Annotated in this window: 45 protein-coding genes and 1 pseudogene (1 of these 46 cut by a window edge); 22 read left to right on the forward strand and 24 right to left on the reverse strand. The window is 59.3% G+C overall.

Going from position 1 to position 51,780, the window contains the following annotated elements:
• Positions 1–559 carry the 3' portion of a LysR substrate-binding domain-containing protein gene (locus CJU81_RS15630; protein WP_095037364.1) on the forward strand. 299 nt of this gene lie to the left of the window's left edge, so only the last 559 of its 858 coding nucleotides appear in the window; its start codon lies off the left edge, out of view; it ends in the stop codon at positions 557–559.
• A gap of 97 nt (positions 560–656) precedes the next feature.
• Here CJU81_RS15630 and CJU81_RS15635 read toward each other — a convergent pair whose 3' ends face one another.
• Positions 657–1,535: a LysR substrate-binding domain-containing protein gene (locus tag CJU81_RS15635; RefSeq protein ID WP_095037365.1), complete on the reverse strand. Its 879-nt coding sequence runs from the start codon at positions 1,533–1,535 to the stop codon at positions 657–659.
• Between the two features lie 289 nt (positions 1,536–1,824).
• On the opposite strand from CJU81_RS15635, the gene CJU81_RS15640 reads away from it, so the two are divergent.
• The 3 genes from CJU81_RS15640 (at position 1,825) to CJU81_RS15650 (ending at position 5,369) form a co-directional block, all read left to right on the forward strand.
• Positions 1,825–3,150, forward strand: a complete 1,326-nt coding sequence (locus CJU81_RS15640; RefSeq protein ID WP_095037366.1) for an MFS transporter — start codon at positions 1,825–1,827, stop codon at positions 3,148–3,150.
• A 15-nt stretch (positions 3,151–3,165) separates the two neighbouring features.
• On the forward strand, positions 3,166–4,557 hold the full coding sequence (locus CJU81_RS15645) for an FAD-dependent oxidoreductase (protein WP_095037367.1): 1,392 nt from the start codon (positions 3,166–3,168) through the stop codon (positions 4,555–4,557).
• 107 nt (positions 4,558–4,664) lie between these two features.
• Positions 4,665–5,369 (forward strand): YebC/PmpR family DNA-binding transcriptional regulator, encoded by a 705-nt coding sequence (locus CJU81_RS15650; RefSeq protein ID WP_095037368.1) that lies wholly within the window; start codon positions 4,665–4,667, stop codon positions 5,367–5,369.
• A 100-nt stretch (positions 5,370–5,469) separates the two neighbouring features.
• Here CJU81_RS15650 and CJU81_RS15655 read toward each other — a convergent pair whose 3' ends face one another.
• Positions 5,470–6,780, reverse strand: coding sequence for a protein kinase (locus tag CJU81_RS15655; protein WP_095037369.1), 1,311 nt, complete (start codon positions 6,778–6,780; stop codon positions 5,470–5,472).
• 198 nt (positions 6,781–6,978) lie between these two features.
• Between CJU81_RS15655 and CJU81_RS15660 the strand changes: the two genes are divergently transcribed.
• The 7 genes and pseudogenes from CJU81_RS15660 (at position 6,979) to CJU81_RS15690 (ending at position 13,316) form a co-directional block, all read left to right on the forward strand.
• Entirely contained in the window at positions 6,979–7,503 is a 525-nt protein-coding gene (locus CJU81_RS15660) for a Csu type fimbrial protein (protein WP_441007421.1), read from the forward strand.
• Between the two features lie 16 nt (positions 7,504–7,519).
• Positions 7,520–8,053, forward strand: coding sequence for a Csu type fimbrial protein (locus tag CJU81_RS15665; protein ID WP_095037371.1), 534 nt, complete (start codon positions 7,520–7,522; stop codon positions 8,051–8,053).
• Positions 8,054–8,072: 19 nt separating this feature from the next.
• On the forward strand, positions 8,073–8,609 hold the full coding sequence (locus tag CJU81_RS15670; RefSeq protein ID WP_095029556.1) for a Csu type fimbrial protein: 537 nt from the start codon (positions 8,073–8,075) through the stop codon (positions 8,607–8,609).
• Positions 8,610–8,613: 4 nt separating this feature from the next.
• Entirely contained in the window at positions 8,614–9,108 is a 495-nt protein-coding gene (locus CJU81_RS15675; protein ID WP_095029555.1) for a Csu type fimbrial protein, read from the forward strand.
• A gap of 24 nt (positions 9,109–9,132) precedes the next feature.
• The gene (locus CJU81_RS15680) at positions 9,133–9,912 is read left to right on the forward strand and encodes a fimbrial biogenesis chaperone (RefSeq protein WP_095029554.1); all 780 of its coding nucleotides are present in this window, start codon (positions 9,133–9,135) and stop codon (positions 9,910–9,912) included.
• Positions 9,913–10,040: 128 nt separating this feature from the next.
• On the forward strand, positions 10,041–12,362 hold the full coding sequence (locus CJU81_RS15685) for a fimbria/pilus outer membrane usher protein (protein ID WP_254924885.1): 2,322 nt from the start codon (positions 10,041–10,043) through the stop codon (positions 12,360–12,362).
• Positions 12,359–13,316: pseudogene (locus CJU81_RS15690) on the forward strand (Csu type fimbrial protein). The gene CJU81_RS15685 and the pseudogene CJU81_RS15690 overlap by 4 nt, the downstream one beginning before the upstream one ends.
• Here CJU81_RS15690 and CJU81_RS15695 read toward each other — a convergent pair.
• Entirely contained in the window at positions 13,313–14,464 is a 1,152-nt protein-coding gene (locus tag CJU81_RS15695) for a M14 family metallopeptidase (RefSeq protein WP_095037373.1), read from the reverse strand. The pseudogene CJU81_RS15690 and the gene CJU81_RS15695 overlap by 4 nt on opposite strands.
• 536 nt (positions 14,465–15,000) lie before the next feature.
• Positions 15,001–15,468 carry an Lrp/AsnC family transcriptional regulator gene (locus tag CJU81_RS15700; RefSeq protein WP_095001684.1) on the reverse strand — a complete coding sequence of 156 codons (468 nt, stop codon included), beginning with the start codon at positions 15,466–15,468 and terminating at the stop codon, positions 15,001–15,003.
• Positions 15,469–15,639: 171 nt separating this feature from the next.
• On the opposite strand from CJU81_RS15700, the gene CJU81_RS15705 reads away from it, so the two are divergent.
• Entirely contained in the window at positions 15,640–16,692 is a 1,053-nt protein-coding gene (locus tag CJU81_RS15705; RefSeq protein ID WP_095037374.1) for a Glu/Leu/Phe/Val dehydrogenase dimerization domain-containing protein, read from the forward strand.
• 49 nt (positions 16,693–16,741) lie between these two features.
• On the opposite strand, the gene CJU81_RS15710 is transcribed toward CJU81_RS15705, so the two are convergent.
• Positions 16,742–17,089 carry a DUF6124 family protein gene (locus CJU81_RS15710; RefSeq protein ID WP_095037375.1) on the reverse strand — a complete coding sequence of 116 codons (348 nt, stop codon included), beginning with the start codon at positions 17,087–17,089 and terminating at the stop codon, positions 16,742–16,744.
• A 129-nt stretch (positions 17,090–17,218) separates the two neighbouring features.
• On the opposite strand from CJU81_RS15710, the gene CJU81_RS15715 reads away from it, so the two are divergent.
• A complete protein-coding gene (locus CJU81_RS15715; RefSeq protein ID WP_095037376.1) occupies positions 17,219–17,878 on the forward strand; it encodes a LexA family protein in 660 nt (219 codons plus the stop codon).
• Positions 17,879–17,935: 57 nt separating this feature from the next.
• Here the strand turns inward: CJU81_RS15715 and CJU81_RS15720 are convergent, their stop codons facing one another.
• From CJU81_RS15720 to CJU81_RS15735, 4 genes are read right to left on the reverse strand one after another with little or no spacing between them, the layout of a single operon-like run.
• A complete protein-coding gene (locus CJU81_RS15720) occupies positions 17,936–19,876 on the reverse strand; it encodes an acetyl/propionyl/methylcrotonyl-CoA carboxylase subunit alpha (protein ID WP_095037377.1) in 1,941 nt (646 codons plus the stop codon).
• Complete coding sequence (locus CJU81_RS15725) at positions 19,873–20,691, reverse strand: gamma-carboxygeranoyl-CoA hydratase (protein WP_095037378.1); 819 nt, start codon at positions 20,689–20,691, stop codon at positions 19,873–19,875. Before CJU81_RS15725 ends, CJU81_RS15720 begins: the two co-directional genes overlap by 4 nt.
• A 28-nt stretch (positions 20,692–20,719) precedes the next feature.
• The gene (locus CJU81_RS15730) at positions 20,720–22,327 is read right to left on the reverse strand and encodes a carboxyl transferase domain-containing protein (RefSeq protein ID WP_095037379.1); all 1,608 of its coding nucleotides are present in this window, start codon (positions 22,325–22,327) and stop codon (positions 20,720–20,722) included.
• A gap of 11 nt (positions 22,328–22,338) precedes the next feature.
• Complete coding sequence (locus CJU81_RS15735) at positions 22,339–23,502, reverse strand: isovaleryl-CoA dehydrogenase (protein WP_095037380.1); 1,164 nt, start codon at positions 23,500–23,502, stop codon at positions 22,339–22,341.
• A 204-nt stretch (positions 23,503–23,706) separates the two neighbouring features.
• On the opposite strand from CJU81_RS15735, the gene CJU81_RS15740 reads away from it, so the two are divergent.
• Positions 23,707–25,389 carry an AMP-binding protein gene (locus tag CJU81_RS15740; protein WP_095037381.1) on the forward strand — a complete coding sequence of 561 codons (1,683 nt, stop codon included), beginning with the start codon at positions 23,707–23,709 and terminating at the stop codon, positions 25,387–25,389.
• Positions 25,390–26,050: 661 nt separating this feature from the next.
• On the opposite strand, the gene CJU81_RS15750 is transcribed toward CJU81_RS15740, so the two are convergent.
• From CJU81_RS15750 to CJU81_RS15760, 3 genes are all read right to left on the reverse strand, one after another.
• Positions 26,051–26,947: a hydroxymethylglutaryl-CoA lyase gene (locus tag CJU81_RS15750; RefSeq protein ID WP_095037383.1), complete on the reverse strand. Its 897-nt coding sequence runs from the start codon at positions 26,945–26,947 to the stop codon at positions 26,051–26,053.
• A 138-nt stretch (positions 26,948–27,085) separates the two neighbouring features.
• On the reverse strand, positions 27,086–27,490 hold the full coding sequence (locus CJU81_RS15755) for a MerR family transcriptional regulator (RefSeq protein ID WP_095037384.1): 405 nt from the start codon (positions 27,488–27,490) through the stop codon (positions 27,086–27,088).
• 26 nt (positions 27,491–27,516) lie between these two features.
• On the reverse strand, positions 27,517–28,470 hold the full coding sequence (locus CJU81_RS15760) for a LysR family transcriptional regulator (RefSeq protein WP_095037385.1): 954 nt from the start codon (positions 28,468–28,470) through the stop codon (positions 27,517–27,519).
• A 156-nt stretch (positions 28,471–28,626) separates the two neighbouring features.
• Between CJU81_RS15760 and CJU81_RS15765 the strand changes: the two genes are divergently transcribed.
• Positions 28,627–29,835, forward strand: a complete 1,209-nt coding sequence (locus tag CJU81_RS15765; protein ID WP_095037386.1) for an acyl-CoA dehydrogenase — start codon at positions 28,627–28,629, stop codon at positions 29,833–29,835.
• Positions 29,836–29,939: 104 nt separating this feature from the next.
• Here the strand turns inward: CJU81_RS15765 and CJU81_RS15770 are convergent, their stop codons facing one another.
• Together CJU81_RS15770 and xthA are read right to left on the reverse strand one after the other, a co-directional pair.
• Entirely contained in the window at positions 29,940–31,247 is a 1,308-nt protein-coding gene (locus CJU81_RS15770) for a substrate-binding domain-containing protein (RefSeq protein WP_095037387.1), read from the reverse strand.
• A gap of 218 nt (positions 31,248–31,465) precedes the next feature.
• Complete coding sequence (gene xthA / locus CJU81_RS15775) at positions 31,466–32,278, reverse strand: exodeoxyribonuclease III (RefSeq protein WP_095037388.1); 813 nt, start codon at positions 32,276–32,278, stop codon at positions 31,466–31,468.
• 182 nt (positions 32,279–32,460) lie between these two features.
• Between xthA and CJU81_RS15780 the strand changes: the two genes are divergently transcribed.
• The 3 genes from CJU81_RS15780 (at position 32,461) to CJU81_RS15790 (ending at position 38,572) form a co-directional block, all read left to right on the forward strand.
• Positions 32,461–33,111, forward strand: coding sequence for a GNAT family N-acetyltransferase (locus tag CJU81_RS15780; protein WP_095037389.1), 651 nt, complete (start codon positions 32,461–32,463; stop codon positions 33,109–33,111).
• A 62-nt stretch (positions 33,112–33,173) separates the two neighbouring features.
• Positions 33,174–34,901 carry an autotransporter assembly complex protein TamA gene (locus CJU81_RS15785; protein WP_095037390.1) on the forward strand — a complete coding sequence of 576 codons (1,728 nt, stop codon included), beginning with the start codon at positions 33,174–33,176 and terminating at the stop codon, positions 34,899–34,901.
• On the forward strand, positions 34,898–38,572 hold the full coding sequence (locus CJU81_RS15790; RefSeq protein WP_095037391.1) for a translocation/assembly module TamB domain-containing protein: 3,675 nt from the start codon (positions 34,898–34,900) through the stop codon (positions 38,570–38,572). The genes CJU81_RS15785 and CJU81_RS15790 overlap by 4 nt, the downstream gene beginning before the upstream one ends.
• A 116-nt stretch (positions 38,573–38,688) precedes the next feature.
• Here the strand turns inward: CJU81_RS15790 and CJU81_RS15795 are convergent, their stop codons facing one another.
• On the reverse strand, positions 38,689–39,684 hold the full coding sequence (locus CJU81_RS15795; RefSeq protein ID WP_095037392.1) for an aldo/keto reductase: 996 nt from the start codon (positions 39,682–39,684) through the stop codon (positions 38,689–38,691).
• Between the two features lie 109 nt (positions 39,685–39,793).
• Here CJU81_RS15795 and CJU81_RS15800 point away from each other — a divergent pair, with 109 nt between their 5' ends.
• Both CJU81_RS15800 and CJU81_RS15805 read left to right on the forward strand, forming a co-directional pair.
• A complete protein-coding gene (locus CJU81_RS15800; RefSeq protein WP_095037393.1) occupies positions 39,794–40,711 on the forward strand; it encodes a LysR family transcriptional regulator in 918 nt (305 codons plus the stop codon).
• A gap of 110 nt (positions 40,712–40,821) precedes the next feature.
• Positions 40,822–41,010 carry a hypothetical protein gene (locus tag CJU81_RS15805; RefSeq protein ID WP_016782366.1) on the forward strand — a complete coding sequence of 63 codons (189 nt, stop codon included), beginning with the start codon at positions 40,822–40,824 and terminating at the stop codon, positions 41,008–41,010.
• Here CJU81_RS15805 and CJU81_RS15810 read toward each other — a convergent pair.
• The gene (locus CJU81_RS15810) at positions 41,007–41,393 is read right to left on the reverse strand and encodes a fe2+ zn2+ uptake regulation protein (RefSeq protein WP_095037394.1); all 387 of its coding nucleotides are present in this window, start codon (positions 41,391–41,393) and stop codon (positions 41,007–41,009) included. The two genes, CJU81_RS15805 and CJU81_RS15810, sit on opposite strands and share 4 nt — an antisense overlap.
• 201 nt (positions 41,394–41,594) lie before the next feature.
• Entirely contained in the window at positions 41,595–42,596 is a 1,002-nt protein-coding gene (locus CJU81_RS15815; RefSeq protein ID WP_095037395.1) for a FecR family protein, read from the reverse strand.
• Positions 42,597–42,760: 164 nt separating this feature from the next.
• Between CJU81_RS15815 and CJU81_RS15820 the strand changes: the two genes are divergently transcribed.
• On the forward strand, positions 42,761–43,036 hold the full coding sequence (locus tag CJU81_RS15820; RefSeq protein ID WP_016782369.1) for a PepSY domain-containing protein: 276 nt from the start codon (positions 42,761–42,763) through the stop codon (positions 43,034–43,036).
• A gap of 86 nt (positions 43,037–43,122) precedes the next feature.
• Here CJU81_RS15820 and CJU81_RS15825 read toward each other — a convergent pair whose 3' ends face one another.
• From CJU81_RS15825 to CJU81_RS15835, 3 genes are all read right to left on the reverse strand, one after another.
• The gene (locus CJU81_RS15825; RefSeq protein ID WP_095037396.1) at positions 43,123–43,674 is read right to left on the reverse strand and encodes a GNAT family N-acetyltransferase; all 552 of its coding nucleotides are present in this window, start codon (positions 43,672–43,674) and stop codon (positions 43,123–43,125) included.
• 112 nt (positions 43,675–43,786) lie between these two features.
• A complete protein-coding gene (locus CJU81_RS15830; RefSeq protein ID WP_095037397.1) occupies positions 43,787–44,044 on the reverse strand; it encodes a DUF2790 domain-containing protein in 258 nt (85 codons plus the stop codon).
• Between the two features lie 288 nt (positions 44,045–44,332).
• Positions 44,333–44,587, reverse strand: coding sequence for a DUF2790 domain-containing protein (locus tag CJU81_RS15835; protein WP_095029529.1), 255 nt, complete (start codon positions 44,585–44,587; stop codon positions 44,333–44,335).
• A gap of 304 nt (positions 44,588–44,891) precedes the next feature.
• Here CJU81_RS15835 and zapE point away from each other — a divergent pair, with 304 nt between their 5' ends.
• Positions 44,892–46,010, forward strand: a complete 1,119-nt coding sequence (zapE, locus tag CJU81_RS15840) for a cell division protein ZapE (RefSeq protein WP_095037398.1) — start codon at positions 44,892–44,894, stop codon at positions 46,008–46,010.
• Positions 46,011–46,147: 137 nt separating this feature from the next.
• On the opposite strand, the gene dkgB is transcribed toward zapE, so the two are convergent.
• The 4 genes from dkgB to CJU81_RS15860 form a co-directional block, all read right to left on the reverse strand.
• Entirely contained in the window at positions 46,148–46,951 is an 804-nt protein-coding gene (gene dkgB, locus CJU81_RS15845) for a 2,5-didehydrogluconate reductase DkgB (protein WP_095037399.1), read from the reverse strand.
• Between the two features lie 99 nt (positions 46,952–47,050).
• On the reverse strand, positions 47,051–48,457 hold the full coding sequence (locus tag CJU81_RS15850; RefSeq protein WP_095037400.1) for an efflux transporter outer membrane subunit: 1,407 nt from the start codon (positions 48,455–48,457) through the stop codon (positions 47,051–47,053).
• A 7-nt stretch (positions 48,458–48,464) separates the two neighbouring features.
• Positions 48,465–50,435 (reverse strand): MacB family efflux pump subunit, encoded by a 1,971-nt coding sequence (locus tag CJU81_RS15855; protein WP_095037401.1) that lies wholly within the window; start codon positions 50,433–50,435, stop codon positions 48,465–48,467.
• Positions 50,436–51,602, reverse strand: a complete 1,167-nt coding sequence (locus CJU81_RS15860; RefSeq protein ID WP_095037402.1) for an efflux RND transporter periplasmic adaptor subunit — start codon at positions 51,600–51,602, stop codon at positions 50,436–50,438. It abuts the gene before it with no gap.
• Between the last annotated feature and the right edge of the window lie 178 nt (positions 51,603–51,780).

Here is a 51,780-nt window from a genome sequence, read left to right on the forward strand (position 1 = left end):
GCACCTGGTGATGCCGATGCTGGCGAGTCTGCGCGCGCGGTACCCGGGGATTACCGTGAATTTGCGCCTGGGCAATGCCCAGGAAACCCTGGCGGCGTTGCTGTCGGAGCATGCCGATGTGGCGGTGCTGACCGAAGTTGAACCACGCAAGGGGCTGACCTTGCGTGCGCTGAACGAGTCGCGGATTTGTGCCCTGGTGCCCGCCAACCACCCGTGGCTGGCGTTGCCGGATGGCATTGCAATTACGCAACTGGATCAAGTGATCATGGTGCTGCGTGAACCGACCTCGATTACCCGGCGAACCTTCGACAGCGCCTGTGAGCAGGCCGCCGTCAACCCGCGGGTTTTGCTGGAACTCGACAGTCGGGAGGCGGTGACCGAAGCGGTGGCTGCGCAGTTGGGCGTGGGCATTGTGTCATCGGTGGAAGTCAGCCATGACCCCCGTGTGCGAGCGGTGCCGATCAATGGTGCAGGGTTGGTCAACCTGCATATGCTGGGCTGTATGGAGCGGCGTGCAGAGTTGCGGTTGATCAAGGCGTTTATGCAGTTGGCGGTGTAATAGCCCTGAATATCCTGAATGTGTAGTCGCTGCCGAGGAACGAAGGCTGCGAGTTGTTGATCTGCAGAAGCTCGCAGCCTTCGTTCCTCGGCAGCGACTACAGGTTTTGCAGGTCTGTGCGCACAATCTCCAGAAAGGTTGCCACCACCCGCCGTGAACTCTGCTCTTGCAGGCATACCAGGGTTTCAGTCAGGCGCCTTGTGCAATCGGTGATGGGCAGCGCGCAGACCCGGGAGTCGGAACCGAACTCGGCTGCCGACACCACGCCCACGCCGATCCCGACCACCACCGCTTCACGCGCGGCTTCGCGGCCTTCCACCTGGATCGCGGCGCGGATGCGCAGGCCTGCCTGGCTCATTTCTTCTTCAAGGGTTTGCCGGGTCACGGAGCCCACTTCGCGCAGAACCAAAGGCGTGTCATCCAGATCGGCCAGGCAGATGGCATTACGACTGGCCCAAGGGTGGGTTTTGGCCACGAATGCCACCATCGGATCGCTGCGCAAGGGCACACTCAGCAGTCGCTCGTCACTCACGTCACACCCCAGCAAGGCCAGATCGGCCTGATAGTTGAACAGCCGCGCCAGGCATTCGTCGGTATTGCCGGTTTCGATTTTTACCGTGATACCGGGGTAGCGCTCGCAAAAGCGTGCGATCTGCGGCAGCACATGAACCGGTGCATCCACCGCCAGGATCAGGCTGCCGGTTTGCAGGGCCTGGGAGTCCTGCAGTAGCTCCTGAGCTTCGGCCTGCACCCCGAACAGGCGCTGGGTGATGCTCAGCAGGCGTTCGCCCAGGTCGGTCAGGCGTACCGAGCGTTTGTTGCGATGGAACAGCAGCACCCCGAAGCGCTCCTCAAGCTTTCTGACCTGATCGGAGATGGCCGGCTGGCTTAAAAACAAGCGTTCGGCCGCGCGGGTGAAACTGCCATGAACGGCAACGGCGTGAAAGGCCTTCAACTGAGCATGAGAAACCGACATTGGATTGCCTCTTACAAGCTGAGCTTATGATTGAAATACGATAAATCGATTTTACCTATTAGTCAGTAATTGCTTTGATCGACCTCAGCCCGCCGTTATGTCCTCGATAGCGGCGGGTCGTGATGCATCTGTGAACGACTCTGAAGTCCAACAAAAAACGGGCGTTCGCGATGTGTCTGATAAATACGGTCCTTGTCTGAAGGGCGGTATTGAAGTGCTCAACACAATAAAAAACAGGCGTTCTTTTCTGATTCTGCCGGCACATTCCACCTCTGAGGTCAGACCCGACATGAACAACTCCATTGCCACCATCAAGCGTTGGCGCGTGCAGATTTTTGCCATCACCTGGTTGGCCTACGCGGCCTTTTACTTCACTCGCAAAGCCTTTTCCGTGGCCAAACTGGGGATCGGTGAAGACCCCAACTTTCACCTCGACAAGATGGCGATGGCCAACCTTGACGGCATCTACCTGGCAGCCTACGCCGTAGGGCAATTTACCTGGGGCATCCTCGCCGATCGCTTTGGTCCGCGAGTGGTGGTGCTGGGCGGTTTGATCATTTCGGCGCTGGCCGCGCTGGTCATGGGTACCTACGCCACCTTGCCGATCTTTGCGACCTGCATGCTGATCCAGGGCCTGGCGCAATCCACCGGCTGGTCGGGGTTGTGCAAAAACATCGGCAGTTTTTTCCCCGCGCAGCAACGTGGCCGGGTGTTGGGGCTGTGGAGTTCGTGTTACGCCTTTGGCGGGCTGGTGGCTTCACCCTTTGCCGGGTGGTGGGCGTATACGCTGATTGGCAGTTGGCATGCGGCATTTATTTCCAGTGCAGCAGTAGTGGCGCTGGTCGCAGTGCTGTTCTTTATCTTCCAGCGCAATACACCGCAAGACGTCGGCCTGCCAGCGGTTGAGCCCGAGCCGCCAATGAGCGCTGATGAAATCGCTGCCGAAAAACGCATCAGCGTTTGGGCACCCTTGCGCGAGATCATGCGCAATCGCACGGTGCTGACCCTGGGCCTGGCGTACTTCATGCTCAAGCCGGCGCGTTACGCGATTTTGTTGTGGGGCCCGGTGATCGTGTTTGAGCAAATGCCGCAGGTGGGCAAGGTCGGCGCGGCGATTATTCCTACAGCATTTGAGCTGGCGGGCTTGCTGGGGCCGATCATGATTGGTCTGGCGTCTGACAAGCTTTTCGGCGCCCGGCGTATGCCAGCCTGCATTTTGAGTCTGCTGGCGCTGACCATTTCCCTCGCGTTCTTTATGGGGGCATTGCATTCAGGCAGCGTGGCACTGGTGGTGGCCTTGTTGTTTGTCATGGGCCTGACCCTGTACGGGCCGGACTCGATGATCAGCGGCGCGGCCGCGATTGATTTCGGCACTGCCAAAGCCGGTGCCACTGCCGCGGGGTTTGTGAATGGCTGCGGTTCGGTCGGGGCGATTCTTGGCGGCCTGCTGCCCGGTTACTTCGACACGGTCACGGTGTTTATCGTGTTCGCCTGCTGCGCGCTGTTTTCCTCGCTGGTGCTCATCCCGCACTGGAACAGCCGGCCTGAGGGGCTCAAAGCCGCATGCCCGTTTGTGCCCAATCATCCATTGCTGATCAAGCCTTTACGCACCTGAGCAGGAGAATGACCCATGCGACCTTTTTGGCTGGAACAGGCACTGGCCCTGGAAAATGAAGCGCCCTGCGAGGCGCTGGCGGGTGACACGCGTGCTCAGGTGTGCATTGTGGGGGGTGGTTATACCGGGTTATGGACGGCAATCATGCTCAAGGAGCAAAGCCCTGAACTGGATGTGGTGCTGATTGAAGCCGACATTTGTGGCGCAGGTGCCAGCGGGCGCAATGGCGGCTGCGCGCTGTCATGGTCGGCCAAGTACTTCACCCTTGAACGGCTGTTCGGGGTGGAGGAGGCCGTGCGGCTGGTCAAGGCCTCGGAGCAGAGCATTTACGCAATCGGCGCATTTTGTGAGCAGTATGCTGTGGACGCTGACTACCGCCTTGATGGCACGTTGTACACCGCGACCAATCGGGCTCAGGTCGGTTCGACGGACGGCGTGATTGCTGCACTGGAGCGCCACGCCATCAACTCGTTCAGCAAGTTGGCGGTCGATGAGGTGCAGCGCCGGGCCGGTTCGGCCCAGCATCTGGAGGGCTGGTTTTCGCCGGCTGCGGCCAGCGTGCAGCCTGGCAAACTGGTGCGAGGCCTGCGTCGGGTAGCCTTGCAGCTGGGGGTTAAAATCCACGAGAACACGCCAATGACCGGGCTGGAAGAGGGGGCGCCGGCGCTGATTCGCACGCCTGCCGGAAGCATTCGTGCTGATCGTGTAGTGCTGGCCATGAATGCTTGGATGGCGCGGGCATTCCCGCAGTTCGAGCGCAGTGTGGCGATTGTTTCCAGCGACATGCTGATCACGGAACCGCGCCCGGACCTGCTGCAGGAAATCGGCCTGACCAGTGGCGTCACGGTGCTCGATTCGAGAATTTTCGTGCACTACTACCACAACACCCCGGACGGCCGAATCATGTTGGGCAAGGGCGGCAACACCTTTGCCTACGGTGGCCGTATGTTGCCGGTGTTCGATCAGCCGTCACCTTATGCCGGGTTGCTGGGCAAAAGCCTGGAGCAGTTTTTCCCGGCTTTTGCCGGGGTTGGCGTCGAGGCGACCTGGAACGGTCCTTCAGATCGCTCTGTCACCGGTTTGCCGTTTTTTGGTCAGATGAGCGGCCACGGCAATGTGTTTTATGGCTTTGGTTATTCGGGCAGCGGGGTGGGGCCTTGCCATATGGGCGGGCAGATTCTCGCCTCGCTGGTGCTGGGGCTGGCCAATGACTGGAGCCGCTCGCCGCTGGTCAACGGGCCGTTGGGGTATTTCCCGCCCGAACCCATTCGTTACCTGGGTTCGCTGATGGTGCGCAATGCCATTCGGCGCAAGGAATGGGCCGAGGATCATGGTCGCCGGCCCCGGCATCTGGACGTGCGCCTGGCCAGATTTGCCGCGGCGGCGGGCAAGGCTGACAAGGGTTAAGCAGCTATCAATTGGATTTTTTGGTCGATTGCCGACTTCTTGCCGGTTAAACTTGCGCCCATTCGACGGCCGACAGGTCGCGACACACCAGATTGAGAGAGTGAGTAATGGGCGCACAGTGGAAGGTTAAACATAAAGCGGACGCCGCCAACAGCCGCGGCAAGATTTTTGGCAAGCTGGCCAAGGAATTGACGGTTGCTGCGCGCAACGGCGCTGACCCGGACATGAACTCGCACTTGCGTCTGGTCTATGAACAGGCGAAAAAAGCCTCGATGCCGGCTGACACCATCAAGCGCGCGATCAACAAAGGTGCAGGTATCGGTACCGAGGCCGTGCAATACCACCGCGTGACCTACGAAGGTTTCGCCCCGCATCAGGTGCCGCTGATCATTGAGTGCCTGACCGACAACATCAACCGTACCGTGGCTGAAATCCGCGTTGCCTTCCGCAAGGGCCAACTGGGCGCTTCGGGTTCGGTGGCCTGGGACTTCAACCACGTCGGCATGATCGAAGCAAAGCCGGATACCCCGGACGCCGACCCTGAAATGGCTGCGATTGAAGCCGGCGCCCAGGATTTCGAAGAAGGCGAAGAAGAAGGCACGACCTTGTTCATCACCGAGCCGACTGACCTCGACGCTGTACAGAAAGCATTGCCTGGGCAAGGTTTTACCGTGGTATCGGCCAAGCTGGGCTACCAGCCGAAGAACCCGGTAAGCGGCTTGACTGACGAGCAAATGGCCGAAGTCCAGGAGTTCCTGGCCAAGCTGGAAGAGCAGGACGACGTGCAGGACATGTTTGTGGCGTTGGCATAAGCCACCGCTGACCCTGTAGTCGCTGCCGAGGCACGAAGGCTGCGAGCCCTTAATTATCAAAGAGCTCGCAGCCTTCGTACCTCGGCAGCGACTACGGGTTTTATCCCAGCAATTGGATTACCTCGGCAAACCCCGGCCGTGCCAGCACCTCTGGCTGAATACAGCGCTGTTGCAACCCTTGCAGCTCATTGCGCTGTTGATCACTCAAGCCCGAGTCGATCCGCTCCAGCAACTCTCCCAGCAAAATCCCGAATGCCCGCACTTCGATGCGTTGCAGCGCCCGGCTTTGGACACTGTCGTCGATAGCATGGAAGCACGCGGCGCCAAAATCCCCCAGCAGACAGTCGCCCCGGGCATTGAACAGAATATTATGCCCGTACAAATCACCATGGCAGATGCCCTGTGCGTGCAGGTGGCCGGCCGCCGAGGCAATGCCGCGGGCGATACGCAGGGCGCTGTCGCAGGTAAAGCGGGTGCTGTCGGCATACACGTCGCGGCTGCACGTATCAAAGCTGGGCAGGGCCGCCAGGTTGATAAACGACGGGTCGATCAACTCCATTACCAGAGCCGCCTGGTTGTCAGGATGGCCCACGACCCGGCCCAGCACCTTGATCAGATTGGGATGCTGGCCGGCCGCGATGCAGGCGTTCATTTCATTGAGCGGTGAACCGTCGCTGGTGATGCTGCCCTTGTACAGTTTGACCGCCACTGACTGGTCAGCCTGACCGGGGGCGTTCCAGCGGGCCTGATAAATAACTCCGGAAGCGCCTTCGCCCAGTTTTTGCTCAAGCTCAAGCTGCGACCAATCAATATTGGGCGTGGTGTCGGGCGCGCGATGAATGCTGGCGTCTTCCCGTAGCGGGTTACCGGCATAGGCCAGCCAGCTCAGGGCAGGCAGTGCCAGCAGGGTGTCAGGCAGCTCGCTGAACTGGTTGGCGGCCAGGCGGATCAGTTCCAGGCGTTCGCAGTTGCCCAGGCTTTGGGGCAGTTGCTGCAAACGGTTGCCAGCCAGCATCAGTTTTTGCAGCAGTGGCCGCTGGCCCAGTTCTTCGGGCAACTGGCTGATGCAGTTGTCGGTCAGGATCAGCCAGCGCAGCAAAGGTGGCAGCGCCTCGCCCGGCACATGCTCGATGCGGTTGGCCTTGAAGCCGATCATGCTCAATTGTGCGCATTGGCCCAGGCAGGCCGGCAGCTCGGTGAATTGATTGTCCGAGCAAAACAGGATGCGCAAGCGTTTCAGGCGATGCAGGTCGTCGGGCAGGCAACTCAATGCGTTACCGCTCAGATTGAGGATTTCCAGCGTATCGGCCAGCTGGAATATCTCGGCCGGAAACTCGGTCAGCCCGCACGACAGATCAAGACGTTTGAGGCCCGCCAGTTGGCCGGCGCGCAGTTTAGCGAGGGTATCCATATGCAGGTCGGGTACTCGTGGGCAGGGCAAAAGTGTGGCGCATGATAACGGCTAATCGCCTTGGGGCCGAGCGTTTGCACCCAAACGTCTGTGAGCAGAAAGTGATGAACGGTACAGTTTTGTTTAATTTCTCCCGCTCATGGAAGAATCTTCCTTCGATGCTAGTCTTCATCCTATAAAAATACGCAGGGAATGGTCGTGGAGCATCGTCTAGGGACAGTCATCATTGGCTCCTTGTTTAGTACATGTGCCTGGTCGGCGCAGTACGAAGTGCAGGTGCGAGTCATCGTCGAGCGGGGCTGCCAGCTGGTGGGCGTTACCCGTGATGCGGGTGTCGATTACCTGGGCCTGCTGGACTTTGGCCGTGCTCCCCGGCTGGACGGCCCGTCAGCCCCCCTGAGCGCGACGTTGATAAACGCACGTTTACCACGCCTGGAATGCAACCCCGATACCACCTACCAATTACAGATCGACGGTGGCCAGCATGGTGGCACCGCAGATGTCCGTTACCTCGCCCTCGGGCCCGGTAGCCCGCCGATTCCTTACCGCTTGTTCCGCGATCCAGCTCGTCACATACCCTTGCTGGTCAATGTTCCCGTCAGTGGCACAGTGCCTGACACCGGTTCGGTGGCGCTGCCGCTTTATGGCCGCATCGATACATTGGCGCAAATCCCTCCGGCCGGGCTGTATGCCGATTTGTTGAAAGTCACCCTCACGTGGTAGTGCCAGGAGTAGGGAAATGACCGGCCTTGCCCAACGTTCGGTTTTGTTCGCAGCCTGCGCGCTGCTGCTTATGGATGCTCAGGCGGCCATGGTCAGCGGGCAGATTCAGGTACGGCTGGTGATCATGCCCGCATGCCAGGTGAGCAGTGGGGCTGCTGATGCAAGCCGGCTCGATAACCTTGGCACGCTCAATTTTGGCTCTCGCGGTCCGACCTGGGATACCCCGGTCGAGGCGATGCTGGAAGGCAGGGAAAGCAATCTACAGGTGACCTGCAACCCGGCCGTTCGGGGGTTCTCGGTGTCCATCGATGGTGGCAATCACGGTAATGGCCTGACTCGCCAATTGAGCAATGGTCAGCAGTTGATCCCTTATCGTCTGTATCTGGATGCCGCTGGCAGCAATAGCTACAGCATCGGGCAGCAACACAATTTTGTGGTGGCAAGTGGTGGCCAGGTACCGATTCCGGTGTATGGCATGGTGATGTCAAATCCCAACGCGCTCCGGGCAGGTGTCTATCGCGACACGCTACGGGTGACGCTGGATTGGTGAACATGAGTGGGGGTGCAAGATGCGCGTACTTAAATCAACGCTGGGTTTCTCATTGTTGGGCTTGATGTTGACCGGCCAGTTACAGGCGGCCACTACGGTAACCGGGGTTGTCAACGCCACGCTGACCCTGACCTCCAGTTGCCTGGTTAACGGGGCTACAGGGGCTACCGGGCTGGACTTCGGTAACTTGAGTTTCGGTTCCACAACAACGTTTTTTACTGAAGCGGATTCACAGGTGATGGCTAGCGCCGGTGGAGCCTTGTCGATCAAGTGCTCGGCCGGGACTTCGCCGGTGATCACGGTCGGTGCCGGCGCCCATGACGGGCTTTCCACCGGGGGCACCCGTGCCTTGTCGGACGGTAACAGCAACTATGTGCCCTACGACCTTTACTCGGACTCCGGGCATAACACCCTTGTGGCCATCAATGGCACGGTCGCGGCCGGGCCCAGTTCGGGCGCGGCGCAAACCATCAACCTCTATGGCAAGGCAATGGGTAAAGCCGGGCTCCCGGCGGGTACTTACAGTGACGTCATCAACGTTTCGCTGACCTTTTAACCTTGTGAGCTGGCTGCACGCCACGTCGCTGGTGCTGCTGTATTCATTCACTGGTTTTTTGTACGCAGCTACCAGCGCGACGTTTCAGGTCGGTGCGAGCATTGTGGCAGGTTGCCTGGTTACTACGACGGGCGGCATTTACGGCAGCCTGGCGTTCGGTACCTATCCGGCGTTGTCGACGGCGCCGGTCAGTGTGGCACTTGCCGGTGGCGTTTCGCTGCAATGCACCCCCGGGGTGAGTGTGAGCATGCAGGTCGATGGCGGACTGTATAACGCCAGCGGCCGACATCTGCAGGTCAGCGGAGGCAGTGCGCGGGTGACCTACCAGTTGTTTCAGGACGCGGCTCACAGCCAGAGCCTTGGCATCGCGCAGTCGGTCAACGTGCCTTATACCAATGCCAATGCGATCAGCCTGCCGATTTTTGGCTATGTGCTGCTGCCGGGCAACCAGCCGGCGGGCACCTACGGCGATACGTTGCAAGTGCAATTGTCTTATTGATGTCCAGGGATCAGGAGTATGTATATGCACTTATTTTCACGGCCGTTTCAGAGCTTGGCCTGTAGCCTGCTGATGTTGGGGGTGACTCAGCAGGTGCTGGCGGCCAGTTCGATTTTGATATGGCCTATCGACCCGGTACTGGAAGCTGATCAGCAAGCCAGTGCACTGTGGCTGGAAAACCGCGGGGATGCGCCTGCCAGCATGCAGATTCGGGTATTTGCCTGGAATCAGGACGGTTTTGACGATCAGTATCAAAATCAGCGTGATGTGGTTGGCAGCCCTCCGGTGGCCACACTCGCGCCGGGGCAAAAGCAGCTAATTCGCTTGACCCGCACCAAATCCTTCCCTGCAGGTGAGGAGCACGCTTACCGGATCATCATCGATGAAATCCCTGCGCCGCTTCCCCCTGCGGCTGGTGACAACGCCAAACCGGCGGCGATGATTCGTCTGCAAATGCGTTACTCGGTGCCGCTGTTTGCTTATGGCGCCGGGTTGTGGAGCAAGGTGGACGCAAGCCGCCCACGGGACGCTGCCGGTATCGGCTTGCCGCAATTGAGTGGTCGCACCGTGAGTGTCGATGGCAAGCCCTATATCGAGGTTCATAACCGGGGCGCGGTGCATGCGCGCTTGACCGAGGCGGTACTCAAGTCGGGCGGCCAGTCGAAAACGCTAGTCGACGGCTTGCTGGGCTATGTGCTGCCGGGCGCAACGATGCGCTGGCCGGCGCCTGTGGCCCAGGGTGATGCCTTGCAGGTTCGGGTCAATGGTCAACCCAAGGCGCAGGACTTGCCTTTGGGGCGGTAACACCGACAGGTAGCAAGTCCCTCTGACAGTGACTTTAAGCGCGACGGTGTTGATGAGCTCCGTCGTGTCGGCGTTTGCAAGGAGCAGTAGCTATTGAGGGACGGGGTGTGGAAGTGAGCAGGGCACTGGTGTCGGCCATCATCGGGCTGTGCGGTGCACTGGGAGGGCAGGCCGCGCAAGCGGCAGAGCTTCCGCCGCCGCCCGCCACCCTGCAGGCTGTCGCCGATGCACCGTTGTATCTGGAATTGGTGGTCAACCAAATGAATACCGGGCGCCTGGTTCAAGTGCAACAACGTGCCGGTCAGCTTTATCTGCCGGCAACCGATCTGCAAGAGGCGGGCATTCATCTGCCGGGCCCCGCCCATGATGAGGTGGGGCTCGACAGTGTGCCGGGGTTGCACAGCGAGTACGACATCCAGAGCCAGCGGCTGTTACTGGACGTGCCTCCCGAATGGCTGCCGGAGCAGCACTTCGGCAGGCGCTCCAGCTACCCGCGCACCGAGGCGCTGAGCAGTTTTGGCGGCTTGCTCAACTACGATGCCTACCTGAACGAAACCGACGATGCGGGTACTTACCTGGCTGTCTGGAATGAAGTGCGGCTGTTTGACAGCTGGGGCACGCTGTCCAATACCGGGCAATACCGACGCAGTATCGCTGGCGCCGCCGCTGGCCAGCTGGATAACGGTTACCTGCGGTATGACACGCTGTGGCGTTTCTCCGACGACGAGCGAATGCTCACCTATGAGGCAGGTGATCTGGTGAGTGGCGCGTTGCCCTGGACCACTTCCGTGCGCATGGGCGGCGTGCAGCTGTCGCGGGACTTTGGCGTGCGCCCGGATCTTGTGACTTACCCGCTGCCGCAGTTCTCCGGTGAGGCGGCGGTGCCGTCGTCAGTGGATCTGTTTATCAATGGCTACAAGTCCTCCAGCGAAAACCTGCAGCCGGGCCCCTACACCCTGACCAACGTTCCTTTCATCAATGGCGCCGGTGAGGCTGTGGTGGTGACCACCGATGCACTGGGGCGGCAAGTATCTACCAGTGTGCCGTTTTATGTGACCAGCACCTTGCTGCAACAAGGCCTGAGTGATTTTTCCGTGTCGGCGGGCAGCGTACGGCGTGAATACGGGGTACGTAACTTTGCCTACGGCGCGGGAGTGACATCTGGCAGCCTGCGCTATGGCCTGACTGACAGCCTGACCCTTGAGAGCCACCTTGAAGCGTCTGAGTCACTGACGTTGGGCGGCATGGGGGCCAACCTCAAGTTGGGCAACTTCGGTGTGCTCAACAGTGCCGTGAGCCAGAGTCAGTTCGATGGCCGCAACGGGCGCCAACTGAGCACGGGCTACCAATACAATGCGCAGCGTTTCAGCCTGGCCTATCAGCGTTTGCAACGGTTTGCCGATTACGCCGACCTTTCGGTCATCGGCAGCGACTCCATCAGCCTCAGCCAGCGCAGCGAGCAATTGACCCTGAGCCTGAACCTGGATCGCTTTGGCAGCCTGGGTGCTGGCTACTTTGATGTGGTAGCCGCCGATGCTTCGCGTACTCGCTTGCTTAACCTGAGCTGGAGCAAGCCGCTGTGGTTCAACAGCAGTTTTTACGTCTCGGCCAACCGTGAGTTGGGGGACAGCAACTGGGCGATGCAGGCGCAGATCGTGATGCCGTTCGACCTCAAAGGCAGTTTGAGTTTCAGCACCGAGCGCACCAATACCGGCGCCAGCCAGCAACGGGTCAATTACAGCCGCGGCGTGCCGAGCCAGGGCGGTGTGGGTTTCAACCTGGGCTATGCCAGTGGCGACTCGCCGGACTACCGCCAGGCCGACCTGACCTGGCGTCTGCAATCGGTGCAGTTGCAAGCTGGGGTTTATGGCAGCTCGGATCAGATGACACGTTGGGCAGATGCCAGTGGTTCGTTGGTATGGATGGACGGGCAGACATTCGCCGCCAACCGCATCGACGACGCTTTTGTGGTGGTCAGCACCGGGGGGTTCCCCGATGTGGGCGTGCGCTACGAGAATCAGTGGATCGGCAACACCGACAAGAACGGTCATCTGCTGGTGCCCTGGAGCAGCGCTTATTACCGAGGCAAATATGAGATTGATCCGCTGAACCTGTCAGCCAATATCATCAGCCCCAATGTCGAACAGCGCGTGGCGGTACGCCGGGGCAGCGGCTATTTACTGGAGTTCGAGTTGCGCAGGGTGGCTGCGGCCAGTGTGCATCTGATCGACGCCCGCCAGCAGGATCTGGCCCTGGGCAGTGCGGTATTGAATGAGCAGAATGGCGAGCGTGCCGTAGTGGGCTGGGACGGGCTGGTGTACCTGGAAAACCTGGCGCAGCAGAACTCCCTGCAGGTGATCATGCCCGACGGCCAGCAGTGCAAGGCGCAGTTTGCATTGCCCGCCGAGGCGGATCAGGTGCCATTGATCGATCCGGTGGTGTGCCAATGAAAGGGGGTATCGGGTTAGGGATGTTGTTGTGCTGTCTAGCGGCGTTTGAGGCCAAGGCCGGTTGTACCGCGGCGGGGATCGCCAGCCCGGCCGGTTATGGCTCGATCAGCTCGACCCTGGTTCGCACTGTGCCGCAAAGCACATCATCCTCCAACTCGGGCCTCACCTGCACTCCGGGGGGGATTTCGTTACTCAGTGAGGCGTATTTCAAGGCCACTATCACGCCCACTGGCCCCGGTATGGTTGGACCCACCGGAGATGTGATTACCTACACCATTTATGCCAATAACAGCACCGCTCACCCCATCACCCGCGGCCAGGCATTCGACTTTGCCAGTAATGGTCTGCTGGGTACCTCGGCGCCGAGTGTGATCCCGTTGTACTTCACAACCGCAGTCAACAACGTGGCGGCAGGCGTTTACACCGAAACCCTGAATATTCGCTGGGATTGGAAATACTGCACCGGACTGGGGGTTTTGGGGGGTTTGTCTGGGGTACGACACGGGAGCCGACAAACATAGCACCCTGACGGTGAGCATGACGGTGGCCAACGACTGCACCATTAGTGCGCCTTCGATCAGTTTTGGCAGCGCACCGGTGGTCAGTGCGTTTTCAACAATCAGCCAGACCATCAGTGTCAACTGCACCAAGGGCAGTGCCTATACGGTAGGTTTGGGCGATGGTACACACCCTGTCAGTGTGGGCGGGCGGCGGCAGATGATCTCCGGCAGCAATTACCTGGCCTACGACATTTTTCAGGGGGCCGGCACTACCCGCTGGGGCAGCGTGGGCACTGCAGCCCGACGGGCAAGCTCAAGCGCCGAGGTCAACCCCGGTAACGGATTGGGCACTGGCAGTCAGATTTTCAACTACAACGCCAAAATCTACTCCGACCAGACCACGCCGCCAGCCGGTAGCTACACCGACAGCGTGGTGCTGGATGTGGGCTTTTAGCGCAGCTCCTTGACCATCGCCGACAGCGTGGTCAGCACATCCTTGGCCAATTGTTTTGAGCGTTTGCCATCCCAGCCGGTCTGCGGGTTCGGCGCATCGTCGTTGTCCTTGAACGGCATCTCAAGGGTCAGCGACAGGCAGTCAAAGCGCTGGCCGACGCTATTGCAGGCCAGGGTCATGTTGGCTTGCCCGGGCTCGTCGCGGGTATAGCCGTGGGTGGTCTGGAAGTCCTTGGTCAGGCCGCTGAGGTGGCTGCGAAAGCGTTCCTCAAGCGCCGCCAGGCGCGGGGTGTAGCCCGGGTTGCCTTCACAACCTGCGGTGAACACGTAGGGAATTTCTTCGTCGCCATGAATATCGAGGAAAAGGTCGACGCCGTACTGACTCATTTGCTCCAGGGCAAAGAACACTTCGGGGCTGACCTGCGGGCTGGTGTTCTGCCAGGCGCGGTTCAAGTCCTGGCCGTTGGCATTGGTGCGCAAGTGCCCGTGGAAAGCGCCGTCGGGGTTCATGTTGGGGATCAGGTACAGGTCGGCGAAGTCGAGCAGCTTGCGCATTTGCGGGTCGCTGCCTTGCTCAAGCCGCTCCAGCAGACCCTCCATAAACCATTCGGCCATATGTTCGCCGGGGTGTTGCTGGGCAATGATCCAGATCTTGCGCTTGTGACTGGCGCCATTGCCTTTGCGCAACAATTGAATGTCGCGGCCTTCGGCACTTTTGCCGGTGGCCAGTAACTGGCAACCCGACCACTGCAGGGCGTTCTTGATCAACTGCTCGTGACGTTCGCGGCTGTAAGGTTCGAAATAGGCAAACCAGACCTGCGGCTGTTCAGCCTCAAGGTGAAAATTGAGCGAGGTGCCGTCGAATTCAGTCGGGACCCGGAACCAGTTTTCGTGGTCATAAGACGCCACTGCCTGATAGCCATCCCACGCTTTGTTGTAGGAAGACTGGCTGGCATTGCTCAATTGAAAATGGTGAGTGTGCCCTGGGGTCAGGCCATCGACCTTGAAATGGAACCACTGGAAGTGCGGGCTTTTGCTGTCCGGCTTGATGGCCAATTGCACCTGCAGCGGATTGCTGGCGTCCAGCACCTGAATATTGCCGCTGTCGAAGTCGCTGCTGATATGAAGTGAGGAGGGCGCCACGGTCATCGTCCAAATCCCGAAATCTGATAATTGTGGACGATACTGTACATCGCTATGGCGATAGGCCAATACGGTTTTTTGGGCAAGAAGAAGTAGGAGGTAGAGAAGGGGGGCGTCATCCTTGACGCTACGCAATTGTAGGGTTTTTGCGATTGATTCTCAAGTGCTAGATTGCCATTACGGCTATAGTCCAAGACTTCAGGCTTCCGTTTCCCGATGTTCTTTTGCTATCATCGTCCTATCGTGACGGCCACCCAAGAAAATGGCTGCACACCAGACTTCATTAGCCTGAAGCACGCAGAGCCAGTTAACTGGCCGCAAAAAAAAAGACCCGGCCAGAAGCCGGGTCAAATAACCGTGATTAGCCTGATGAGGAGGTAATTCAAAAGACCGACCTAAGGTCCCTTGAATTATCGACTGATCTCGCGACCAGCTGCATGCAATAATAATCATTATCATTTGCAAATCAAGCTATTTCCCGCGCTTTTCGAAATTAATTTTTCGTTCCCCCGGCCCAAAGCTCTATCTCGCGGCCTGCAGACCTAGTCGAGCAACAACTCAGTGGTGCGTTTGACCTCACTCATGGCGATATTGGAGTGGGCTTCCTGAACGTGCGGTTTCTGCAGCAGGTGATCACGCAAAAATCGTTCATAGCTGTCGATGTCGTGGGTGACCACCTTGAGCAGGTAGTCCATGTCGCCGGCCATGGTGTAGCACTCGATCACCTCGGGGTAATCGGTGATTGCCTCTTCAAATTCGGTCAAGTGCCGTCGGCCGTGGCCTGACAGCCGCACATTGACGAACACCACCACATTGAGCCCGAGCTTCTTGGGGTTGAGCAGGGCCACTTTGCGCTCTATCAGCCCTTCCTCTTGCAGGCGGTGGATACGCCGCCAGCAGGGCGATTGCGACAACTCCACGCGTTCCGCCACCTCGGCGGCAGACAGGTCGGCATTGTGCTGAAGCAGGCGAAGAATCTTGCGGTCGATGGCGCTTAATTTTATCTGCATGAATTGATCTGTTTTCTTATTGTTTTTGAATGATGCATGCAGATTAGCAGAACAACTCCTGCAATTTAGAAAGAAAAATCCCAAGTAAAACCCTCACTCTTTTGCCACGAGTCACAGACTGACTTTGTGGTCTGGCTCGTTTCCAGGGCTAAAAACAAGAGAGAGAATGCAATGCCGATTTTTGCTCACCCCGAATTCGATCATCACGAACAAGTCCAGTTCTGTCATGACAAGGCCACAGGCCTCAAAGCCATTATTGCAGTGCACAACACGCGCCTGGGGCCGGCCCTGGGCGGCTGCCGCATGTGGCCCTATGCCGACGAGCAGCAAGCCTTGAACGATGTGCTGCGCCTGTCCCGAGGCATGACCTACAAGTCGGCGCTGGCCGGGTTGCCATTGGGTGGGGGCAAGGCGGTGATTATTGGTGACCCGCATAAAGACAAGAGCGAGGCGCTGTTCCGGGCCATGGGCGAGTTTGTCGAGAGCATGGGCGGGCGTTACATCACTGCGGCGGATTCCGGAACCGGGGTTGCTGAAATGGCCCTGATGGCCCAGCGCACCCGTCATGTGGTAGGTGCTGGCACCCGTGAGCAACTGGGTGGTGGCACACGTAGTGGCGATCCGTCCCCGGCCACCGCCCTGGGGGTATTTATCGGCCTGCGTGAAGCGGTTCTGCAACGCTTGGGCCGCAGTGACCTGACAGGCCTGCGGGTGGCCGTACAAGGCCTTGGCCAGGTGGGTTTCAACCTGGCCCGGCACCTGAAGGAGGCGGGCGCCGAGTTGTGGGTTCACGATATCCAGGAGGCCAATGTGCGCCGCGCAGTCGACGAACTGGGTGCTCACGCAGTCAGTGCACTGGATATTTACGGGCTGGACGTGGATGTGTTTTCGCCCTGTGCGATGGGCGCCATCATCAACGATGAAACCTTGCAGGTACTGCGTGCACCCGTGATCGCCGGTGCGGCCAACAATCAATTGGCCAAGGCTTCCCATGCCGATGATCTGTGGCACCGGGGTTGTTTGCACGCACCGGATTACGCGATCAATGCGGGCGGCATTATTGACGTTTCCTACGAGTACAACGGCGGTACGCCTGAGCAGGTTCGCCAGCACGTTGAAGGCATTGGTGAGACGTTGCGTCAGATATTTCTAAGGGCTAAAGCCCAGGACATGAACACCACGCGCATTGCCGATAGCCTCGCCCAAGAGCGTCTAGAAGCGTGATGGCCAAGGCGTTGGTGTCCGCAGCGGGTAACCAGCGCCTTTTTTCACTTCAGAGGGCAGGCAGTTGTTGCATGTCTATTGCCTTGTCCAATAATTGCCTGGAAGGCTCCATGAGAAACAGCAGGCTCAACAGCAGGTCCCGTTGAGAGCCTTGCTGATGCTCGCTGGCGCTTTGCGCATTGGCAATTGCGCAGCGCAAGTAATCCGACGCCAGCACCAGAGCTTCCTCCTGGCTCACGTCATCGCTGACCTGGAAAATTTTCTTCTCCGAAACCTGTTGAGAAACAGGTGGTTTCAAATAATAGTCGAGGGCACGCTGGGTCGCGATGCTGTCCTTGATGGATTCAAGCCCGCCATAGGGCTCGGTTTCGACGGGGATTTTTGCTATTGGAGTCATGATTTACCTGCGTTTCAGGAATTGATCGATTCAGTCAAAGCAGATTAGTACATTAAGTATTTTATTGTGATAAGTAAATAATACAATCCGTGTATTGTTGCGCCGAATTCAATCCGTATTGTTCGGCTGATGGATAAATGGATCGCTTTAGTCAGAACCAAATTGCGCGAGCTGAAACTCACGCAAGAAAAACTCGCCGAGCGCGTCGGGGCTTCCCAGGGCGGAGTCGGCCATTGGCTCAATAAACGCCGCCAACCCGACTTGCCGACGATGAACAACGTACTGCATGCACTTGGGCTGGAACACCTTGAGGTTGCTTTGGTGGTTCGTGAGCGCAATGACGCGGGCGACAGCCCCGACGCTGACGAATACGCCTACGAGATCACCTCGGTATTCCGCTATCCGGTCAGGGACTGGGTATCGGCCGGTCAGGTCAACGAGAAAGTACAGCCCGACTACGCGTCGCCCGGCACGATTTTCGAGGTCAGCGATCACTACGCCAAAGGCGGTGCCTTCTGGCTGCAGGTAACGGGTGATGCCATGACCGCGCCGGTGGGGGTCAGCATCGCGCAAGGAATGATGATTTTGGTTGATCCGGATATCGAGGCCACCCCCGGCAAAATGGTGATCGCCCTGACGCCAGAGTCCGAGGCCACCACCTTTCGGCAGCTGATCGAAGAAAGCGGTCAGCGTTACCTCAAACCCCTTAACCCGACTTATCCCAAAACCCTGTTTGATGATAAATGTCGGATTATCGGCGTCGTGGTACAGGCCACTGTCAAGTTCTAGGTACCGCTCGCCAGGGCTGCAAGAAAGGCGGATACCGGACACGGTATCCGCCTTTTTTCACTCCAGCTCGACCAGCGCCGAGCCCTCACTGACCATTTCGCCTTCTTGAAAGAACAGCGCCTTGATAACGCCTGCATGGGGGGCGCGCAGGCTGTGTTCCATTTTCATGGCTTCCATCACCACCAATTGAGCGCCGGCCTCGACGGTTTGCCCAACCTCAACCAGCACCCGTACGATACTACCGTTCATCGGCGCGGTCAGGCCACCTTGGGCGGTGTGGCTGGCGTCTACGGCGCTGATTGGATCGTGCAGGCGCACGCAATGCAGCTCATTGTTCCAGCGCAGGTACAGGGCATCGGCCCGGCGGATGGCCAGGTGCTGGCGGCGTACACCGTCCTGTTCGATGACCAGTTGCTCATCGCGCAAGGTAGCCGTGTTCGCGCTGAGGTGGATGACCTGTTGCTCGCCGTTGCAGGTCAGGGCCAACAAGGTCTGTGCTGGCAGACCACTGCGAAAGCCGTTGTGTGCAGACCACGGCGCGGCCGGGTCATCAGCGCGAACTCTGGGCTGCTCGCTCAGGTTGAAGGCTTGTGCGCCAGCAGACCAGAAGGCAGCAGGCAATGGCTCTGAAGCAGGCAGCAATTGTTCTTCGAAGCGCGGGATAAATCCGGTATCTAGCTCGGCTGCGGCGAAGGCGGGGTGACCGATGATGCGCCGTAAAAAGCCCAGATTGGTTTTCAGGCCACCGATGGCGAACTCATCAAGCATGGCCAGCAGACGCAGGCGGGCTTGTTCGCGATCTTCGCCCCAGGCAATCAGCTTGCCCAGCATCGGATCGTAGAACGGCGACACTTCGTCGCCTTCGCTGACACCGCTATCCACACGACGGCCCGGGCCTGCTGCCGACTCTCTATACACCTCAAGACGGCCGGTTTGGGGCAGGAAATCATGGCTCGGGTCTTCGGCATACAGGCGCACCTCAATAGCATGGCCGTTAAGCGGGACTTGCGCCTGGCTGATGGGCAGGGCTTCACCCCGCGCCACGCGGATTTGCCAGGCCACCAGATCGAGGCCGGTGATGGCTTCAGTGACCGGGTGCTCAACCTGCAAGCGCGTGTTCATCTCCATAAAGAAGAATTCGCCTCGCGCATCCAGCAAAAATTCTACGGTGCCCGCACCCACATAACCTATGGCCAGCGCCGCACGCACGGCGGACTCGCCCATCGCCTGACGCTGTTCGACACTCAGGCCCGGTGCTGGCGCTTCCTCCACGACTTTCTGATGGCGACGTTGAATCGAGCAGTCGCGCTCATTGAGGTACAGGCAGTTGCCTTGCTGGTCGGCAAAAATCTGGATTTCCACATGGCGTGGCTTGAGCAGGTACTTTTCCACCAGCATGCGCGCATCGCCAAAGGACGACAGCGCTTCGCGCTGCGCCGAGGCCAGCGCCTCTGCCAGCTGGGCGACGTCCTCGACCACCTTCATGCCCTTGCCGCCACCGCCCGCCGTGGCCTTGAGCAGCACCGGATAGCCGATGCGTTCCGCGGCGAGGCGAAAGGTTTCCAGATCCTGGTCTTCGCCGTGGTAGCCCGGTACCAGCGGTACGCCAGCCACTTCCATCAAGGCCTTGGCGGCGGACTTGCTGCCCATGGCATCAACGGCACTGGCGGGCGGGCCAAGAAAAATCAGCCCGGCGGCTTCAATGGCACGGGCAAAGCCGGCGTTCTCCGACAAAAAGCCGTAACCGGGGTGAATGGCCTGGGCTCCGCTGGCCTTGGCCGCTGCGATGATCTTGTCGATTTTCAGGTAACTGTCGGCGGCTTTGCTGCCCCCCAGGTCTACGCAGATATCGGCTTCGCGGCAGTGCCGCGCGTCGCGGTCGGTCGCGCTGTGTACGGCTACTGTCGTGAGGCCCAGGGCCCTGGCCGTGCGCATCACCCGGCAGGCGATTTCGCCACGGTTTGCTACCAGTACGGAGGTCAGAAGAGGGGCGCTCATAAACGCGGCTCCAGTGTCGATGGATCGGCTTGCCAGCTGGGGGCACGTTTTTGCAGAAAGGCGCGCAAGCCTTCCTGGCCTTCTGGGCTGACGCGGATGCGGGCTATGGCGTTTTCGCAGTAACGGCGAATAGCCAGGGTCGGTGCGCCGTGGCTGACTTCCCGCAACAGGTCCTTGCAGGAGCGCATGGCCTGGGGGCTGTTGAGCAGCAGGTTGTCAATCCAGTGGCCGATGTGCTGCTCAAGCTCGGCGGGTGGGTAGCACTCCGATAGCAAACCCAGCTCGCGGGCACGTTCGCCGCTGAAGCGCTCCGCCGTCAGGGCATAGCGCCGGGCTGCGCGCTCACCGATGGCTTGCACCACAAAGGGGCTGATCACCGCAGGCGCCAGGCCGATACGCACTTCCGACAGGCAGAACTGCGCGTCATTGGCGCCGATGGCCATGTCGCAGGCGCTGATCAGGCCCAGCGCGCCACCATAGGCCGCGCCCTGAACCACGGCCAGGGTGGGTATTTTCAGCTTGGCCAGGTTGTACATCAGTTCGGCCAGGTGGCGGGCGTCGTCGAGGTTGGTGTGGTAGTCCAGTTCGGCCGATTGCTGCATCCAGGCCAGATCGGCCCCGGCGCTGAAATGCTTGCCGCGCCCGCGCAGCACCAGAAAGCGCAGGGCAGGATCGGCTTGTACGGCCTCAAGAGCCAGGATCAGTTCGCGGATCATCTGGGCATTGAATGCGTTGTTCTTCTGCTCGCGGCTCAACCACAGGGTGGCAAAGCCCCGGGGATCGGTGTGCAGTTCGAGGGTGTTGAAATCCATCATGTTGGTCAGTCCTGAAAGGCTGTGGGGGTTACATCCGGAACACACCGAAACGGGTGGCTTCGACAGGTGCATTCAGTGCGGCAGACAAACCCAGTGCCAGTACGTCGCGGGTTTGCGCCGGATCGATCACGCCGTCATCCCACAAGCGCGCGCTGGAGTAGTAGGGGTGGCCTTGATGCTCGTACTGGTCGAGGATGGGCTGCTTGATCTCGCTCTCTTCCCGGGCTGTAAACCCGAGGCCATTGCGTTCTGCCTGCTCGCGCTTGACCTGCACCAACACGCCTGCGGCTTGCTCCGCGCCCATCACACCAATTCGGGCATTTGGCCACATCCACAAAAAGCGCGGATCGTAGGCGCGCCCGCACATGCCATAGTTGCCAGCGCCAAAACTGCCGCCAATGATCACGGTGAATTTGGGCACCTTGGCGCATGCCACGGCGGTGACCAGCTTGGCCCCGTGCTTGGCAATGCCGCCGGCTTCGTATTTTTGCCCGACCATAAAGCCGGTAATGTTTTGCAAAAACACCAGGGGAATGCCGCGCTGGCAGGCCAGCTCGATAAAGTGCGCACCTTTTTGCGCGGCCTCGGCAAACAGGATGCCGTTGTTGGCCAGAATCGCCACCGGGTAGCCGTGCAAGTGGGCAAAGCCGCACACCAGCGTGGTGCCGAACAGGGCCTTGAACTCATCGAACACCGAACCGTCCACCAGCCGTGCAATCACTTCGCGCACATCAAATGGCTGTTTGGCATCGGCCGGCACAATGCCGTACAGCTCATCAGTGTCATACAGCGGCGCGAGCGGTGTGCGTTGCTGCAACTGGCCCAGCTTGCGCCAGTTGAGGTTGGCAACGCTGCGCCGGGCCAGTGCCAGCGCGTGCTCGTCGCTCTCGGCGTAATGGTCGGCCACCCCGGAAATCTTGCAATGCACATCGGCCCCGCCGAGGTCTTCGGCGCTGACCACTTCACCTGTAGCAGCCTTTACCAGCGGCGGGCCTGCGAGAAAAATCGTCGCCTGTTGACGCACCATAATGGCCTCGTCGGCCATGGCAGGCACATAGGCGCCGCCAGCGGTGCAGGAACCCATGACCACGGCAATCTGCGGGATACCCGCCGCGCTCATGTTGGCCTGGTTGAAGAAGATCCGTCCAAAGTGTTCACGGTCCGGGAACACTTCATCCTGGCGCGGCAGGTTGGCACCGCCCGAATCCACCAGATAAATGCACGGCAAGCGGTTTTGCTCGGCGATGGTTTGCGCCCGCAGGTGTTTTTTGACCGTCAGCGGGTAGTACGAACCCCCTTTGACCGTGGCGTCGTTGGCGACAATCATGCATTCCACGCCCTCGATCCGACCTATGCCAGCAATGATTCCTGCGGCCGGAACGTCTTCGCCGTACACGTTGTAAGCCGCTAGCTGACTCAATTCAAGGAAGGGCGAACCGCTGTCCAGCAGGCGGTCAATCCGTTCGCGTGGCAGCAATTTGCCCCGTGAGGTATGCCGCTCCTGCGCCTTTACACCACCACCCTGTTGCACCTGCGCCAACAGGGTGTGCAAGGCTTCGACCTGTTTGAGCATGGCGTCGCGGTTAAGTCCGAACTCGGCCGAGCGCGGGTTGATCGTCGTCTGCAAGATGGACATGCCAACGCTCCTTAGCGAGTTTCGTTGAAGAGTTCGCGACCAATCAACATGCGTCGGATTTCGCTGGTGCCAGCGCCGATTTCATACAGCTTGGCGTCACGCAGCAAGCGCCCGGCCGGGAATTCATTGATGTAGCCGTTACCGCCCAGAATCTGGATGGCGTCCAGGGCCATTTGCGTGGCACGTTCGGCGCTGTACAAAATCACTCCGGCGGCATCCTTGCGCGTGGTTTCGCCACGTTCGCACGCGGCGGCCACGGCATACAGGTAGGCGCGGCTGGCATTGAGCTGGGTGTACATGTCGGCCACCTTGCCCTGTATCAGCTGAAATTCGCCGATGCTCTGGCCGAACTGCTTGCGGTCGTGAATGTAGGGCACGATCAGGTCCATACAGGCCTGCATGATCCCGGTGGGGCCACCCGAGAGCACCACGCGCTCGTAGTCCAGGCCGCTCATCAGCACTTTTACGCCGGCATTGAGGGTGCCCAGCAGGTTCTCTTCGGGTACTTCGACATCGTCGAAAAACAGCTCGCTGGTGTTGGAACCGCGCATGCCGAGCTTGTCGAAATGGCTACTGCGGCTGAAGCCTTTCCAGTCACGCTCAACAATAAATGCGCTGATCCCGTGCGGGCCTTTCTCCAGATCGGTCTTGGCATAGATCACATAGGTGCTGGCGTCCGGGCCGTTGGTGATCCAGGTTTTGCTGCCGTTGAGGACATAGTGATCGCCGCGCTTGTCGGCGCGCAGTTTCATCGATACCACATCAGAACCGGCGTTAGGTTCACTCATGGCCAGGGCGCCGACGTGTTCGCCGCTGATCAGCTTGGGCAGGTATTTGAGCTTCTGTTCATGGGTGCCGTTACGGTTGATCTGGTTGACGCACAAATTGGAGTGGGCGCCATAGGACAGGGCAACCGAGGCTGAACCGCGGCTGATTTCTTCCATGGCCACCACGTGGGCCAGATAGCTCAGGCCAGTGCCGCCGTATTCTTCTGCGACGGTGATGCCGAGCAACCCCATGTCACCGAACTTGCGCCACATATCGGCCGGGAACAGGTTGTCCTTATCGATTTGCGCCGCGCGTGGCGCCAGCTCTGCAGCGACGAATGCCTGGACCTGATCGCGCAGCATGTCGATGGTTTCGCCCAGGGCGAAGTTCAGGGTGGGGTAGCTCATGGGGCACCTATATTCATTGTTCTTGTGGAGGCGGTTACTGCGTCGCCATTGATAACCTTTACGTTAACGTAAACTTGGCACCTTTAACTGTCAACGACCTTTACGTTAACGTCAACTTAGGCCAGAGTATTTGTTGTTCTTCAAATGAGCTGGTGAAGTGCGCGCCTTGCTCATGCTCCCAAAACAATCACAAGAGGAGTTGTCATGAAGTTGCAATCCGTCCCCAGTTACAGCCAGGGTGCGCTGGACAAGCCGCTGCTGGCGATGACGATAGGCCAGGCTTTCGATCGGACTGCTGCGCGTTACCCGCAGGGGGAGGCGTTGGTGGTGCGCCATCAGCAGCAACGTTACACATGGGCACAATTGGCCGCGGTGGTCGACCTGCATGCCAGGGCGCTGCTGGCTTTGGGCTTGCAGGCGGGGGACCGGTTGGGGGTGTGGGCTCCTAACGGCGCCGAGTGGTTTATCAGCCAGTTTGCCAGCGCCAAGATTGGTGTGATCCTGGTCAACATCAACCCGGCATACCGGCTCTCGGAGCTCGAATACGTACTCAAGCAATCGGCGTGTCAGTGGCTGGTGTGCGCGGGGGCGTTCAAGACCTCCAACTATCACGCCATGCTTCAGGAACTGATCCCTGAGCTGGCGGAGCAGTCGATCGGGGCGCTGGACTGTGAACGCTTTGCCAACTTGCGCGGAGTCATCAGCCTCGCCGCTGAGCCGCCGGCAGGTTTTTTACCCTGGTCGCAGCTTGCCACATTAGCTGGCGAGGTCGAGCCGCAGCAGTTGCGTGATCGCGAAGCGAGCCTGCACGTCGACCAGCCGGTCAATATCCAGTACACCTCGGGTACTACGGGCTTCCCCAAGGGGGCGACCCTCAGCCATCAGAACATTCTCAATAATGGCTATATGGTTGGTGAGAGCCTGGGGCTCACGGCCAGCGACCGTCTGGTTATCCCGGTGCCGCTCTATCACTGCTTTGGCATGGTGATGGGCAACCTGGGTTGCGTGACCCATGGCACCACCATGATTTACCCCGCAGAGGCATTCGACCCGCAACTGACGCTGCAGGCGGTGGCCGAGGAGAGGGCCACCGGCTTGTACGGTGTGCCGACCATGTTTATTGCCATGCTCGACCACCCGCAGCGTGCCGGGTTTGATCTGTCGAGCCTGCGCACGGGGATCATGGCCGGGGCTACGTGCCCGATCGAGGTCATGCGCCGTGTTATCAGTGACATGCACATGGGTGAAGTACAAATTGCTTATGGCATGACCGAAACCAGTCCGGTATCAATCCAGACAGGTCCTGCGGATGAACTGGAAGTGCGTGTTACCACGGTAGGGCGCACCCAGCCACAATTGGAGAGCAAGTTGATCGATGCTGCGGGTAACACTGTTGCACGGGGTGAGATTGGCGAGTTGTGTACCCGTGGCTACAGCGTGATGCTCGGTTACTGGAACAACCCACAGGCCACCGCTGATGCCATTGACGGTGATGGCTGGATGCACACCGGTGATCTGGCGCAGATGGATGAGCAGGGGTATGTGCGGATTGTGGGGCGTAACAAGGACATGATCATTCGCGGAGGTGAGAATATTTACCCGCGGGAGCTGGAGGAGTTCTTTTTTACCCATCCGGCAGTGGCTGACGTGCAGGTTGTGGGCATCCCCGACGCCAAATACGGTGAAGAGATCGTTGCCTGGATCAAGTTTCATCCCGGCCATACGGCCAATGAACTGGAGCTGCAAACCTGGTGCAAGTCGCGGATTGCGCACTTTAAAACGCCGCGTTACTTCAAGTTTGTGGAGACCTTTCCCATGACCGTGACTGGCAAGATCCAGAAATTCAAAATGCGTGAGATCAGTATTCAGGAATGCCAACAGAAATAAGCAAACCCTGTGGGAGCGAGCCTGCTCGCGAAGGCCTTGCCTGATGAACCGTGGCGCCTGCATCGCGAGCAGGCTCGCTCCCACGGGGGTATCCAATCAAGCAAATTATCAAACCCCAGACAACACAAAGGGGAGCCGAGGCTCCCCTTTAATATGTCGTTGCGTGCTCTTTTTTTATTATTGAAGGGCGGTCTATTGTTGTTTTTGGAACTCACCCTTTTGCTGCGTTTTTTTGCGATCCCCATCCGGGATCAAGAGCAAACGTATTTTTTTGAGCGCTGATCCACTTTTATCACTGGCTATCAAACCCGTGATCCAACCTGTGCGGGTGCTACCTGAAGGTAGTTTTATTATTCTCTGCCCGGTTGCGAGTGGCTTTTAGGCCCTCGGAAAAGCAAACCTTCTCCAAAAAAATCTGTTAGCTGCGTCTCTGCCGTGTTGTTTTTGTTATGTCAGAGTCGTTTCGTATTGTTTTTATTATGTTGCTGCGGTTTTTATTCTTGTTATGCCATAGAGATAGCAGGAGCCGTGCCAACTTTTAAAAACCCTTATAAATCAATAGCTTGAAAATACAGGCAATAAAAAACCGACCCTGGGCAGGGCCGGTTTGTTTCCGTGTTACTCGTTTGTGTGGCGGTGAGGTAACACCCCGGAACACTTTTTAGCCCTGGCGGGCCTTTGCCACCCGTGATCCGGTAACACGGCCCAGTACCTGGCAGATGTGCTCACCGGCCAGTAACAGCTTGTCCATATCCACCCCGGTGTCGATGCCCATGCCGTTGAGCATGTACAACACGTCTTCTGTGGCCACGTTACCGCTGGCGCCTTTGGCATAAGGGCAACCGCCGAGCCCGGCAATTGAACTGTCGAATACGGCGATACCTTCCTGCAGGCTGGCGTAAATATTCACCAGCGCCTGGCCGTAGGTATCGTGGAAGTGCCCGGCGAGTTTCTCTCGTGGCACGCATGCCGTTACGGCTTCGAACAAGTTGCGTGTGGCTGTGGGGGTGCCGGTACCGATAGTGTCGCCCAATGACACTTCGTAACAGCCCATGGCGTACAGCTCCTGCGCGACCTGTGCCACTTGCTGCGGGCTGACCTGGCCTTCATAAGGGCAGCCGAGCACACAGGACACATAGCCGCGCACGCTGATGCCATGCTGTCGGGCCGCTTCGATGATGGGTACAAAACGCGCCAGGCTTTCGCTGATCGAGCAATTGATATTGCGTTGCGAGAACGCTTCGGACGCGGCGGCAAATACCGCGACTTCTTTTACCCCGGCGGCCACGGCATCTTCAAAGCCGCGCATGTTCGGTGCCAGTGCCCCGTAGACCACCCCCGGTTTGCGCCGGATTTGTGCAAAGACTTCGGCCGAGCCGGCCATTTGCGGCACCCATTTGGGCGAGACAAAACTGCCTACCTCGATATAACCCAGCCCGGCGTCGGTCAGGGCGTCAACCAGTTGCACCTTGTCGGCGACGCTGATGGGCAGGGCTTCATTCTGCAGGCCGTCGCGCGGGCCTACTTCGATCAGGCGCACATGGCTTGGAAGTGTCATGGGGGTCACCGTGTCTATTGAAATATGTGTCTTGCCAAGCCCTCACCCCAACCCTCTCCCAAAGGGCGAGGGGGCAGATCGGTGGTGTTCTTGAGTTCGTATGCGGTCCGTTCCCTCTCCCTTTGGGCGAGGGTAGGGCTAGGGGCTTTTAGTCGTCTGTTTTTTTATGGTCTGTTCCAGCGCCTGGAGACACCGTTCTTCAGCGGTATCGAGTTCCAGCTGCATCTGCTGGATATCCAGCAACTGTTGCTCAAGCTGCTCGCGGCGCTCGGCGATTTTGGCCAGCATGCTGTTGAGTTGCTTCTGGTTGCCGCTGGTGGGGTCATAAAGCTCGATCAGTTCGCGGCATTCGGCCAGGGAAAAGCCGATGCGCTTGCCGCGCAGAATCAGTTTCAGGCTGACCTTGTCCCGCGCTGAATAGACCCGTTCCTGGCCGCGGCGCTCGGGGGCGAGCAGGCCCTGTTCTTCATAAAAACGGATGGCGCGGGTGGTGATGTCAAGCTCGCGGGCAAGGTCGGAAATACTGTACGTCTGGCTGCTCATGGGCGGGCTCTGGAGGAATCGTGTGGTTAAACTAATGGCTGGTTGACGTTTACGTCAAGCAGGCTCGTGGCTTCAGATTTCTGTTGTTGCTGGCACAGCTCGATCAGTTGCTCGCGCATCCAGCGATTGGCCGGGTCTTGCTCGGTACTTTCGTGCCAGTAGAGATGGGTTTCAACATTAGGCAGTTCATTGAGGGGCAGGGGGACAAAGTGCAGGCCATGGCGGCGGGCAAAACGCTCGGGCACGGTCATTGCCATGTCGGTCTGTTGCAGCACATTGGAGGCCATCAGGTAATGCTGCGAACGCAGGGTGATCTTGCGTTGCAGGCCCATTTTGCCCAGCGCCAGGTCGACTTCGCCCAGGCCGTTGCGCCGGGTCGAGATATGAATGTGGGTCAACGCCAGGTATTCATCCAGGCTCAAGGCGGCTTTGGCGGCCAGTGGATGGCCCTGGCGCATGGCGCAAACGTAGCGGTCCTCCATCAATTTGACGTGGCGCACCTGCGGGTCGGTGTTGAGTGGCGCATCCACCGCAAAATCCAGGCGCCCGGCAGCCAGGTCGCTGGTGGTCTCACGTCGATGGGAGAGAAAACTCTCGACCACTACCGATGGTGCCTGACGCCTTAGCCGCTGGAATAACGGCGGCAAAATCACCGCTTCTGACAGGTCGGTCATGCTGATGCGGTAGGTCTTGTTGGCTTGCAGGGGGTTGAAGGTGCGGCTTTCCTGCACCGAAACACGCAACAGCGCCAGCGCGCTGCGCACCGGGCTGATGATGTTCTGCGCCATGGGGGTGGGCACCATGCCCTGGGCGGTACGCACGAACAGCGGGTCGTTGAAGCTTTCGCGCAACCGTGCCAGCGCATTGGACACCGCTGGCTGGGTGATGCCGATAATCTGCCCGGCGCGGGTCAGGTTGGCTTCGGTGTAAATAGCATCGAAGACGATAAACAGATTCAGGTCGACCTTGTTCAGGTTCATGGCGCGGTGGCTCTTGTTGTTGGAAAGGGTGAGGCGCTCCGATCATATATTGCTTATGAATGGTAATACACGCCGTTAATAGGTAGCGCAAATAAAGGGGGGCTGATCTAGCATCGGGTATCACTTTTCAGCATCCCCGGTAGAAGGTAGCCACTTATGGATTTCGCTTATTCCCCGAAAGTTAAGGCATTGCGCGAGCGTGTGTCAGCGTTTATGGACGCCCATGTCTACCCGGCGGAGGCGATTTTTGATCAGCAGGTGGCTGAGGGTGATCGTTGGCAGCCCACTGCGATCATGGAGGAGCTGAAGCTAAAGGCCAGGGCTGAAGGCCTGTGGAATTTGTTTTTGCCCGAGTCCGAACAGGGTGCCGGGCTGACCAATCTCGAATACGCGCCGCTGGCAGAAATCATGGGGCGCTCGATGTTGGGTTCCGAGCCCTTCAACTGCTCGGCGCCGGATACCGGCAACATGGAAGTACTGGTGCGTTATGCCAGCGCGGCGCAAAAGCAGCAGTGGCTGGAGCCGCTGCTGCGCGGCGAGATTCGCTCGGCGTTTGCCATGACCGAACCGGACGTCGCCTCGGCGGATGCCACCAATATGGCTGCACGCGCCGTGCGTGAAGGCGATGAGTGGCTGATCAATGGCCGAAAGTGGTGGACGTCGGGGGCCTGTGACCCACGCTGCAAGATCATGATTTTCATGGGCCTGAGCAATCCCGAAAACCCGCGCCATCAGCAACACTCGATGATCCTGGTGCCGGTGGATACACCGGGGGTAACAATCGTGCGGCCCCTGCCGGTGTTCGGCTATGACGATGCACCTCACGGTCACGCCGAAGTGCTGTTCGACAATGTGCGTGTGCCGTACGAAAACGTCTTGTTGGGTGAAGGCCGGGGCTTCGAGATTGCCCAGGGGCGCCTTGGGCCGGGGCGGATTCACCACTGCATGCGCTCGATCGGCATGGCCGAGCGGGCCTTGGAATTAATGTGCAAACGTTCGCTGGCCCGTACTGCGTTCGGTAAGCCGCTGGCACGACTGGGGGGCAATATCGACAAGATCGCCGACTCGCGCATGGAGATCGACATGGCGCGTCTGTTGACCCTCAAGGCTGCGTATATGATGGACACGGTGGGCAATAAGGTGGCCAAAAGTGAAATCGCCCAGATCAAGGTTGTCGCCCCCAACGTTGCCTTGAAGGTGATTGACCGGGCCATTCAGATGCATGGCGGGGCTGGGGTTTCGGGGGATTTTCCGCTGGCTTATATGTATGCCATGCAGCGCACACTGCGCCTGGCGGATGGCCCGGACGAAGTGCACCGGGCTGCGGTGGGCAAGTTTGAGCTGGACAAGTGGTTGCGGGTTTGAGTGGGAGCGGGCTTGCTCGCGATGCGGTCAATGCGGTGTATCAGTAGTGCCGAGTCGATGCTATCGCGAGCAATCCCGCCCCCACAGGTTGATAGGCCGGTGGCTCAATAAACCCACACCTCAACCCGACGATTCTTCAGGCGGCCTTCATCTTCGGTGTTGGCTGCCACCGGCATTTGTGCACCGTAACCGCGAATTTCCCTGGGTACCACGCCACTTTTCACCAACTCGCGGCGCACCGCCATTGCCCGTAACCGGGACAGCAGTTGTGCTCGCTGCGGGTCATCCTTGGCGTCGCCGAAACCCACCAGGGTGACCTGCTTGTCGAGCTTGCCGTGGGCGCTCAGGTAGTCGACCACACGCAGCAAGTCCTGACGCGCCTTGTTATCCAGGGAGGCGCTGCCTTCTTCAAAACGAAAGTTGACAGACAAGCGCTGCGCCTCCCGGGTCAGCGCCTGATACGCCTGCGGCATGTGCGCGCCCGGGAGCACGCTGTCCGCCTGCACGCTTTGGGCGACAAAACCGTTTTGCCCGACGATGGCCTGACCTTGAGGGCTCTGGGTGAAGTTAACCAGCGCTTTGGCCCAGGGATTGTTTGCAGCCGGGGGCAGATAAAAGAACAGGCGCCGGGACAAGGGATAGTCCTCGCTGGCGATCAGGCTGGTGAGCGGCAACATCGGTTGCGATGCACCATCGACAATGGCCAGGGCCTTGGCCTCACGGATATAAGGCAGGCCGATAAAGCCGATGGCTTGCGGGTCATGGCTGACGGCGTCGGACAGCGCTTCGCTGGACTCGAAGCGTTGCGCAGTACTGCTCAAGGGCTGCCCGTTGCGGTTCAGGACCAGCTCCTTGAAGGTTTCCCAGGTGCCGGACTGGTCGTCGCGTGCATACAGGTGAATCGCCCCGCCGGTGCCGCCCAACTGTTCCCAGCGGCTGATCTGGCCGCTGTAAATCTGTGCCAGTTGCTCGGTGTTGAGCTGGTTGAGGGGGTTGTGCGGATGGAGGATGATCGCCAGGCCATCGATGGCGATCACTTGCTCGGCGCCGGGGCTTTTCAGGTCGCCCAGGGGTTCAAGGTCAACCAGTTCGCGGTCCTTGATGGGCCGTGACGAAGCCACCAGATCAGCACGCCCTGCGGCCAGCGCAGTAAAGCCGGTGCCCGAGCCGTGGGCGGCGACATCCACGCGGATCTGCTGGCCCTGGGCTGTGGTGCCGACAATACTGTGCTCGTTGGGCGGGATGACCGGGACGCTATGGATGTCATGCAGGCCCTGTTCGGCGAGCATGGCCCTGACCAGAGCTGGACCCAGGTTGGCGCCGATGGTGTTGGAACCCTGGATACGCAGTTCGGCCGCCATTGTCAGGCTGGTTACTGCGCATAACAGAGTCAACGACAAAAAGCGCAGCATGGGAAGGCACCTTCCTGGGGCCGTAGAAAGGTCTGCAATTTAAGTCAGAAAGGTTTCAAACCGATGACAGGGTCTGAAGGAAACTTCAACTGTGGGAGCGAGCCTGCTCGCGAAAGTCGTTCGCGAGCAGGCTCGCTCCCACAGGGAGGCTTGACCTGCAACAGAGTATCTACAGGATTTTGTTCAGTTCAGTTCAGTTCAGTTCAGCTCAGCTCAGCTCAGCTCAATTCCAGCCAGATCGGCGCATGATCCGACGGTTTTTCCATGCCGCGCAGGTCGTAGTCGACTCCCGCTGCCTTGATTCGTGGCACCAGTCCCCGGGAAGCAAGGATCACGTCAATGCGCAGGCCACGCTTGGGCTCGTCTTCAAAACCACGGCTGCGGTAGTCAAACCAGCTGAACCGGTCGGCCACGTCCGGGTGCAGGTAGCGAAAGCTGTCGACCAGGCCCCAGCCCTTGAGGCGCTCCAGCCACTCGCGCTCTTCCGGCAAAAAGCTGCACTTGCCGGTTTTCAGCCAGCGCTTGGCGTTGTCCGGGCCGATGCCGATGTCGCAGTCTTGCGGCGAGATGTTGATGTCGCCCATCACCACCAACGGTTGTTCATTGCTGAACCGGCTTTCAAGCAGCTGCTGCAGATCGCTGTAGAAGCGCTGTTTGGCCGGGAATTTGGTGGGGTGATCGCGGTTTTCACCCTGTGGGAAGTAGCCATTCATGATGGTCACCGGCTGGCCGTTTTCGTCAGCGTAGGTGCCCCAGATAAACCGGCGCTGAGCGTCTTCTTCATCGCTGGCAAAACCCTTGTGCAGTTCCAGGGGCGCCTGGCGCGAAAGCAGGGCGACGCCGTAATGGCCTTTTTGGCCATGGAAGTGCACGTGATAGCCCAAGGCTTCGATGTCGGCGAGGGGGAACTGGTCGTCATGGACCTTGGTTTCCTGCAGGCCGATCACGTCAGGCTGATGTTTCTCGATCAGCGCTGCCAGCTGATGTGGCCGAGCGCGCAGGCCATTGATGTTGAATGAAACGATTTTCATGGGCGGGCAGTCCTGAGCAAAACTGCGATGCTAGCGGACTGACGCCCTGGCTGCCAGCGTGCAGTGGAGCAAATGCACTGCTAACGTAGGATGCATTCGGCCACGATGGAACTGTTGTGGCCCTCGGGGGTTCGTACGCATTAGAAGCGCCGCTATCGAGGCCGCGCCGGGGAGTTGATCGCATGACGCAAACGCCGAACGCCACCAGTCAGATCCAGTTGCTAGACAGTGGCTATTCAAGAGAAGCGCGTTCCTTGCTGTATCAGGCCTATCGCCATGAGCCGACATTCCGTTTTCTGTTCAACGCCGAGCGCAGCGGTTACGAACAACGGGTTCGCGCGACGGTGCGGGAGCTGGTCAGGCAGCATTTTTTTCAGGATTTGCCGGCACTGGGTTTGCTGGTCAATGACCGTCTGGTGGGCATTGCCCTGATTGCCCCGCCGCAGCGGCGGCTGGGGATTACCGAAAGCTGGGCCTGGCAGCTGCGCATGGTGCTCAGCGCCGGGCTGAACTGCACGCGGCGCTATCTGGCCTATCACCAGGCAGTGCAGGCCTGCGTGCCGGGAGATGCCGTGCACATGCTGCCGTTGCTGGGTATTCATCCCGAATTTCAGGGGTTGCATTACGGCGAACAGTTGCTTGAAGCGGTGCATAACTGGTGCGCCGAGGACGAGCATTCCGAAGGTGTAGTGCTCGACACCGGCAACCCGCATTACCTGGAATTCTACAAGCGCCAGGGCTATGTGGAGATCGGGGAAGTTGCGGTGGGGCCCGTGATAGAACATGTGTTCTTCCATGCCAATCCGCAGGTGTCATTTTCAGCGATGTCTTAAAGACGAACTTTTGCTCCTTGGCGCACTCTTTGAGCCCCCCAGCCCGTGATAGCATCCGCGCTATGAAGTTCCCAGGAAGATTTACCAGTGGTGTTGTCCTGCTGCTCAGCAGTTTTGCGGCGTTTGCCCAAAGCGAGTTGGTGGTCAAGGTCAAACCGGCAAACGACGCCCTCAAGGCCAACGTGGAAGGCTATATAGGCAGCCTCGGCGATCGTGACGAGAAAGCGCTTTTGCGTTTTCAGCGTGGCGCGCAGGAGCAGGCCTTAAAGGCTTCCCAGGCCTTGGGTTACTACCAGCCCTCCATAGAAACCGAGGTCAAGCCCGGCGATCCGCCGCGTCTGGTGTTGAGTATTGATCCCGGCGAGCCGGTGCATCTGCGCAACGTCAACGTGCGTGTCGAAGGCCCGGCTGCTTCGCTCAAGGCCTTCCAGATACCGGCCAGCGATGATCTCAAACCCGGCGCGGTGCTCAATCAGGGCAATTACGAAGACGCCAAGCGTCTGATCCAGAACCGTGCCCTGCGTTACGGTTTTTTCAACGGTAAATTCACTCAGCACGAACTGCTGGTCGACCCTAAAGGCGGGTATGCCGATATCAATCTGGTCTACGAAAGCGGGCCGCGTTTTTTGCTTGGCAAAGTCAGTTTTGCCGGCGATGCCCCTTTTGATCAGACCTTGCTGCAACGCATGGTGCCGTTTACCCCGAATACCCCTTATGACTCGGAGCTGGTCGCCGAGCTCAATCAGAATCTGCAAAGCAGTGGCTACTTTGAGGTAGTGCGCGTCGATGCCGCGCCGAGTACTGCGGTGGGGCAGGTGATCCCGGTCGACATTGACCTGGAAACCCGCAAGCCGCGCACCATGACCCTGGGCCTGGGTTACTCGACCGATACCGGTGCCCGCGGCAAGGCCAGCTGGATGCGCCACTGGGGCAACCCGCGCGGCGACAGCTACGGCTTTGAATCGGAGATCTCCCAGCCCAAGCAAAACGTCGGTGCCTGGTATGACATCCCGCTGGATCCGCCGCTCACCGACAAGCTGCGTCTTGCCGCCGGTTATCAAAACGAAGAAATCGCCAACACCGATACCTTGAGCAAGCTGCTCACGGTCGGCCCGGAGTGGCACAGCAAGCTGGACAACGGCTGGACGCGCGTTGTCTCGCTCAAATGGCAGCACGAAGAATACCGTCTGGGCGATGACTCGGGCCTGAGTACCCTGCTGATGCCGGGCGTCAGTTATTCGGTATTGCGCAGCGACAACCGTATTGACCCCAGTCACGGCTACAGCGTGACCACGGATATGCAAGTAGCCAAGCAAGGGCTGATGTCCGATACCAACCTGCTGCATGGCGATGTGCAGTTCAAAGCGTTGACCACCCTGTGGGAAAAACACCGCTTTTTGGGCCGTATCCAGTTTGGCGGCAGTGCCACCAATGGCTACAAGTCGATTCCGCCGTCATTGCGTTATTTCGCCGGTGGTGACCAGAGCGTGCGCGGGTACGACTACCAGACCCTGTCGCCGAAAAACTCCGACGGTGATCGTATCGGCGGGCGCTATATGCTCGCCGGCAGCCTGGAGTATCAATATCAGTTCGCAGAAAAATGGCGCTGGGCGACGTTTGTCGATCAGGGCAACGCGTTCAACACACTGGACTTCCCGAGTTTGAAAACCGGGGTCGGCGTGGGTATCCGCTGGATCTCGCCGGTTGGCCCGATACGTCTGGATCTGGCCCATGCGCTGGATGACGACGGCGGTGTCCGTTTGCACTTTTCGATGGGGCCAGAACTGTGATTCGTGGTTTGAAAATAGCCGGGCTGGTACTGCTGGCATTGCTGCTGCTGGTGGTTGCCAGCGTAGCCGTGATTCTGGGTACGCAAGCTGGCAGCCGCTGGGTGCTGGGGCAAGTGCCGGGGCTGCAGGTTGATAATTTTGCCGGGCGCCTGGGCGGCCAGTGGGGCGCTGATCATTTGTTGTGGGAGCAGGGCAGCAGTCGGGTGGAGGTAAGCCGGCCGATTTTCGCCTGGTCACCGGGCTGCCTGACGCGCATGACGTTGTGTATCGATCAATTGCAGGCCGAGCAGATCAGCCTGCAGTTCCCGCCAAGCGAAGACAGCAGCAGCGGGCCTGTCAGCCTGCCGGAGCTGAAGTTGCCGTTGGCGATTGAAGTGGGCGTGGTCAAGGTCGGCAATGTGCTGTTCAACGGCATCGAGCAGCTCAAGGGCATGCAGATGTCGGCGCAGTGGACGGCCAAGGGCTTGCAGATCGACTCGGTGCAGGTCGAGCGCGAAGACCTCAATGTTGAACTGTCCGGCCTGCTGCAACCCAATGGCGACTGGCCGCTGACCTTGCAAGGCAACGTCAGCCTGCCAGCTCCGGATGGCAAACCCCTGGCGATCGCGCTCAAGGTAGATGGCAATTTACGAACTACCCTGAACCTGGCAGCCGACACCACGGGTTACATCAATGCGCACCTGACGGGCGAACTTCAGCCTTTGGCCGACAACTTGCCGGCGCAATTGAAAATTACCGCCGAACCGTTCAAGGCCAGCCCCGATCTGCCGGACACCCTGGTGCTCAATCAGCTCCTGCTGACGGCCAAGGGCGATCTTAAAGACGGTTATGAATTGAATGGCAGTGCCACATTGCCAGCGGAACAAGAGCCGGTGAACCTGCTGCTCAAAGGCCGTGTGGACGCCAAGGGCGCGCAGATCGCCGCGCTGGATCTGACGGCCAATCCCCAAAAGCGTCTGAAACTGTCGGGGCAAGTGGACTGGCATGAAGGCTTGAGTGCCGAAGCCAAAATCGACTGGCTGGAATTTCCCTGGCACAACCTCTATCCGCTGATCGACAAGCCGGATGTGGATTTGCGCACGTTTGTGGGTGAAGTGTCCTATCGCGACGGTAACTATCTGGGCAACTTCAAGGCGGATCTCGATGGCCCGGCGGGCAAGTTCAGCCTCAACAGCCCGTTCAGCGGTGACCTTGGCAAGATATTTCTGCCGCAGTTGAAACTGGTGGCCGGGCAGGGCAAGGCCGAAGGTCACGTCAATGTGCAGTTCGCCGATGGCGTGGTCTGGGACACGGCGCTGGACTTGAGCGCGCTCAACCCGGCGTACTGGGTGGCCGAGTTACCGGGTACGCTGGCAGGCCCTTTGCGCAGCAAGGGCTCGTTCAAAAATGAGCGCCTGGAACTGGATGCCAACCTCGACCTCAAGGGCCGTTTGCGTGGCCTGCCCGCCGTGCTGCAAGCCAAGGCCAGTGGTGCGGGTGAAGCCTGGACGGTCAGTGCACTGGATATTCGCCTGGGCGATAACCGCATCAATGGCACCGCCAGTTTGCAGGAGCAAATCAAGGCCCGGCTTGATCTCAATGTGCCGCGCCTGGGGCAGCTCTGGCCTGAACTGCGCGGTCAGCTCAAAGGCAGTGTCGATCTGGGTGGAACGCTCAAGGCACCGCAAGGCAAAGTGGCGCTCAATGGCCAGCAATTGGCATTTGCCGACAATCATCTGCAAAACCTGACCCTGGATGCCAGCCTCGACCGCAATCAGCGCGGCCGCATCGATCTAAAGGGCAGCGGCATCCGCGCGGGTGACACGCAGTTGGGTGTACTGACTGCCAACGGCAGTGGTGATATCAAGCGCCAGCAGCTCAAACTGGATTTGCAAGGGCCCATGTTGCAACTGGCTTTGGCTCTGGATGGCGGCCTGGACAAGGACAACTGGCGCGGGCGACTGGTCAGTGGTGACGTCAAGGCCGGCGGCCAGGCCTGGGTGCTGCAAAACCCGGCGCGTCTGGAGCGGCTGGCCGATGGCCGGCTTAACCTGGGGGCGCAGTGCTGGCTCTCCGGCCCGGCGAGTTTGTGCAGCGAAGAGCAGCGCCTGGTGCCGGACCCGAAACTGCGTTTGCACCTTAAACAGTTCCCCCTCGACAGCCTGGCCGAGTGGTTTCCCAAGGACTTCCAGTGGCAGGGCCAGCTCAATGCTGACCTGACTCTGGACTTGCCTGCCAGCGGGCCCAAGGGCCAGGTCGTGGTGGATGCCAGTGGCGGAACGTTGCGCTTCAGAGACAAAGGTCAGTGGCTGGACTTCCCGTATCAAGCGTTCAAGCTGACCAGCAACCTGACCCCTAACCGGGTTGAATCGCGCCTTGATTTCGATGGTGGCAAGCTGGGGCAGTTGATGCTGGCAGCGCGGATCAATCCGCTGCCCAAGAGCAAGCCCGTTACCGGTGAATTCCGCCTTACCGGGCTGGATGTGTCGATGATTCGTCCGTTCGCGCCGATGGTGGAAAAACTCACCGGCCAGCTCAACGGCTCCGGCACGATCTCGGGTGCTTTGCTGTCGCCCCATGTCAACGGCAATGTGGCGCTGACCGGCGGCGAGATTTCGGGGCCGGAGTTGCCGACCAACTTTGAAAATGTGCAGCTTACGCTGGCCATCAACGGTGAAACGGCGCTGATCAATGGCGGCTGGACCAGTGGTCAAAAAGGCCAGGGCAGCGTCAGCGGCAATGTGGCCTGGGGCCAGGCGGTGGCGGTCAATGTGCTGGTCAAGGGCAACAATCTGCCGGTGACGGTCGAGCCCTATGCCAAGCTGGAAGTCGCTCCAGACCTGAAAATTTCCCTCAACCCCGACAACACGCTGTTGATCGCCGGGACGGTGAACGTGCCCAAAGGCGAAATCGTGGTGCGCGAATTGCCGCCCTCGACGGTCAAGGTCTCGGATGACACGGTTATCGTGGGCCAGCAGGCGGCGGACGAAGCACCGCCGATGCAGGTCGACATGGATATCACCGTGGTGGTGGGGCAGGAGTTGCTGACGTTCTCGGGCTTTGGTCTGAACGCCGACCTGGCGGGGCAGGTCCATATTGGCAACAACATGGACACCCGTGGCGAGCTGCGCCTGAATAATGGCCGCTACCGTGCCTATGGCCAGAAGCTGACCATTCGCCGGGCACGCTTGTTGTTTGCCGGGCCGATAGACCAGCCGTATCTGGACATAGAAGCCGTGCGCCAGACCGATGATGTGATTGCCGGGATTCGCCTGACAGGCAGTGCGGAACAGCCCACCACGCAAATCTTCTCGGAGCCGGCCATGAGTCAGGAGCAGGCGTTGTCCTACCTGATTCTTGGGCGTCCGCTGACGGGCACCGGGGAAGATGAAAACCTGTTGGCACAGGCAGCCTTGGGTCTGGGCTTGATGGGCAGCTCGGGGATTACCACCAGCCTGGCCAACCACCTGGGGCTCAAGGACTTTGAACTGGATACTGAAGGCACTGGCAACAGCACGGCGGTGGTCGCCAGCGGCAAGATCAACGAGCGGCTGAGCGTGCGTTACGGCGTGGGTGTGTTTGAACCTGCCAGCACCATTGCCCTGCGCTACAAGCTGAGCAAGCGCGTGTATGTAGAAGTGGCCAGCGGCTTTGCGAGCTCGCTGGATATCTTCTACAAACGGGATTTCTGACGTGCTGTGAAATGACCTGATGGTGTAGGAGCGAGCCTGCTCGCGAAACAGACGACGCGGTTTGCCTGTATCGCGAGAGGCTCGCTCCTACAGGATAGGGTAAAGGAAGTGCAGTCTCAGAGTGTGAGCTGCTTCATCGTCGCTTCGGCATAGCGCAACCCGGCCACGGCGCTGGCCGGGAAAATGGCTTGCAGTGCGGCCAGCTCGCTGGCGCTCAGTTTGACCTCCAGCGCATCCACATTCTCTTCCAGATACTTGCGTTGCTTGGTGCCCGGGATCGGGATCAAGTGATCGCCCTGTGCCAGTACCCAGGCCAGCGCCAGTTGCCCGGCCGTCACGCCTTTTTCAGCGGCCAGTGTTTGCACTTGCTCGACCAGCAGCAGGTTTTTGCCGAAGTTCTCACCTTGAAAACGCGGGCTGAAACGGCGGAAGTCATCGATGGCAAAGTCGTCCGCTGATTTCAGTGCCCCGGTCAAAAACCCACGCCCCAGCGGGCTGTAGGGTACAAAGGCAACCCCCAGGCGGCGGCAAGCCTCAAGGCAGCCATTGCTCTCCTGGTCGCGGCTCCACAGCGAATATTCACTTTGCAGCGCGCTGATCGGGTGCACCTTGTGCGCACGCTCGAGGGTGGCCGCCGACGCTTCGCTCAGGCCCAGATAACGTACCTTGCCCGCCCTGACTAGCTCCGCCATCGCACCGACTGTTTCTTCAATCGGCACGTTCGGGTCCATACGGTGTTGGTAGTACAGGTCGAGCGTCTCAACCCCCAGGCGCTTGAGGCTGCCGTCGATGGCCTGGTGGATGTAGTCGGGGCGACCATTGATGCCGCGAAAGGCCGGGTTGGCCGGGTCACGCACGATGCCGAATTTGCTGGCGAGAAATACCTGGTCGCGTTTACCGCGAATCGCTTCGCCGATCAGTTGTTCGTTGCTGTGCGGGCCGTAGATATCGGCAGTGTCGAGCAGGTTGATACCCAGTTCCAGCGCATGGTGCAGGGTGGCCACGGCCTCGCGGGTATCGCTGCCGGTGGTATAGAAGTCGGTCATGCCCATGCAGCCCAGACCGATAGCGCTGACCTGCGGACCGTTTTGACCCAGTTGGCGAGTGTGCATGTGATGTGCTCCTGAAGGGGGGGTAGGGCTATTCTTAATCTCGACAGCGGCAAGATAAACCGGGTAAAAGCACCATCACTGTTCGTATTTTCTAAATAATGGAGGGGGTATGGACCGTTTCAACGCGATGCTGGTCTTCACTCGCATCGTTGAATTGGGCGGCTTTGCCAAGGCTGCCGACAGCCTGCAAATGCCTCGTGCCTCAGTGACGGTGCTGATCAAACAACTGGAAGCACACCTGGGTGTGCAACTGCTGCACCGCACCACGCGCCAGGTCAGCCCGACCCTGGACGGCGTCGCGTATTACCAGCGTTGCGTCATCCTGCTGGCGGATCTGGAGGAGGCCGAAGGGCTGTTTCGCAGCAGCCAGCCCAAGGGCATGTTGCGGGTCGAAATGCCTGCTGCCGTGGGGCGTCTGGTGGTGTTGCCGGCGTTGCCGGAATTCACCGACCGCTACCCGCAGATCGAGCTGGAAGTTGGCCTCAACGATCGCCCGGTCGATCTGATTCGTGAAGGTGTGGACTGCGTGATTCGCGGTGGCCTGACCATGGACGATTCGCTGGTGGCACGACCGCTGGTGCAGATGGATCAGGTGACGTGTGCCAGCCCCGCGTATTTGCTCGCCCACGGCGTGCCGCAATCGCTCGACGACCTGAGCGGGCATCAGGTGGTGGAGTATTTTTCCAGCGTGTCGGGCAAGCGCTACGGGCTGGAATTCCAGGTGGGTGACCAGGTGCGTTTGCCCGACTTGCCCAAACGCCTTGCGGTCAACAGTGCAGAGGGGTATCTGGCGGCGTGTGTGGCGGGGTACGGGTTGGTGCAAACGCCGCATTACCATGTTGCGCAACTGCTGCGTGAGGGGCGTTTGCAAGAAGTGCTGAGTGACTGCTTGCCACCGCGTCTGGCGCTTACCGCCTTGTACCCGCAACATCGGCAGCTGTCGCCACGGGTGCGGGTGTTTGTGGATTGGTTGGTGGACCTTTGCGCACGCCCCGCAAGCGGGTTTCGTCGACCTTTGGGCAGCTAAAAGCTGTTTGCAGTGTAATATGGCCCGCGGTTCAAGGCGGGCCAGCTCGCCATCTCGAAATATTGACTACATTTTTCGAAATGTTTTTGCCTTACTTTCAGGAACAGGTTATGACCCCTTCGCAGCGCTTGAAATACTCGATTTTGATTTCACTGGTGGTTCTTGGAATCATGTTTGGTCTTTCGTACATGCAAAACGCCGGCATGATCACCGAGAAAATGTTCCAGTACATCGCCATCGGCGTGGCCGTGATCGTGGTCGTGATCAATGGCGTGATGCGCCGCAAGACCAAGATTTAAGCTTCAATCTTGCCGGTCAGGACGGCTTCAGCCTGTGGATGCAGGCTGTAGCTCTTGTCACTGTTGAGCACCACCACACCCTCGCTGCACAAGCGCTTGAGCACCTCGCGCACACTCAGGAACGACAGCGGGATATCCAGCGCCTGCAAGTGGCTGTGCATGCCGCGCACCCCCAGCCTGCGATCATTGCCGGCAGCCGTCAGCAGTGCGTCAATGACCTTGAGCCGCACCAGGCTGGTACGCAGCCCGAAACACTTGAGCAAGTGGCGGATCCTTTCATTGCCTTGCAAGGGCGCGAGCGCGTCCAGCAGCCCGGGATCGGACTGGAAAGTGGCTTCGCGATGCGGGTTTCTACCATCCGATGGTATTTGCTGGTTATGCATGCAAAAAACTCCTTTTCAGAGCCTGATCAGGAAAAGAAAAAAATGCTCTTACTTAACTAGACGAATGAGCGACAGAAATCATGAACATTCAAATGTAGAAATTTTGTCGTGAATTCGTCTCAATCGCGTTCGCGACCAGTGTGGGCGGGGGTTGGAGCGATTATTAAATTTTGTTAATGGTCAGGGGCGTGCCCTGGCCCATTACAGGGCCGGGCGGGTACTCAGTACTGGCCGACCATCGGCGTTGCGGCTCAGATATATTGGCAACACCTTGGGCAGGGAGGTCACCAGATGATCGATTTCCCGGGTATTGAACACCCCGCCAATACGCAACTTGCCGGTGGCGCTGTCAGCCAGGGCAAGCGGGGTGTCGAGGTAGCGGTTGATGAGGGGCAGGGCGTCGGCCAGTGACAGGTTGTCCAGCACCAGCTTGCCGTTGCGCCAGGCCAGCTCGGAGGTGACGGCCGAGGTCGGGCTGATTTGCGCGGCGTAATCGCCCGCCTTGTAACGCGCCTGCATGCCCGGCTCCAGCCGCAGTCCGTCGCCACTCAGGCGCTTGTTGCTGGTGACCAGCACCGAGCCCTCGAGCAGCGTGACCCGCACCTGGTCTTCGTACATCCACACATTGAACTGGGTACCTGTGACGCGAACCTGACCTTCTGCCGCCTGCACCAGAAACGGGTGTGACGCATCGTGACTGACCTTGAAAAACGCCTCGCCCTTGCCCAGGGTCACCCGGCGCTGGTCCTTGTAATTGCTGAAGGTCAGTTGGCTGCCCAGGTTGAGTTCGACCTGGCTGCCATCAGGCAGGGTCACCGTCTTCGCGCTGGCGTCGGCGCTGTAGCGTTCATGGGCATTGGGCAGCCAGCCCAGTTGCCAGCCACTGTAGGCCGCCACGGGAAGAGCGAGCAGGGTAACGACGGCGGCCACGGCAAAACGCTGCCAGGTGCTGCGACGCGGTGCAGCAGGCAATGCGACCACCCGGGCTGTAGCAGGGGGCGGGCGTGTCAGATGCTCGCTGACCCCCCAGATCTCCAGCATCGCTTCATATTCCAGCGCGTGCAGGGGGTTGGCATTTAGCCACACAGCAAAAGCTTCACGTTCCTGGCGGGTGCAGTCGGGTTCGTGCATACGCATGCACCACTGAGCCGCAGCTTCGGTGATGGCATCGTTTTCGGCTTCTGTGAGGCGTGTTTCACTCATTGCTTATTCCTGGTTTTGCGCATTCTAACCCCGCACCAGAGCTAACGAGAACATGAGCCATGTCAAAAGCCTGTCATTTAGCCCTATGGCCTGGTTTTTCTCTGCTACGGTTGTTCCAGTCACATTGAGTACCAGACGCAACATCAATTAATGGAGTTAAGACAATGTTGAAGAAAACCTTTGCTGCTGTAATCACTACTGCTGCTTTGTTGAGTGCCGGTGCAGCGATGGCTCAGCCTGTTGATCCGAACTGGGCATTCTCCAAGGAATTGGTCGAAGTTCTCAAGAACAAGAACGGCTACACCGTGATCAAGAAAATTGAAGCCCAGGACCCGGCTGCCGGTATCTGGAAGGCTGAAGGGATCAAGAAGGTCGATGGCCTGGAATACGAAATTATTTTCGATTCGACCGGTAAGGTGATTTCCGAGAAGAAAGACTGATTCTCGGCACCTGAAACGAATCGTGCACTGAGCGTTTCTGCCCGGCCCTGATCGGTTTCTTTTGACAGGGCCGGGTGTTTTTCACCTTAGGTTTTCTGCCGGGCCAACCATTGCTCCCGGGTAATTTCCCACAGGTCGCAAGTAAACCTGCCGCTGACAAAGTCCTTCTCTTCGCTGCTGATCAAGCGCATCCCGCCCCGCTCGGAAATACGTCGTGAACCCGTATTGGGCGCTGCTTTAGGCACGCGCATGCAGGCGCGGCGCAAGGTCTGGAACCAGTAGGCATCGACCACCTCGCAGGCTTCGCTCATCAACCCCTGACCCTGCCATTGTGGCGCGAGCCAGAACCCCCGGTTGTTGTCGACGGCATCCATCAGGCTGATGCTGCCAATCAGCTCATCTGGCTGCTCCAACAGGCGAATCGTCCAGTGCCACTCTTCACCGCTGGCCATGGCCGGCAGCGCCACGTCACGCACATAACTCTGTGCGCCATCGTCCGGGTAGGGCCAGGGCACGACTGCGCTCAGGTAGCGCACCACCTGCCAGTGGGCAAAGCGTTGCTGAATGGCCGGGGCGTCGCTGAGTTGCAGGGGTTGCAGCACGAGGCGCGGCGTCTGGAATGTGGGTGGGGACTGCATCGAGGGTGGCTCCTTGCCATTGGTTTGTGTCGAGAGTATCCCGCAATGCCCTGCATAAAAAAGCCCCCGTTAAACGGGGGCTGTCTCGCAATAGTTGCGCCTGGCGATAATATCAGCCGTTGCTGCAACCATTGCCCATCACGCGGTACTCAAGAATATGACGCTGACCCTGGTGGTCTTCGTAGGTCATTTGTGCGGGAACTACTTCACAAACATCGGCGGCAGGTGACACGCTGATAACTTTGGCAATGTCCAGGTCGGTGGCATAAGTGTAATGCTCGACGGCGGGTTGTTGTTGCGCAACTTGAAGTTCGCCAGCCGCAGCCAGAGTAGAAAAGCCAATAAGAGCAAGAGCGATCAAACGTTTCATTTTTGAGACCTTAAAACAATCACGAATAACTGACTTCAGTTGCCATGGTGGCGGTCGAAGTTGCTACGCCGTTGGGGTAGTTGGCGTAACACGAAGTACCGTGCCCTGTTTCAGTGTTGCGTTGAGGGATGTACATAGAATACGCGCGCTGCGTATTGATTAAAGTCAAAAGATTGCCATGCAGTCTTGCCGGATCAGTAACAATCATCGCGGTAGATCGGCACCCAACGAAAAAGCCCCCTCAAAAGAGGGGGCTGGGGTCGCATCCGTGCGTGCAACCATTGAGTATCAGTGCGTGCTGCAACCGTCGCCCATCACTTGGTATTCAAGGGTGTGGCGCTGACCTTGGGAGTCTTCATACGTCATGGTAGCCGGTACAACTTCACAAACTTTAGGGATAGGCGACAGGTTGATCACCCGTGCGATATCCAGTTTGGTGCCGTAGCTATAAGGTTCGACGGTGGCTTGCTTGACGGTAGAAGTTTCACCTGCAACAGCCAGCGTTGCAAAGCCGGCTAAAAAGAGAGCGATAAGTTTTTTCATGTAAGTGGCCTCTAAAGTAATCAAGAGTTAAAGCTGACTGACTTCATTTGCCGAGGTGGCGGAAAGAAGTTACGGCACTCGTTATCATAATCGGGTGCGTACGAAGTACCGTTGTTTCAATGTCAACTGTTGGACGAGTCATGTGAGTAAGGTTACGCGGTTTTAAAAAAGTAAAAATACCTGATGGCAAAATGCTCTGTTACTGCATGGGTAACAATGTGAGGGCGCTGGGGTTTTTTTCAAGTGCTTGGGTCGTTCCCTTGCTGGCATACTGGTATCTCTGATTCAGGAGCCATTTATCGGTATGAATGTCGAGTCCCCCCTTAATGCCTATCAACAGGCCATCGAACACAAGGGCTTTGTCCACGACCCCGCCCAATGGGTGGCCGTCCAGGCCTTGCAGCGCTGCCATGAGGCCCTGCACTCGGGAGCACAGTCGGTCAATGGCGTGTATTTGTGGGGGCCGGTGGGGCGGGGCAAGACCTGGTTGATGGATCAGTTCTATCAGAGCCTGCAGGTACCCGCCCGGCGTCAGCATTTCCATCACTTTATGCAATGGGTACATCAGCGCCTGTTTCAACTGACCGGTACGGCGGACCCGCTCAAGACACTGGCTAAAGGCCTGGGCGCGGAAGTGAGGGTGTTGTGCTTTGACGAACTGTTCGTCAATGACATTGCCGACGCGATCATTCTGGGGCGTCTGTTTCAAGTCATGTTCGATGAGGGCGTAGTGCTGGTTTGTACTTCAAACCAGCCACCGGGCGACCTCTACGGGCATGGCTTTAACCGTGACCGTTTTGCCCCGGGGATCACGGCGATTCTCCAGCATATGGACGTGGTGGCGGTGAACGGCATAGAAGACCACCGCTTGCACCCCGGCATTGCCCATCAGCGCTATTGGGTGACCGGGCCGGGCCAGCCGAGCGCGATCGAGCCAGTGTTCAGATCCTTGACCGAAGGCCAGGCGGTGTCTGAGCAAGCCATTGATGTGGGCCATCGCTCGCTGAACGTGGTGCAGGCCAGTGATGCAGTGCTGTGGTGCAATTTCCATGAGTTATGTGAGCAGCCGCTGGCGGCCACTGAGTTTATGGAGATCTGTGATCGTTACAAAGTCATGTTGCTCAGTGATGTGCCGTGCCTGAGTGCCGAGCAGCGCGAAGGCAAAATCGCCCGGGGTACGGAAGACGGGGCGGTGAAAGTCGAGGCGGGGGATCGTGAGCTGCCGCAGTTGTCCAAATACGATGACAGCGTGCGACGTTTCATCGCCCTGATCGACGAATGCTATGACCGCAAGGTGCCGGTATGTATTGAAGCGCAGGTGCCAATGGATCAGCTCTATACCCAGGGTTACCTTGAGTTTGCCTTTCGACGCACCTTGAGCCGGCTGCAGGAAATGCAGTTGCAGCGCTTTGGTCTCCAATAATCCGTCATTGCGTAGGCCGTGTAGTCGCTGACTCGCGGAGCGAGGCTGCGAGGGGGACTTGACAGCAATGGGGCGTGTGCTGCCGCTCGCAGCCTTCCTTCCTCGTCAGCGACTACAGGGGCTTCACTCAGGCAGAATCAATCCCACGCAGGCGCAACGCTCTGCGGGTTGGTCAGGCGATGGCCGCGGTCCAGGGTCGCAATCTGCGCCATATCGGCATCCGTCAGTTTCAGTGTGCAGGCCTTGAGGTTGCTCTCAAGGTTGCTGCGTTTGGTCGACGACGGAATCACCGAATAACCCAATTGCATGGCCCAGGCCAGGGTCACTTGGGCTGGCGTAGCGTCATGGCGCTCGGCAATGGCCATGATCACCGGATCCTTAAGCACTTCACCGTAAGCCAGGGTCATGTAAGAGGTGATATGGATGCCTTGGCTGTGTGCGAATTCCACTACTTTGCGATTTTGCAGGTAGGGGTGCAGTTCGATCTGGTGGGTGGCGATATTCTCGGCACCAACGGCGGCAATGGCTTCTTTCATCAAGGCGATGGTGAAGTTAGAGACGCCAATCTGTTTAGTCAGGCCCGATTTTTTGGCTTCAAGCAATGCGCCCATGAACTCGGCAACCGGCACTGCATTGTCAGGGCTCGGCCAGTGGATCAGGGTCAGGTCCAGATGGTCGGTGCGCAGTTTCTTCAGGCTGTCTTCAAGGCTTGGGATCAGTTTATCGCTGGCAAAGTTGCTGACCCAGATCTTGCTGGTGATAAACAGTTCGTCACGCCCCACGCCACTTTCGGCAATGGCCTGGCCGACTTCAGCTTCGTTTTCGTAAATCTGTGCCGTGTCTATGGCGCGATAGCCCAGGTCCAGGGCGTTGCTGACCGAGTCGATGACGACCTGGCCTTTAAGGCGAAATGTACCGAGGCCGAATGCTGGAACTGTCATGGATAACTCCTTGGTTGGCGTAAGAATGAGGTTGAGTATCCTCGCCCTTTACCGTCGGAAAAACCGCTACCCAAGCAAAGCACTCTTGACCGCAGATCATCAATCCCCGGCAGTCGCTGACCAGCCGCCACCCAATGCCTTGTACAAAGCAATGCTGGCCTGCAGCCGTGCCAAGCGCAGTTGTACGTGCAGGTCCTGGGCCTGATACAGCGTGCGCTGGGTTTGCAGGACTGTCAGGAGCAGGTCGGCACCGACGCTGTAGCGGTGTTGTGCAATGTCGAAAGCCAGTTGCGCCTGGGTAAGTTCTTCGTCCTGCCATTGGCGCTGGCGGTCAAGGCCGCTGATGCTGTTGAGGGCTTTTTCGACGTCGGCAAAGGCGTTGATGATGCTCCCCCGATAGCTCTGCAGCAGTTCTTGCTGGCGGGCGGTGGCCTTGTCGCGTCCGGCGCTGAGTCGACCATTATTGAATATCGGCGCCGCCAGCCCGGCGCCGAGGTTGTAGAACGGGCTGCGCAGGATATCGCTGAAATGGTCTGCGCCAGAGCCGATGCTGGCACTCAGGGTCAGGCTGGGCAGCATGGCCGCGCGGGCGACAGTGATATCGGCACTGGCTGCGACCAGCCTGGCTTCAGCGCTGGCGATGTCCGGGCGCCGGCTGAGTAACTGGCTGGGCACGCCACTGCCAATGGTCGGCCAATGCAGTTGTGAGAAAGGCGTATCACCCAGTGTCAGGCTTTGTACGGGCTGGCCAAGTAAAGCAGCGAGGGTGATGCGCGCTTCTGTGGCCTGTTGCTCAAGCAAAGGAATGAATCGTTGCTGGCTGGCGACCAGACTTTTTTGCTGGGCCAGTTCCAGGGTCGTGGCGGAGCCGGCGTCATGCCGGGTTTGTACGACGTGCAACACGCTTTGCGCATTGGCCAGGTTGAGTCGGGCAATGCGCACCTGCTCATCGAGAGCCAGGGTCTGCACGTAGCTGTTGGCAACGCCACTGAGCAGGGTCAGCTCGACAGTATCGCGATCAAATTCGCTGGCCTTGAGGGACTGTAGCGCGCTGTCGTGGGCCGCCGCCTTGCCTCCCCAGAAATCCACCTCATAGCTGGCACTCAGGCTCGCATCGAAAGTATCCACGGCCTTGTTGTCATCGCTGGCATCCAGTTGGCTATAGCCGCTGCCGCGCAGCAGTTTTTCGCGTCTGGCCTGGGTGCCCAGGGTCACTTCGGGCAGTAACGGTGCCCCGGCAATCACGGCTGACGCGCGGGACTGGCGAACTCGGGCCATTGCAGCCGCCAGATCGTAGCTGCCGATCTGCGCCTGGCTGATCAGGCGATCCAGTTCGGGGCTGGCGAACTGTTGCCACCATTGTTGTTGGCTGACTTGCAGGCGGGTCAGGGTGTGGGCCGATTGCCAGCTGGCGGGGGCCGCAACGTCAAGCGTGGCATCCGGTGTGGAATGGCTGCAGGCGCCCAACAGCAGGCACAAGGTCATCAGGCTCAGGGACGGCTTCATCGAAAGATCATTCACTGGTAAGGGCCGTGACCGGGTCGAGCCGGGCAGCTTTGCGGGCCGGCATAAAGCCGAAAATAACCCCGGTCACCAGCGCGCAGGCAAAGGCACCGAGTACTGCGACCGGGGAAAACGCCACGGCCACATCGCACAGCAACAGCACGCCGCCGACGATAAAAGCCAAGGTGATGCCGGCCACGCCACCGACCACCGAGAGCATCAGGGCCTCGGTCAGGAACTGGCGCAGGATGTCGCGCTGGCGCGCGCCGGTGGCCATGCGGATGCCGATCTCGCGGGTCCGTTCGCGTACGGTCATCAGCATGATGTTCATCACCCCGATCCCCCCCACCAGCAGCGAGATGGCGGCGATCGAGCCGAGCATCAACGACAGGGTATTGCGGGTCTTGGCTTCGGCCTGGATCATCGCGGCATTGTTGGTTATTTCAAAATCGCGCGTGCCGTGGTGCAACTTGAGCATCAACTGCTCGATGGCCTTTTCGGTCTGGTTGACCTTGCTCGCATCTGCGGCCGCGATAACCACGTATTCAGGGTTGTGGCTGCCGAACAGGCGCACGCTGGCAGCCGAATAGGGCACCACGATGCGCGTGTCGCTGTCCGAGTCGCCGGAGCTGGCGCCTTTCTCGGCCAATACACCGACTATGCGAAACGGCACGTTTTCCAGCAGGATGTATTGGCCGATGGGGTTGGCAACGTCCTTGAGGACTTTGTCGCGCACCTTCTTGCCGATTACCGCCACGGCCGCCGCAGCATTTTCGTCAGCCTGGGTGAAGAAGCTGCCTTGCACCACCGGCCAATTGAAGATGGCCGAGAAGTCGATGCCGTTACCGCCGGTGTACATCGTGTGGTCGACATTGCCGTAGCGCACGCCAATCTCTGCGCCATTGATCGGCATGATCCTTTTGACCTGCGGCAAGCTCGACAGGGCGGCCACGTCATTGAGAGTGATGATGCCCAGCGGCGCTCTGGGCCTTGGCGACATGCCGCTGAGGTAAATGATGTTGGAGCCGAAGGCGCCCATTTGCGCCATGACCTGGCGTTTGCTGCCTTCACCGACGGCCAGCATCACCACCACCGAGGCCACGCCTATGACGATCCCGAGCAGGGTCAGGGCGGTGCGAAACCGGTTGATCCACATGACGCGCCAGGCGGCGTGAACGGCATCCACCAGCTCGCCTTTCCAGGCACCCCGCGCTTCGCTGCCTTCGCTCAGGCGCTTGCGCAGGTCAATGGCCTGCAAGGCCCGGGGGTTATCGGCAGGCAGGGGCTGACCGGGGTTGGCGCTGTCACTGACGACTTCACCGTCGCGCACTTCGATGATCCGGTTGGCCCGCGCGGCGACTTCGCGGTCGTGGGTAATCAGGATCACGACGTGGCCCTGGCCTGCCAGTTCGTCGAGTAGGGTCATGACCTCGGCGCCGCTGTGGCTGTCGAGGGCGCCGGTGGGTTCGTCGGCGAGAATGATATGCCCGCCGTTCATCAGGGCGCGGGCGATGGAAACGCGCTGTTGCTGGCCGCCGGACAATTGGTGCGGGCGGTTGGCGGTGCGCTCGGCCAGGCCCAGGCGTTCGAGCAGGGCGGCTGCGCGGGCGTGACGTTCGGCAGCCGGGGTACCGGCGTAGATGGCCGGCATTTCGACATTTTCCTGGGCCGTGGCCGAGGGGATCAAGTGATAACCCTGGAACACAAAGCCGAAGGCTTCGCGGCGAAGCCAGGCCAGTTCGTCGCTGTCCAGCCGGGCGACATCTTCGCCCGCGAACAGATAGCGCCCGGTGGTGGGGCGATCGAGGCAGCCGAGGATGTTCATCAGGGTCGATTTGCCCGAGCCGGAGGCACCGACGATGGCGACAAATTCTCCGGCATGAATCGACAGGCTGATGCCTTTGAGTACGTGAACCTCAGGGGTGTCGAGGCCGCCGTAGATCTTGCGGATACCCTGCAGCTCGATCAGGGGAGTGGGCATTCAGCCTCCGTTGCCGGTAGCGGGGCCAATCAGCAGATGATCGCCCTCATTCACGCCGTCGATAATCTCTACGCGCAAACGGTCGCTTATGCCGGTGCGGATTTCACGCGGCACGACCTTGCCGCTTGCGCTCACGATGCGGGCGATCTGACGCTCGCTGTCGGTGGTGTCCTGCAGCGCGACGATCGGTGCCAGCAATACGTCCCTGGCCTGGCCTGCGACAAAAAATACCTGGGTGGTCATCTCTGGCATGAGTGCCTGATCGTGGTTATCTACATCCAGCAGTACGGTGTACAGCACCACGCGGCCGCTGCCACTTTTGCTGGCGGGGCTGCCGCCGCCCTGGCCGATTTCGTTGAGCGGTTTGGGCGGTACGGGCAGTACCTGGCGCACGTTGCTGCTCCAGCGCCGGTTACCACCGCTCAAGGTGGTGAACCAGGCCTGCATGCCGGGTTTGACCTGGCCGATGTCGGCTTCCGAGACTTCTGCCCAGACGGTCATTGGTGAAAGCCTGGCGATGCGCAATATCAGCGGTGTTTGCTGCTGGGCGTTGAGGGTCTGGCCTTCGCGGGCGTCCAGCGCCACCACGGTGCCAGTCATGGGCGCGTAGATCCGCGTATAGCCCAGTTCGGCTTCGTCACTGCGCAAGCTGGCCCGGGCCTGGCGGATTTGCGCAGTAAACATGTCAATCCGCGCCTGGGTGGTACGCACTTCGGCCTCGGCGGCCTGCACGTCCTCTTCGCGGGTAGCGCCGCCTTTGGCCAGATGCTGCTGGCGCCGGTATTTATGTTGGGCCAGGTCGTGCAGGGCACGTTGCTCCTGCAACTGGGCCTTAAGGTTATCAATGGCAAAGCGGCTGGCATCGAGTTTGGCTGTCTGGGTGGACGGGTCGATCTCGACCAGCAATTGGCCTTCCTTGACTTCGCTGCCGACGTCCACGTGAATCTTGTGGATTTGCCCGCTGGCCTGCGCGCCCACATCCACATATTGCCGGGGTTGCAAGGTGCCGAGTGCAGTGACGCTGCTTTCGATATCGCCCCGGGTGACGGGCACGGTGTCATACGCGTCGCGGCCCGGTGTCAGCAAAGGCCAGGCCGCGAGGGCCGCGGCCAGCAATAAACACGGGATGATCAGCAGCGCACGGCGGGTGTGTCGAGGGCGTTTCATGCGGGGTTCCGGGCAATGGAGGTCGGCCCGTCGTCGTGCTGGCAGGGCAAATATCCAGAGCAAACGCTGTCACCTGAGCAACAGTCACGGGGAGCTGTTGAGTAAACGAATGATTTGGCGGGGGATTTAGCGCTTTACCGGTTGCACTGTTACTGAATATTTCGCGGGCGTTTGGGCC

Source organism: Pseudomonas fragi (genome assembly GCF_002269505.1).
Lineage (GTDB): Bacteria > Pseudomonadota > Gammaproteobacteria > Pseudomonadales > Pseudomonadaceae > Aquipseudomonas > Aquipseudomonas fragi_D.

Coding starts and splice junctions, on each gene's coding strand:
- CJU81_RS15740 (WP_095037381.1), top strand. CDS start 23,707: ATGAAGTTGCAATCCGTCCCCAGTTACAGCCAGGGTGCGCTGGACAAG.
- CJU81_RS15645 (WP_095037367.1), top strand. CDS start 3,166: ATGCGACCTTTTTGGCTGGAACAGGCACTGGCCCTGGAAAATGAAGCG.
- CJU81_RS15665 (WP_095037371.1), top strand. CDS start 7,520: ATGACCGGCCTTGCCCAACGTTCGGTTTTGTTCGCAGCCTGCGCGCTG.
- CJU81_RS15710 (WP_095037375.1), bottom strand. CDS start 17,089: ATGACTCCAATAGCAAAAATCCCCGTCGAAACCGAGCCCTATGGCGGG.
- CJU81_RS15670 (WP_095029556.1), top strand. CDS start 8,073: ATGCGCGTACTTAAATCAACGCTGGGTTTCTCATTGTTGGGCTTGATG.
- CJU81_RS15725 (WP_095037378.1), bottom strand. CDS start 20,691: ATGATGGATTTCAACACCCTCGAACTGCACACCGATCCCCGGGGCTTT.
- CJU81_RS15705 (WP_095037374.1), top strand. CDS start 15,640: ATGCCGATTTTTGCTCACCCCGAATTCGATCATCACGAACAAGTCCAG.
- xthA (WP_095037388.1), bottom strand. CDS start 32,278: ATGAAAATCGTTTCATTCAACATCAATGGCCTGCGCGCTCGGCCACAT.
- CJU81_RS15810 (WP_095037394.1), bottom strand. CDS start 41,393: ATGCATAACCAGCAAATACCATCGGATGGTAGAAACCCGCATCGCGAA.
- CJU81_RS15735 (WP_095037380.1), bottom strand. CDS start 23,502: ATGAGCTACCCCACCCTGAACTTCGCCCTGGGCGAAACCATCGACATG.
- CJU81_RS15855 (WP_095037401.1), bottom strand. CDS start 50,435: ATGCCCACTCCCCTGATCGAGCTGCAGGGTATCCGCAAGATCTACGGC.
- CJU81_RS15700 (WP_095001684.1), bottom strand. CDS start 15,468: ATGCAGATAAAATTAAGCGCCATCGACCGCAAGATTCTTCGCCTGCTT.
- CJU81_RS15850 (WP_095037400.1), bottom strand. CDS start 48,457: ATGAAGCCGTCCCTGAGCCTGATGACCTTGTGCCTGCTGTTGGGCGCC.
- CJU81_RS15755 (WP_095037384.1), bottom strand. CDS start 27,490: ATGAGCAGCCAGACGTACAGTATTTCCGACCTTGCCCGCGAGCTTGAC.
- CJU81_RS15805 (WP_016782366.1), top strand. CDS start 40,822: ATGACCCCTTCGCAGCGCTTGAAATACTCGATTTTGATTTCACTGGTG.
- CJU81_RS15815 (WP_095037395.1), bottom strand. CDS start 42,596: ATGAGTGAAACACGCCTCACAGAAGCCGAAAACGATGCCATCACCGAA.
- CJU81_RS15640 (WP_095037366.1), top strand. CDS start 1,825: ATGAACAACTCCATTGCCACCATCAAGCGTTGGCGCGTGCAGATTTTT.
- CJU81_RS15750 (WP_095037383.1), bottom strand. CDS start 26,947: ATGACACTTCCAAGCCATGTGCGCCTGATCGAAGTAGGCCCGCGCGAC.
- CJU81_RS15730 (WP_095037379.1), bottom strand. CDS start 22,327: ATGTCCATCTTGCAGACGACGATCAACCCGCGCTCGGCCGAGTTCGGA.
- CJU81_RS15770 (WP_095037387.1), bottom strand. CDS start 31,247: ATGCTGCGCTTTTTGTCGTTGACTCTGTTATGCGCAGTAACCAGCCTG.
- CJU81_RS15635 (WP_095037365.1), bottom strand. CDS start 1,535: ATGTCGGTTTCTCATGCTCAGTTGAAGGCCTTTCACGCCGTTGCCGTT.
- CJU81_RS15680 (WP_095029554.1), top strand. CDS start 9,133: ATGCACTTATTTTCACGGCCGTTTCAGAGCTTGGCCTGTAGCCTGCTG.
- CJU81_RS15780 (WP_095037389.1), top strand. CDS start 32,461: ATGACGCAAACGCCGAACGCCACCAGTCAGATCCAGTTGCTAGACAGT.
- CJU81_RS15765 (WP_095037386.1), top strand. CDS start 28,627: ATGGATTTCGCTTATTCCCCGAAAGTTAAGGCATTGCGCGAGCGTGTG.
- CJU81_RS15820 (WP_016782369.1), top strand. CDS start 42,761: ATGTTGAAGAAAACCTTTGCTGCTGTAATCACTACTGCTGCTTTGTTG.
- CJU81_RS15655 (WP_095037369.1), bottom strand. CDS start 6,780: ATGGATACCCTCGCTAAACTGCGCGCCGGCCAACTGGCGGGCCTCAAA.
- CJU81_RS15785 (WP_095037390.1), top strand. CDS start 33,174: ATGAAGTTCCCAGGAAGATTTACCAGTGGTGTTGTCCTGCTGCTCAGC.
- CJU81_RS15650 (WP_095037368.1), top strand. CDS start 4,665: ATGGGCGCACAGTGGAAGGTTAAACATAAAGCGGACGCCGCCAACAGC.
- CJU81_RS15715 (WP_095037376.1), top strand. CDS start 17,219: ATGGATAAATGGATCGCTTTAGTCAGAACCAAATTGCGCGAGCTGAAA.
- CJU81_RS15795 (WP_095037392.1), bottom strand. CDS start 39,684: ATGCACACTCGCCAACTGGGTCAAAACGGTCCGCAGGTCAGCGCTATC.
- CJU81_RS15760 (WP_095037385.1), bottom strand. CDS start 28,470: ATGAACCTGAACAAGGTCGACCTGAATCTGTTTATCGTCTTCGATGCT.
- CJU81_RS15830 (WP_095037397.1), bottom strand. CDS start 44,044: ATGAAACGTTTGATCGCTCTTGCTCTTATTGGCTTTTCTACTCTGGCT.
- CJU81_RS15860 (WP_095037402.1), bottom strand. CDS start 51,602: ATGAAACGCCCTCGACACACCCGCCGTGCGCTGCTGATCATCCCGTGT.
- CJU81_RS15825 (WP_095037396.1), bottom strand. CDS start 43,674: ATGCAGTCCCCACCCACATTCCAGACGCCGCGCCTCGTGCTGCAACCC.
- dkgB (WP_095037399.1), bottom strand. CDS start 46,951: ATGACAGTTCCAGCATTCGGCCTCGGTACATTTCGCCTTAAAGGCCAG.
- CJU81_RS15720 (WP_095037377.1), bottom strand. CDS start 19,876: ATGAGCGCCCCTCTTCTGACCTCCGTACTGGTAGCAAACCGTGGCGAA.
- CJU81_RS15800 (WP_095037393.1), top strand. CDS start 39,794: ATGGACCGTTTCAACGCGATGCTGGTCTTCACTCGCATCGTTGAATTG.
- CJU81_RS15695 (WP_095037373.1), bottom strand. CDS start 14,464: ATGACCGTGGCGCCCTCCTCACTTCATATCAGCAGCGACTTCGACAGC.
- CJU81_RS15835 (WP_095029529.1), bottom strand. CDS start 44,587: ATGAAAAAACTTATCGCTCTCTTTTTAGCCGGCTTTGCAACGCTGGCT.
- zapE (WP_095037398.1), top strand. CDS start 44,892: ATGAATGTCGAGTCCCCCCTTAATGCCTATCAACAGGCCATCGAACAC.